This window comes from Citrobacter sp. wls711 (genome assembly GCF_005281055.1).
GTDB classification, from domain to species: domain Bacteria; phylum Pseudomonadota; class Gammaproteobacteria; order Enterobacterales; family Enterobacteriaceae; genus Citrobacter; species Citrobacter gillenii.
The window spans coordinates 1-43,960 of record NZ_SZXC01000070.1; the positions used below are offsets into that span (position 1 = coordinate 1).

A 43,960-nucleotide genomic window follows, 5' to 3' on the forward strand; every position below is an offset into this window, starting at 1 on the left:
AAAACGGGAGTGACCATAGATTCCGTTTTAAACGGGTTACGCGCAGGTTCTGACGGACGCGGAGCGACAACGGGTGCTTCAACGCGCTTCACCACCACAGGAGGTGGCGGTGGCGGCGGAGGTGCATCAGCATTGATGGTAAACACCACGGTATAGTTACCGCCGTTTTGCCGTTTTACAGCGGCGGCTTTTCCGTTCTCGGTTAAATCGACAACCAGTCGCAAAGACTGTGGATCGTTCGGTGTACCCGCACGGATGGCCTTAACCAGGTTATTACCGCTAAACAGCAGCGGCAGTCCCTGAATCACGCCGGTTTGTTTAATATCCAGCGCAACGGTGCGCTTCCCGTCCTGCGAAACAGCATATTCAGGCTCGCCAATAAAACTGAGCGTAATCCGCGCCTGCTGTTCGCCGTTAGAAACCTGAAGATCGGAAAGGCTGGCGGCCCCTGCCTGCGCGCACAGCAGGACCAGGGTTGCCATCAGCCAATTTCTGATGCGATAAATCATCCCGCCACCCTTTAAGGTTATTCGGCTAAACGCGCCAGCAATAAATTACCCGATGAGGAGACGGCACTTACGCGCGCCTCTCGACCTTGCGCCTGGTATTCGATGTGTATTTCGACGTCCGGGTCCGGGAGCACACCTTTACCTTGTTGTGGCCATTCCACCAGGCAAATTGCATCATTGGCAAAATAATCACGGATCCCCATAAATTCGAGCTCCTCGGGGTCCGCAAGTCGGTACAGATCGAAGTGATATACCATTAAATTTTCAAGCGAATAGGGTTCGACCAGCGTATAGGTGGGGCTTTTTACATTGCCTTTATGACCTAGCGCCTGCAGGAATCCCCGGCTGAAGGTGGTTTTACCCGCGCCCAAATCGCCGTACAAATAAATAACCGTTGCGCCGTCACAGGCCTTCGCGACCCGCAGTCCCAGGTCTAACGTCGCCTGTTCATCCGGTAGCGGAATTACTCTATTCATCATGATAAACGTCAATCACATCAGGGTTAACAATACGCTGTAGCGTGGTAAAGAGATCTGTCGCCAGCATGCCACGCGTACCAAATCGCGCCGCCAGCACATCCGCTGCCGCGCCGTGCGCCACACATCCCGCACACGCAGCATCATACGGGGTAAGCTTCTGTCCGAGCAATGCGCCAATGATTCCGGAAAGGACATCACCCATACCGCCGCTGGCCATTCCTGCGTTACCGGCATCGATAATGGCTAATGCATTGTGCTCCGAGGCCACTACCGTACCCGCGCCTTTCAGCACCACCACACCTCCGTACCGTTTTACCAGACGCTGTGCAGAAAGTAAGCGATCGTCTTCAATTTCTGTAATGGAACAGCCCAACAGTCGCGCAGCCTCGCCCGGATGCGGCGTGATCACGCGATTGTGACGTTTATCGGGATTGATTGCCAGCAGGTTAAGCGCATCGGCATCCCACAGCATCGGTTTGCGAAAATTCTCAACTTTTTGCAGTGCTTTTTTTCCCCACTCTTGCTGCCCAAGTCCGGGACCGATGACCACGACATCCGCCCACGCCAGACTTTCCTCCACCGCGCGAGGCGTCAACTCATCGACCATCAGTTCCGGACGGGCGGTCAGGATCGGTGCAATATTTTCACTGCGCGTGAGCACCTTAACCAATCCGGCACCAGCGCGAAGCGCCGCTTCACCGGCCATGCGTATGGCGCCTGCTGTGCCATAGTCACCCCCGATGATCGCCAGTCGACCATGGTCACCTTTGTGCGATGTTGCGCGGCGTGGTGTCAGCCAGCATCTAAGCTGTGAGGCATCAACGCGCTGAATGGGCGCGTCCTGCCCCGCCAGCCAGGCATCCAGCCCGAGCGCGTTAAAATGGATACGCCCTGTGACATCACGCGCTTTGCCCGTGATCAGACCGGGCTTCAATGCAATAAAGGTAACGGTATGGGCAGCATGAATCACCGCTCCGGGCGTTCCCCCCGTCTGCGCCAGCAGACCGGAAGGAATATCAATAGCCACTGTGGGAGCAGAATGCGCATTCGCCTGTTTGATTAATGTCGCCAGTGGGTCACGAGGTGCATGTTTTAAGCCGGTGCCGAGAAGCGCATCGATAATCACATCCACCTCTTGCGGCCAGATAATATCCGGGGCGTGGATAACGCCACCTGCGTTCAGCCAGGCATGACGAGCATGTTCTGCCTCCTGTGGGAGCGGTTTGTCGCTTTCTTGCGCTAATAGCGTGACGTGAATCCCCGCGGCTTTGGCAAGTCTCGCCACGACATAGCCGTCGCCGCCGTTATTACCGTGGCCACAGAGCACCAGCCAGTGCCGAGCGGCAGGATATGCATTGCGAGCAACCTGGAACGCCGCCTCTCCCGCACGTTGCATCAGCTCATACAACGTCAGCCCAAGGCTGTCTGCCGCCTCATGTTCCATCCGTTTGATGTCATCAGCGTGCCAGACGGAGTGTGGTATACTTGCGGGGTTTTTCTTCATTGTATGGTCCGTCATGTCAGAGCCCCTCGATCTCAATCAGTTAGCACAAAAAATTAAGCAGTGGGGGCTGGAACTTGGCTTTCAGCAGGTCGGTATTGCCGATACAGACCTTAGCGAAGCCGAACCCAAACTGCAGGCCTGGCTGGATAAACAATACCATGGCGAAATGGACTGGATGGCCCGTCACGGCATGATGCGCGCCCGCCCCCACGAATTATTACCCGGAACTTTACGCGTCATCAGCGTACGGATGAATTATCTTCCCGCCAACGCCGCGTTTGCCAGCACGCTAAAAAACCCGTCACTGGGCTACATCAGCCGTTATGCGTTGGGCCGTGACTACCATAAGCTGCTGCGTAACCGTTTAAAAAAGCTGGGCGAGTTGATCCAGCAGCATTGCGTTTCGCTGAATTTTAGACCTTTTGTCGATTCTGCGCCCATTCTGGAGCGTCCACTGGCGGAAAAAGCCGGACTTGGCTGGATTGGTAAGCACTCACTAATTCTCAGCCGTGAAGCCGGATCATTTTTCTTCCTTGGTGAACTGCTGATCGATTTACCGCTGCCCGTGGATCAGCCTGTTGAAGAAGCCTGCGGCAAATGCGTGGCCTGTATGACGATTTGCCCCACGGGCGCCATCGTTGAACCGTACACCGTTGATGCCCGCCGCTGTATTTCCTATCTCACGATCGAACTAGAAGGCGCTATCCCGGAAGAGTTTCGCCCACTGTTGGGCAACCGAATCTATGGCTGCGATGACTGCCAGCTCATTTGCCCCTGGAATCGCTATTCGCAGCTCACTGTAGAAGATGACTTTAGCCCAAGAAAACAACTGCATGCCCCGGAACTGATTGAGCTGTTTGGCTGGAGCGAAGCGTGGTTTTTAAAAGTGACGGAAGGTTCGGCTATTCGTCGCATCGGACACTTGCGTTGGTTGCGAAATATCGCCGTCGCGCTGGGAAATGCCCCGTGGGATGAAACCGTAATAAATGCGCTGGAAAATCGCAGAGGTGAGCACCCACTTCTCGACGAGCACATCGAATGGGCGATTGCGCAGCAGATTGAGAAAAGAAATGCCTGCGTGGTTGAAGTGCAGTTACCGAAGAAACAGCGGCTGGTCAGGGTGATTGAAAAAGGTCTGCCGCGTGACGCTTAAGTCATCCACAGCTTGTGCATAAAAATAAAAACACATTGATATTCAAGAAGGAAAAAATCGTCAAGTGATCACATTAACAATTTGAAATGATAATTAATTCATTAAATTCAAATGGTTATAAAGATACTATTCACCAAGCGAAGTTTTTTGCATTCCAGGAATATTACTCTGACCTGTGGATAAGTCTGTTTACAAGAATATGTCAAAGACAAAAGAAAACAGCCCCAACGCGATTATTCGTTGTGGATATGTTTATTGAGATAAGAATTTGGAGCGGGAAACGAGACTCGAACTCGCGACCCCGACCTTGGCAAGGTCGTGCTCTACCAACTGAGCTATTCCCGCTTGGGTGGTGCGTATCTTGCGATACTTTTCAAATTTTGGAGCGGGAAACGAGACTCGAACTCGCGACCCCGACCTTGGCAAGGTCGTGCTCTACCAACTGAGCTATTCCCGCAAAATCTTCGCCTTTCAAGCTGCTACTGCGTTGGCTTTCTTCACTCACCTTAGTCACTTACTTTAGTAAGTTCCCAAGGATTCGTTCAGTCACCGCCTTGCCGCAACTCGAAACTCTTCGATTAAATTTGTTGCTGTCGTAACGCGTAAATCTCTGTCGTTACGGGAGGCGCATTATACGAGAAATTCGTTTAGCTGCAACCCCCTTGAATACGATTTTTTTGAAAACGCGTTCAAGTGATTACTTTACAATCAAGCTGGACAATTTAGCGTCAAAAAGCCGGTGACGCAAGCCACCGGAGAACAAAATCAAAGCTTAATAAAATGCTCACGGTAGTAAGCCAGCTCAGCGACGGACTCACGAATGTCGTCCATCGCCTGGTGTGTCCCCTGCTTCGTGAAGCCATCGAGGATCTCCGGCTTCCAGCGACGGGCCAGCTCTTTCAACGTGCTAACGTCCAGATAGCGATAATGGAAATACGCTTCCAGTTCCGGCATGTATTTGAACAGGAAACGACGATCCTGGCCGATGCTGTTGCCACAAATCGGGGATTTCCCTGCAGGAACCCACTCTTTTAAAAATGCCAGTGTCGCCAGCTCCGCTTCACGATCGCCCATGGTGCTCGCCTTCACGCGCTCCACCAGACCACTTCCGGTATGCGTACGCACGTTCCAGTCATCCATTAGCGCCAGCTGCGCGTCGGACTGGTGGACGGCAATCGTCGGTCCTTCAGCCAGAATATTCAGATTGGCGTCAGTCACCAGCGTCGCGATCTCAATAATGCGATCGCGCTCGGGATCCAGACCTGTCATCTCCAGATCGATCCAAATCAGGTTGTTTTCATTGCCACTCATGCTATTTTCCACCCTTCAGACGTCACATTCAGTGTGACTATATTCATCTAAAATTGCGTGTATCATAAATGTTTTGCCCATCATGGGCGACCAGGAGTCAGTACGATTGAGTAAAAATAAACTCTCCAAAGGCCAACAGCGCCGCGTGAACGCCAATCACCAGCGTCGTCTTAAAACGTCCACGGAGAAGCCCGACTACGACGACAACCTGTTTGGCGAGACCGCTGAAGGTATTGTTATCAGCCGCTTTGGCATGCATGCCGACGTGGAGTCTGCCGACGGCGATGTCCACCGTTGCAACATCCGTCGCACAATTCGTTCGCTGGTAACCGGCGATCGTGTAGTCTGGCGTCCAGGTAAGGCCGCAGCCGAAGGCGTGAACGTTAAAGGGATCGTTGAAGCGGTACATGAACGTACCTCGGTGCTAACGCGTCCGGACTTTTATGACGGTGTAAAACCCATTGCGGCCAACATCGACCAAATCGTCATTGTCTCAGCCATCTTACCCGAGCTGTCACTCAATATTATCGACCGATATCTGGTTGCCTGCGAAACATTGCAGGTTGAGCCCATTGTCGTGCTCAACAAAATCGATCTGCTCGACGATGAAGGCATGGCTTTCGTGAACGAGCAGATGGATATCTACCGCAATATTGGCTATCGCGTGTTGATGGTCTCCAGCCATAAAAAAGACGGTTTGCAGCCACTTGAAGAAGCCTTGACCGATCGCATCAGCATTTTTGCGGGTCAATCTGGCGTGGGTAAATCCAGTCTGCTCAATAACCTGCTCGGCCTGCAGAAAGAGATCCTGACCAACGATGTCTCCGATAACTCCGGTCTTGGGCAACACACCACCACGGCCTCTCGCTTGTACCACTTCCCGCACGGCGGTGACGTCATTGACTCCCCCGGCGTACGTGAGTTCGGGTTGTGGCATCTTGAGCCGGAACAAATCACCCACGGGTTTGTCGAATTCCATGACTTCTTAGGTCATTGCAAATACCGCGACTGTAAACATGATACGGATCCAGGCTGCGCTATCCGTGAAGCAGTAGAGAAAGGGGCTATCGCCGAAACTCGGTTTGAGAATTATCACCGCATCCTTGAAAGCATGGCGCAGGTAAAAACGCGTAAAAACTTTTCTGATACGGACAACTGACAACTAAGCTAAGCATCGCTAGAATCGTCCCCCTTTTTTCAGGATCCGGCCCGCATGCCGGATCGGGAACAAATTATGGCCTGGAGGCTACCTTGTTAAATTCATTTAAGCTTTCGCTACAATACATTCTGCCGAAACTATGGCTCACTCGCCTGGCGGGTTGGGGTGCAAGCAAACGAGCAGGATGGCTAACTAAACTGGTTATCGATCTGTTCGTGAAATATTACAAGGTCGATATGACAGAGGCGCAGAAGCCGGATACCGCCAGCTATCGCACCTTTAACGACTTCTTCGTGCGCCCACTGCGTGACGATGCCCGCCCAATTAATACCGACCCGAATGTTCTGGTTATGCCAGCTGACGGCGTGATTAACCAGTTGGGGAACATCGAAGAAGACAAACTGTTGCAGGCCAAAGGGCACAGCTACAGCCTTGAAGCACTGCTGGCAGGTAACTACCAAATGGCGGACAAGTTCCGTAACGGAACGTTTGTCACGACGTACCTCTCACCGCGTGATTACCACCGCGTACATATGCCGTGTAACGGTATCCTGCGGGAAATGCTGTACGTGCCTGGCGATCTTTTCTCGGTCAACATTCTGACCGCGCAAAACGTGCCCAACCTTTTTGCCCGTAACGAACGCGTTATTTGCCTGTTTGACACTGAATTTGGCCCGATGGTGCAAATTCTGGTCGGTGCAACCATCGTCGGTAGCATCGAAACTGTCTGGGCTGGCACCATCACGCCACCGCGTGAAGGCGTAATTAAGCGCTGGACATGGCCTGAAGGTGAAAGCGAAGGTTCAGTGGCGCTGCTGAAAGGCCAGGAAATGGGCCGCTTTAAGCTTGGTTCAACCGTCATCAACCTGTTTGCGCCAGGCAAAGTTAATCTCGTCGAGCAGTTGCAGGATCTTTCGGTCACCAAAATCGGTCAACCGATGGCAATCTCTACCGAAACATTCGTGACGCCAGAGGCCGAACCCGCCCCGCTTGCGCAAGACGAGATCGAAGCAGAACACGCAGCCAGCCCGCTGGTTGACGACAAAAAAGACGAAAGTTAAACATAGGAATCGCTGCTGTGCGCCTGATTATCACTTTTCTGATGGCCTGGTGCCTCAGCCAGGGGGCGTACGCTGCGACGGCCCCCGATACCAAACAAATCACCCAAGAACTGGAGCAGGCCAAAGCGGCAAAACCCGCTCAGCCAGAAGCCGTCGAGGCGCTCCAGTCCGCGCTGAATGCCCTTGAAGAGCGTAAAGGCTCTCTCGAGCGCGCCGAACAGTATCAGCAGGTTATTGATAACTTCCCCAAGCTGTCCGCGACGCTACGCGCGCAGCTTAGCAACCTGCGCGATGAACCTCGCAGCATCCCCACGGACCTCTCGGCTGACGCCTTAAACCAGGAGATCCTGCAGGTCAGCAGTCAGTTGCTGGAAAAAAGCCGTCAGGCCCAGCAAGAGCAGGATCGCGCCCGCGAAATCGCCGATTCATTAAACCAGCTCCCTCAACAGCAAACCGATGCTCGCCGTCAATTAAATGAAATTGAACGACGCCTTGGCGCAGCCAGCGGTAATACGCCGCTCAATCAGTCGTTGCAGGCTGAATCCGCCAGACTCAAAGCGCTGGTCGATGAGCTGGAGCTGGCACAACTTTCCGCTAACAATCGTCAAGAACTGGCGCGTATGCGCTCCGAACTGGCCGAAAAACAGAGCCAGCAGCTCGACGCTTACCTGCAGGCATTACGAAATCAGCTCAATAGCCAGCGGCAGCGTGAAGCGGAGCGGGCGTTGGAAAGCACCGAACTGCTGGCAGAAAACAGTGCAGGACTGCCGGAAGGCATTGTCGATCAGTTCAAGGTCAACCGCGAACTGTCACAGGCGTTAAACCAGCAGGCACAACGTATGGACCTGGTGGCGTCTCAGCAGCGTCAGGCCACCGGTCAAACGTTGCAGGTACGTCAGGCATTGAACACGCTGCGCGAGCAGTCACAGTGGCTGGGGGCGTCGAATATGCTGGGTGAAGCGCTTCGCGCGCAGGTTTCCCGTCTACCTGAAATGCCTAAGCCGCAACAGCTCGATACCGAAATGGCGCAGCTGCGCGTACATCGCATGCGCTATGAAGACCTCCTCAACAAACAGCCGCAGCTACGCCAGATCCATCAAGCGGATGGACAGCCGCTTACCGCAGAGCAGACCCGTATTCTCAATGCCCAACTGCGTACCCAGCGTGAGCTGTTAAATTCCCTGCTACAGGGCGGCGATACGCTGATACTCGAGTTAACCAAGCTGAAAGTCTCCAATAGTCAGTTGGAAGATGCGCTGAAAGAGGTTAACGAAGCCACGCACCGCTATCTGTTCTGGACCTCTGACGTCAGCCCGATTTCACTCTCCTGGCCGGTCGATTTGGTTCAGGATCTGCGTCGTCTAATCTCATTAGATACGTTTAATCAGCTTGGTAAAGCCAGCGTCATGATGCTCACCAGTAAGGCCACACTGCTGCCGCTCTTCGCCGCGCTGGTGCTGGTAGGGTTTAGCCTCTATTCGCGTAAGCACTTCACCCGCTTTCTTGAGCGATCGTCTGCGCGGGTCGGTAAAGTCACCCAGGATCACTTCTGGCTGACGATACGAACGGTATTCTGGTCAATTCTCGTTGCCTCGCCGCTGCCGGTGCTGTGGGCGACGCTGGGTTACGGCCTGCAGGAAGCCTGGCCCTATCCGCTGGCCGTCGCCATCGGCGATGGTGTGACCGCCACGGTGCCTATGCTGTGGGCGGTGATGATTTGCGCTACCTTTGCGCGGCCGAATGGTCTGTTCATCGCGCACTTTGGCTGGCCGCGCAACCGCGTCGCTAAAGCTATGCACTATTACCTGATGAGCATCGGACTGATTGTTCCGCTGATCATGGCGGTGATCATGTTTGATAATCTCAATGACCGTGAATTCTCCGCTTCATTAGGACGCCTGTGCTTTATGTTGATTTGTGGCGCACTGGCCATCGTCACTCTGAGCCTCAAACGCGCCGGGATCCCGCTGTACCTCGACAAAGAGGGCAACGGCGACAACATGGTCAACAGCATGCTGTGGAATATGCTAATGGGTGCCCCGTTAGTTGCCATTCTTGCGGCCGCGGTAGGTTACCTGGCCACAGCACAGGCGCTGCTGGCCCGCCTGGAGACGTCTGTTGCTATCTGGTTCTTGTTGCTGGTGGTTTATCACGTCATCCGCCGCTGGATGCTTATCCAGCGCCGTCGTCTGGCTTTTGACCGCGCCAAACACCGACGCGCAGAAATGCTGGCGCAGCGTGCACGTGGTGAAGAAGAACCCGCGCACTCCACCAGCCTGGAAGGAGCGATAGATATCGATGAAAGCGAAGTCGATCTGGACGCGATAAGCGCACAGTCGCTGCGCCTGGTGCGGTCTATCCTGATGCTCATCGCCCTGCTTTCAGTCATCGTGCTGTGGTCAGAAATTCATTCCGCGTTCGGCTTCCTGGAAAATATCTCACTATGGGATGTGACGTCCACGGTGCAGGGCGTAGAAAGCTTAGAGCCGATTACGCTGGGCGCAGTGCTTATTGCCATTCTGGTGTTTATCATCACCACCCAGCTGGTGCGTAACCTGCCTGCACTGCTGGAACTGGCGCTGTTGCAGCACCTGGATTTAACACCAGGTACCGGTTACGCCATCACCACTATAACCAAGTATCTACTGATGCTAATTGGTGGCCTGGTGGGCTTCTCAATGATTGGTATTGAGTGGTCGAAACTGCAGTGGCTGGTTGCTGCTCTCGGTGTTGGTTTGGGCTTTGGTTTGCAAGAGATCTTCGCCAACTTTATATCCGGCCTGATCATCCTGTTTGAAAAACCAATTCGTATTGGCGACACGGTGACCATTCGCGACCTCACCGGCAGCGTGACCAAGATTAACACCCGCGCGACCACCATCAGCGACTGGGATCGTAAAGAGATCATCGTGCCCAACAAGGCGTTTATCACCGAGCAGTTTATCAACTGGTCGTTATCCGACTCAGTGACTCGTGTGGTATTGACCATTCCTGCACCGTCAGAAGCCAACAGCGAGGAGGTCACGCAAATCCTGCTCACTGCCGCCCAGCGCTGCTCACTGGTTATCGACACACCGGCGCCGGAAGTCTTCCTGGTTGACCTTCAGCAGGGGATTCAGATCTTTGAGCTGCGTATCTATGCCGCAGAGATGGGACACCGTATGCCATTACGCCACGAGATCCACCAGCTGATTCTGGCGGGCTTCCGTGAGCACGGTATTGATATGCCATTCCCACCGTTCCAGATGCGTCTGGAGAGCCTCAGCGGAAAACAAACGGGGAGAACGTTAAGTTCTGCGGGCAGAGGTAAGCGCCCGGCGGGAAGCTTGTAAACGTGAGTGGTGCCGGATGGCGGCTTCGCCTAATCCGGCCTACGAAGATGCTTCTTTAGTAGGCCGGATTAGGCGGGTCGTTTATTCAACCGCCCATTCAGGCTCATTGGCCATACGACGGCTGTAGTTCTGGTAAATCGCCATGGCTAACAACGAGAAGAAAATCGGCCCGCCGGTCATCCACAGTGCACTGTTCCAGTCGCCAGCTTCAATCACCGGCTGGATAATGGTGAACACGTTGGCGAACGTCACCACCAGCACCACGACACTCGTTGCCAGTAGCGTTGCGGCTCGGGTTTTAAATATCACAAACGGTCTTTCCAGACCGACGCGAGATTTAAAGAAAGGGAACGCCAGCGCGAGGAACAGATACGGCAGCGTCATCGAGACGTTCGCCATCAGCGTCAGCTTGTTATAGAACGCTGAGGCCGTATCGCCGCCAAACGACACCAGCAGAATAAACAGGCTCACAAGCCCACACTGCATCCACATCGCCGTCGTCGGCATCCCCATAGCGTTCAGTCTGGTCATCGGTGCAGGCCACAGTGCTTTTGGCGTCCCCTGAATAATCGCTTTCAGCGGCGAGTAGCTGAGCGTGAAGAATGCCCCGGTATAAGCAAGGAACATAGACAGGCCGGTAATACGCGCAAACCAGACGCCCGTAGTGATTGCCGTCTCAGGTGAAAGATGCAGCGCATGGCCCAGCGTCATCCCCAAACTTTTCATCAGGATATAAGTAATATTACCCAAGTTCACTGAACTATTACTTAATACATCCTGCCAGTTGGTACTCACGCCCCATAAAAAGATGGCCAGCGAATAACCCACTGAAATGACAATCGCCGCGAAGACAATGCCTTTCGCGAAGTTCTTTTCAGGTTTCTCTGTTTTATCAACCAGTCCACCCACGGCTTCTATTCCGCCATAGGCAAAAATAGCAAACACCACAAATGACAGCATGGCCAGACCGGACTGATATCCCGGATTCGGTGAAGAGACAAAATTAATATCCTGTGCAAAGTGGCCACCGGTTAATAACAAAATAGCGATACTCACTAACAACAGAACTAAATTAAGACACATGACGGCAATTCCGCCAACCGCCGTAATGCGAGCAATCTTATTAATACCCCGTGACGCTACGCCAGTCACCAACACCATCCAGCCAACAGCAAGCAGTCCGACGACCTGCGTGGGCTCAAACCCGGCGATACGCCAGGTCTGCGTCATATCCGCGCCGAATATAAAGGTGGAAAAAGGCACCCAGACTTTCGCCGCGGTGCTCACCATCCAGATAACGTAGGAAGAGAACCACATAAAGGTGCCGATAAACGCATAACGAGGTCCGACGCTATTATTCATCCACGAATAGATCCCACCCTCTTCTTTCCGATAGGCAGACCCCATTTCAGCCATCATTAAGGCAAATGGGATAAAGAATAATAATGCAGAAAATACATACCATGGAATGGCACTGTATCCCATTAAATAGAAAGCCGAGGGGCTATTAGCAAATCCAAAAACAGACGTAAATATCATCAGGATGAGACCAGTCAGGCTCATCTTTTTTATTGTTTGGGTCATTAAACTATCCCTTACTCTGGAGAGTGTTTATCAAACACCACTCACCGGTGAATACTGCCCCCTTGCAGAGATCAGCAATAAGAAAATCAACACAGGATTGATACCTGAATGCTAACAAAATTCCAGAGTTAAATTGTGGCTATTAGAGGGGAAATGAAAAAAGATGCTACAAAGTGGCGACTATGCGCCACTTTGTAATGCGGAGACGTGAATTACGCACGATCGACGGTAAAGGCGATAACATCAGCGAGGCTATCGGCCCCCAGTGCCAGCATAACCAGACGGTCGACGCCCAGCGCCACGCCTGAGCAATCCGGCATCCCAACTTTTAGCGCTTCAAGCAGATTGTTATCGATAGGCTGTTGCGGTAAGCCACGGGCGGCTCGTTTGCGGTTATCCTGTTCGAAGCGTTGCTGCTGCTCGCGTGCATCGGTCAACTCATGGAAACCATTCGCCAGCTCAATACCTTTGTAGTACACCTCAAAACGTTCGGCCACGCGGTGGTCTTCAGTACTGATTTGCGCCAACGACGCCTGGCTGGCCGGGAAATGATATACAAACGTCGGTTTATCTTTGCCAATGTGCGGTTCGACGCCCATCGCAAACAGCAGTTGCAGCAAGGTATCCCGGTCTTCTTCGGTGTCCGCGATATTGCTGAGATCCAGCTTAGCCGCCGCTTCGCGCAACTGTGTTTTATCCGCTGACAGCGGGTCGATTTCAAGATGACGCTGGAAGGCTTGCTGATAAGAGAGGCTTTCCGCCGGAGAGCAGTCCAGCACTTGCTGGAGCAAATCATCCACTTCATTCATCAGACGGTACATGTCGTAATGAGGACGGTACCACTCGAGCATGGTGAACTCGGGGTTATGGTGACGCCCCATCTCTTCGTTACGGAAACTGCGACACAGTTGGTAGACCGGACCACACCCTGCAACCAGCAGGCGCTTCATATGGTATTCCGGGCTGGTCATCAAATAGAGGTTCATGCCCTGAGAATGACCCGGGCCAACGAAACGCGTTTCGAACGGGAACAGATGAATATCCGTAACCGTCGCCTGACTCATACAAGGTGTCTCAACCTCAAGCACGCCACGGTCGGCAAAAAAGCGGCGGATTTCCGCTATAATTGCTGCACGTTTTAACAGATTGGGGATGGACGCGCTCGGCTGCCAGGTTGCCGTTTCGCTCATGGTTGTTTCTCCGATTTAAGACAAGGGCACGAAGTCTACTCGTAACGCGTTAGCGAGACAAATTTCGGGAGGGAATAACAAACACGGACAAGTTGATAAAAAAAGCAACATTGGGTGGTTTAGTAATTAAATTAATCAAAATCAATGATAATTCCCCCCTGTGATACGCTAAAAAAATCGAACACGTCAAATTTCCCGCTCCTCCCTGAGACTATACTATTGTACCTATAAAGGAGCAGTGGAAACGCGTTCATAACCCGTTTGACTCAGATGAAGCATCTGATTACGGGCGGGGATGAAATAACAACAATCTGGAGGAATGTCGTGCAAACCTTTCAAGCCGATCTTGCCATTATAGGCGCCGGTGGCGCGGGATTACGTGCTGCAATTGCTGCCGCACAAGCAAATCCCAACGCTAAAATCGCACTGATCTCAAAAGTGTACCCAATGCGCAGCCATACCGTTGCTGCCGAAGGCGGCTCTGCTGCTGTCGCGCAGGATCATGACAGCTTTGACTACCATTTTCACGATACGGTAGCTGGCGGAGACTGGCTGTGTGAGCAGGATGTCGTGGATTACTTTGTCCACCACTGCCCAACTGAAATGACGCAACTGGAACAATGGGGTTGCCCGTGGAGCCGTCGTGAAGACGGTAGCGTCAACGTACGTCGCTTCGGCGGTATGAAAATTGAGCGCACCTGGTTTGCCGCGGATAAAACCGGCTTCCACATGCTGCATACGCTGTTCCAAACGTCTTTGCAGTTCCCGCAAATTCAGCGTTTCGACGAGCACTTCGTCCTGGACATCCTGGTTGATGACGGTCAGGCTCGCGGCCTGGTTGCGATGAACATGATGGAAGGCACGCTGATGCAAATCCGTGCTAACGCAGTTGTCATGGCAACAGGCGGCGCAGGCCGTGTGTACCGTTACAACACCAACGGCGGCATCGTTACCGGCGACGGTATGGGCATGGCACTGAGCCACGGCGTTCCGCTGCGTGATATGGAATTCGTTCAGTATCACCCGACTGGTCTGCCAGGCTCCGGTATCCTGATGACCGAAGGCTGCCGCGGTGAAGGCGGTATTCTGGTCAACAAAGATGGCTATCGCTATCTGCAGGACTACGGCATGGGTCCGGAAACCCCACTGGGCGAGCCGAAGAACAAATACATGGAACTGGGTCCGCGCGACAAAGTTTCTCAGGCCTTCTGGCACGAATGGCGTAAAGGCAACACCATTTCCACCCCGCGTGGCGATGTGGTTTACCTCGACCTGCGTCACCTCGGTGAGAAAAAACTGCTCGAGCGCTTACCGTTCATCTGCGAACTGGCGAAAGCCTACGTGGGTGTCGATCCGGTTAAAGAACCGATCCCGGTACGTCCGACCGCGCACTACACCATGGGCGGTATCGAAACCGATCAGCACTGTGAAACCCGCATTAAAGGTCTGTTCGCCGTTGGTGAATGTTCCTCTGTTGGTCTGCATGGCGCTAACCGTCTGGGTTCTAACTCTCTGGCAGAATTGGTGGTCTTTGGCCGCATGGCCGGTGAGAAAGCGATGGAACGCGCTGCAACGGTAGGCGCGGCAAACGGTGCCGCTCTCGACGCACAGGTTGCGGGCGTTGAAAAACGTCTGAAAGATCTGGTGAACCAGGAAGGTAACGAAAACTGGTCCAAAATCCGCGACGAAATGGGTCTGTCGATGGAAGAAGGTTGCGGTATCTACCGTACGCCGGAACTCATGCAGAAAACCGTTGATAAACTGGCCGAACTGCAGGAACGTTTCAAGCGCGTACGTATCACCGATACCTCCAGCGTCTTCAACACCGACTTGCTGTACACCATCGAACTGGGTCATGGTCTGAACGTTGCTGAATGTATGGCGCACTCTGCGCTGGCACGTAAAGAATCCCGCGGCGCGCACCAGCGTCTGGATGAAGGCTGCACCGAGCGTGATGACGTTAACTTCCTCAAACACACTCTCGCCTTCCGCGATGCTGACGGCACAACTCGCCTGGAATACAGCGACGTGAAAATCACCACTCTGCCGCCAGCTAAACGTATGTACGGTGGCGAAGCGGAAGCAGCCGATAAGAAGGAGAAGGCGAATGGCTGAGATGAAAAACCTGAAAGTTGAGGTGGTGCGCTATAACCCGGAAACCGATACCGCGCCGCACAGTGCTTTCTATGAAGTTCCTTATGATGAAACCACATCTCTACTGGATGCGTTGGGTTACATCAAAGATAACCTGGCACCGGACCTGAGCTACCGCTGGTCCTGCCGTATGGCAATCTGCGGCTCCTGCGGCATGATGGTCAACAACGTGCCTAAACTGGCGTGCAAAACATTCCTGCGTGAATACACCAACGGTATGAAGGTTGAAGCGCTGGGCAACTTCCCGATCGAACGCGATCTGGTCGTCGATATGACGCACTTTATCGAAAGCCTGGAAGCGATCAAGCCGTACATCATTGGTAACCCGCGTACTCCGGATCAGGGTCCAAACACCCAGACTCCGGCGCAGATGGCGAAGTATCATCAGTTCTCCGGTTGCATCAACTGTGGTCTGTGCTATGCCGCGTGCCCGCAGTTCGGCCTGAACCCAGAGTTCATTGGACCGGCTGCAATCACCCTGGCGCATCGTTATAACGAAGATAGCCGCGACCACGGTAAGAAGGAGCGTATGGCTCAGTTGAACAGCCCGAACGGCGTCTGGTCCTGTACTTTCGTGGGCTACTGCTCCGAAGTCTGCCCGAAACACGTCGATCCGGCTGCGGCCATTCAGCAGGGTAAAGTTGAAAGTTCAAAAGACTTTCTTATCGCTACCCTGAAACCACGCTAAGGAGTGCACGATGACGACTAAACGCAAAGCCTATGTGCGGCCAATGACGTCCACCTGGTGGAAAAAACTGCCATTTTATCGTTTTTACATGCTGCGTGAAGGCACGGCAGTTCCGGCAGTCTGGTTCAGCATTGAACTGATTATCGGCCTGTTTGCACTCAAGCATGGTGCAGAGTCCTGGATGGGTTTTGTCGCCTTTTTACAAAACCCGGTGGTGGTAATTCTTAATATTATCGCCCTGGCTGCAGCGCTGCTGCATACCAAAACCTGGTTTGAGCTGGCGCCAAAAGCTGCCAACATCATCGTAAAAGACGAAAAAATGGGGCCAGAGCCGATCATCAAAGGTCTCTGGGCAGTTACTGTGGTTGCGACAGTAGTAATACTGTTTGTTGCCCTGTTCTGGTAAGGAGTCCGGAATGATTAATCCAAATCCAAAACGCTCTGACGAACCCGTATTCTGGGGCCTGTTTGGTGCAGGCGGTATGTGGAGCGCTATCATTGCGCCGGTGATGATCCTGTTGGTAGGCATTATGCTGCCGCTGGGCTTTGTTCCTGATGCTTTCAGCTATGAACGCGTACTGGCATTTGCTCAGAGCTTCATCGGACGTGCGTTCCTGTTCCTGATGATCGTTCTGCCGCTGTGGTGTGGTTTACACCGTATGCACCACGCGATGCATGACCTGAAAATCCACGTGCCGGCTGGCAAGTGGGTATTCTACGGTCTGGCTGCGATCCTGACCGTTGTAACGGCGATTGGTATTCTGACCATCTAATCGTTCCGCCCTCTTATCATCCGGTAAGAGGGCGTTTTTTCGCTCTCTCTTCCCTTAATTCCCCGCCAGGTTCTACACTTAGGAAAAACCTTAAAAGGAAAATCCTATGCGCTTGCTGCCTGTAGTTGCTGCCGTTACGGCTGCATTTCTGGTTGTCGCTTGCAGCTCCCCTACGCCGCCTGCAGGCGTGACCGTTGTCAATAACTTTGATGCTAAACGCTATCTCGGAACCTGGTACGAAATCGCGCGCTTCGATCATCGCTTCGAACGAGGACTGGATAAAGTCACCGCCACCTACAGCCTACGTGATGATGGTGGTATCAATGTCATCAACAAAGGCTACAACCCCGACAGAAGCATGTGGCAAAAAACGGAAGGCAAGGCTTATTTCACTGGCGATCCTACGCGAGCGGCGCTGAAGGTGTCGTTCTTCGGTCCATTCTACGGTGGGTATAACGTGATTGCTCTCGATCGGGAGTATCGCCACGCGCTGGTTTGTGGCCCGGATCGCGACTACCTGTGGATCCTCTCACGTACCCCCACTATTTCAGACGAGATGAAACAGCAAATGCTGGCAGTCGCGGCCCGGGAAGGGTTTGAAGTGAACAAGCTAATTTGGGTAAAACAGCCTGGCGCTTAGTGGGTACTGAGCTTCAGACCAATAATTCCGGCGACAATCAGACCCAGACTCAGCAAACGTGCCGGACTGGCGGATTCCCCCAGCAGCAGGATACCGGTAATGGCCGCCCCTACCGCACCAATACCGGTCCAGACAGCATAAGCTGTTCCAACGGGCAACGTTCGCATCGCCCAGGAAAGCATGGCGATACTGACGATCATGGCCACAATGGTAATAATGCTCGGTGTCAGACGGGTAAAACCATGGGTATATTTCAGGCCAATTGCCCATACGACTTCAAGCAGGCCAGCAATCAATAAAACGATCCAGGACATATCAGGCTCCAGAATAACAATGGGGCCGTCCCCGGTGAGAGAAGCGTTTGCAGGTCGTCCTACAACGCTGAAGTATGAAAAAGCATTTTTGCCCGAAAGAAAATGAATTTCAACATTTTTATCCATTGCCTGCTTAAAGCAAGAATTGAGCACAAATAGCAGCGTAGTTCCCGCATTTGGCTGCCATTGGTCTTATCTATGATAAATGGCTTTCTGAAGTCAGGAAGCCGTTTTTCCCACTTCTGAATGCGAAAAGTTTATGCATAAAATTTTAGTGATTGACCGGTGCCACTTTACCCGTACAGGGGTCGAGGCCTTGCTTAATCATTCTGGTAGGTTTAATTCGTCGTTTCTGGTATCAGGAATCAATAACCTCTTACTGGCAAAAGAACATATTTCGCAGTGGAAACCGCATCTGGTGATCGCGGATTTATATGGTTTTCTCAGCGATGTACATGCCAGTCCGCCGATTGCGCCTTTTTTTATGAGCTGTGGTCTGATCCCCCTGATTTTACTGCAATCAGGAGACAGAAAGCCTGTACCCGCTCACAACCCGCAATACGCCGTCCATTCGGTATTATCCAAACGCACTACGCTCTCTGAGTTGTCAGACAGTATTCAGGATGCTCTCTGCGTTCGTCCTGCGCTAAAGACCACTAAAAACGCGACACCGCTGCTTACGCCGCAGGAAGAGAAAGTACTGTCGATGTGGATGGATGGCGTGAGTAACACTGCGATAGCCTCGGCCCTCGGCATTCATGGCAAGACGGTTTACACCTATAAACGCAACATTCGCATCAAGCTGCATTTAGGAAACCGCTTTTCACCGTTTCTGTCGCTACCCGAGAAAATGAATTAACGGTACGACAGAGCGTCGTACCGTTCATGATTATTGCTGAGCTTTTGTCGCTGCACCAGAGATTGCGCTACCGCCTTCAGAAATATCCTGCCCAACACCTTTTGTTGTATTACACGCAGTCAACACTGAAGAAAGAACCAACACAGAAAAGAGCGCTGCAATTGTCTTTTTAACCATAACGTCTTCCTTTTCTAGCCAATATTGTTTGTGTATAGCTACTTAATGATAGACAAGATCCGGAAGGATGACGGAAAAACGCAGATTTTTAAGACAATATGACAGGCTCAACTGGCCGCGTGAGAGATTGAATTACCAAGATGTTTGATGTCTTCACCGAAGCCACGTGCGGTATTACAGCCCGTCAGGAGTGTGCTGGTGAACAGGATAAGCATTACAAGACCGAGAAGACGTTTCATCATTCCTGCCCTGGAAAAGTATGGCGCAGCAGCCTGCGCCATCGATCAAATAGGATGTATTACTTAACGCGGGAAACGTATTCGCCTGAACGCGTATCCACTTTGATCACTTCGCCGATCTGTACGAACAGCGGAACTTTAACAACTGCGCCGGTGGACAGCGTCGCTGGTTTGCCACCCGTACCCGCGGTGTCACCTTTCAGACCCGGGTCAGTTTCAACGATTTCCAGCTCAACAAAGTTCGGTGGGGTCACAGAGATAGGCTGACCATTCCACAGGGTCACGATGCACTCAGCCTGATCCAACAGCCATTTAGCGCTATCGCCTACCGCTTTCGCGTCAGCAGCCAGCTGTTCGAAAGTGGAGTTGTTCATGAAATGATAGAACTCACCGTCGTTGTACAGGTAAGTCAGGTTCATATCTACAACGTCTGCGCCTTCAGCGGAGTCGGTGGATTTGAAGGTTTTCTCTACACGAGTACCGGTCAGCAGGCGGCGCAGCTTAACGCGCGCGAAAGCCTGGCCTTTACCCGGTTTAACGAATTCACTGGCTTCAACCGCATAAGGTTCGCCGTCCATCATGATTTTAAGACCGGCACGAAAATCGTTGCTATAGTAAGTCGCCATAAGGCCCTCTGAAATTGTTAACTGGTAGCTTAGCCACAAAATGGCGCATATTGTAACCCTAAACACCCCATCCAGAGAAGATTGGTTAGTACAACTTGCCGATGTTCTCACCGATCCGGATGAACTATTACGTCTTTTGAATATAGACGCTGATGAAAATATGCTCGCAGGTCGTGAGGCAAAACGTCTTTTTGCCCTGCGCGTCCCGCGATCGTTTATCGCGCGGATGGAAAAAGGCAACCCCAACGATCCGCTGCTGCGCCAGGTACTCACCTCCCAAGATGAATTTGTCGCCGCGCCAGGATTCTCGACCGACCCGCTGGAAGAACAGCACAGCGTCGTGCCGGGATTACTACATAAGTATCGCAATCGGGCGTTGCTGCTGGTAAAAGGCGGATGCGCGGTCAACTGTCGCTACTGCTTCCGTCGCCATTTCCCTTATGCCGATAATCAGGGGAATAAGCGTAACTGGCAGATTGCGTTAGATTACATCGCGGCGCACCCGGAGCTGGATGAGATTATCTTCTCCGGCGGCGATCCGTTAATGGCCAAAGACCACGAACTGGACTGGTTGCTCACGCAACTGGAAGCCATCCCACATATTAAGCGCCTGCGCATTCACAGCCGTTTGCCGATTGTCATCCCGGCGCGAATTACCGACGGATTGGTCGAGCGTTTTGCTCACTCTTCTCTGCAAGTTCTGCTGGTGAATCACATTAACCACGCCAACGAAATTGATGAGACTTTTCGTCAGGCGATGGCAAAACTGCGTCGGATTGGCGTCACACTGCTCAACCAAAGCGTGTTATTGCGCGGCGTGAACGATAACGCCCAGACGCTGGCGAATCTTAGCAACGCGCTATTTGATGCCGGCGTGATGCCCTATTACCTGCACGTGCTGGATAAGGTGCAAGGGGCTGCGCACTTTATGGTCAGCGACGATGAAGCGCGTCAAATAATGCGAGAACTGTTGACGCTGGTATCAGGCTATATGGTCCCCAAACTGGCGCGTGAAATTGGCGGAGAGCCCAGTAAAACACCGCTGGATCTGCAATTACGTCAGCAATAATCCAAATGAGTGTCCGTTTTCGGACACTCACTGCCAAATAATATAATTTCAATTTATTCAGTCCTTCTCTGACTTTTAATTTATGTTATTTTAGCGATAGCTATCTTTTAATATATTTATAAATCATATAAATAAATCAATATTTAGTTTTCCGTTGAATATTAGGTGAGAGAGAGAACCGCCGTGGCTATAACGATTAAAGGTATTAATACGGGCATTATTCGTCAAAAAAATGAGTTCATTGCGCTGGCATTAAAGATAAAGGAACCCAGAAATAAAGAGTCGCTGTTTTTTCTGTCACCATTCGGGCTACGAGACCTGCTTATCGCGCTGGAAAGCAGACTGCATACCAAGCACCTGTTGGGCGAGGATGCGCGTCTGCAGTATGAAAAAGCACGTGACAAAGTCAGTCAAAAAATGCATGAAAACATGCCATTAATTCAGGAAGATGAACTTAAAAATGCGGATATTAATCGTCGGATAAATTCACTGGCATTAGTAAGCGACGAAGGTGAAAACTTAACTCTCTCTCTTACACTGCATAATGGTCGAGTTTGCGAGCTATTAATTAATGAACTACAAATTACGGTACTGGCACATGCAATTATTCACGCAATAAATAATGCAGGGATGCGCGAATTAGCACTGCGGATCACATCGTTATTAGATTTCCTACCTCTGTACGACATTGATTGCCTGGATAACGATAATCTTGAATACGATGCCTATACACAATCAGAATGGAAACATAATCTGTTTAATCATTATCTGGCTGTCATCTATCGCTATCAAGATAAAGCGGGGAAAGTTCGGTTCTGTGGTTCAGTGGTGAAAACTCGAGCCCCTTCGGATGATAAAGACGTAGAAGCGATCTCTCGTCGGCTTATCGACTTCAGCCCACGGCTAAAAAAACTGGCCGGTGTACCGTGCAAAGTGTTTGTCAGAACACTCACGGGGGATAAAACACAAAAGCTGACACAGGATCAGTGCCTGCGCGCGCTGCATCATTTACGCCTACAGTCGGCCAGTAAAGCGCAGAATGCCTGATGGCGCTGCGCTTATCAGGCCTACGCTCATGTGTACCGTAGGCCGGATAAGACGCTTCAGCGTCGCCATCCGGCATCAACAGCGTTTATCAATTAGGGCACTTATAAACCTGACCAATCATCTCGCTGGCGGTTGGGACAAAACTCGACAACATACCTTGTGATGGGCTGCTTACACCATAAATCACATTACCGCCCATTGCCGCAGCCTGGTTACGCAGATCGTTCGCCGCGCCGCGCATAGAGCCGCCCTCTTCGCCGTGCTGACCAGAAAGCCAGTTGCTCTGCTTACCGGTTGCGGTACCAATCAGCTGGCACTCGGCACCTGGCTTCTCTTCAACGAAGCGTACGCTTTGTCCGGCTGAACTCAGTTCGTTGCTGGAGCTACAACCCGCCATCAGTAGCGCGGCACCAACGATCCCTGCTAAATATTTCACGTGCATGTTATTCCCCATAATCAATGCGCTGGACGTTTTGTCCGTAGCTGAATCATATACTAAAAAGATGACCAAAAGAAAAACCCCCGGACATTTCTGCCCGGGGGTTTCTCATTTTTCGCGAGATGCGTATTTAATCAAATAACTCAAGTTGCAGCCAACGAACCTGCGGCTTGAAGTATGAAGATTAAATTACATCATGCCGCCCATTCCGCCCATGCCGCCCATACCACCAGCAGCACCTAAGTCAGCGGAATCGCCTTTCGGCAGGTCGGTTACCATGCACTCGGTGGTGATCATCAGACCCGCAACAGAAGCCGCGTACTGCAGAGCAGAACGGGTTACTTTAGTCGGATCCAGGATACCCATGTCGATCATGTTGCCGTATTCTTCAGTTGCAGCGTTGTAACCGTAGTTACCGTCACCCGCTTTCACGGTGTTAGCGACAACAGACGGTTCTTCGCCGCAGTTCAGAACGATCTGACGCAGCGGGGATTCCATTGCGCGCAGCGCAACTTTGATACCCACGTTCTGGTCTTCGTTCTGACCACGCAGTTCGCTCAGTTTGGATGCTACGCGGATCAGCGCAACACCACCACCAGCAACCACGCCTTCTTCTACCGCAGCACGGGTCGCGTGCAGGGCATCTTCAACGCGTGCTTTCTTCTCTTTCATTTCAACTTCGGTAGCAGCACCCACTTTGATGACTGCAACGCCGCCTGCCAGTTTCGCTACGCGCTCCTGCAGTTTTTCACGGTCGTAGTCAGAAGTTGCTTCTTCGATCTGCTGGCGAATCTGGGTTACACGACCCTGGATTGCCGCTTCTTCGCCCACACCATCGATGATGGTGGTGGTGTCTTTGTTGATCACAACGCGTTTTGCCTGGCCCAGATCTTCCAGGGTCGCTTTTTCCAGCTCCATACCGATCTCTTCAGAGATAACGGTACCGCCGGTCAGGGTCGCGATATCCTGCAGCATAGCTTTACGGCGGTCGCCGAAGCCAGGTGCTTTAACCGCAGCCACTTTCACGATGCCGCGCATGGTGTTAACGACCAGGGTAGCCAGCGCTTCGCCTTCAACATCTTCAGCAATGATCAGCAGCGGTTTGCCTGCTTTCGCAACGGCTTCCAGAACCGGCAGCATTTCGCGGATGTTGGAGATTTTCTTATCAGCCAGCAGGATGAACGGCGTTTCCAGTTCTACTGCGCCCGTTTCCGGCTTGTTGATGAAGTAAGGAGACAGGTAGCCACGGTCGAACTGCATACCTTCAACTACGTCCAGTTCGTCCTGCAGACCGGTACCGTCTTCAACGGTGATCACGCCTTCTTTACCGACTTTGTCCATCGCTTCAGCGATCAGTTTACCTACGGTTTCGTCGGAGTTAGCAGAGATGGTACCAACCTGAGCAATCGCTTTAGAGTCGGAGCACGGTACGGACAGGGCTTTCAGTTCTTCAACCGCAGCAGCGACAGCTTTGTCGATACCACGTTTCAGATCCATCGGGTTCATACCCGCAGCAACAGCCTTCAGGCCTTCAGTGATGATGGACTGAGCCAGTACGGTCGCAGTAGTCGTACCGTCACCTGCAGCGTCGTTCGCTTTAGAGGCAACTTCTTTCACCATCTGCGCGCCCATGTTTTCGAACTTGTCTTCCAGCTCGATTTCACGTGCTACGGAAACACCATCTTTAGTGATGGCTGGGGCACCGAATGATTTATCCAGTACCACGTTACGGCCTTTCGGACCGAGGGTAACTTTTACTGCGTCTGCCAGTACGTTCACGCCGCGCAGCATTTTCACACGAGCGTCGTTACCGAATTTTACGTCTTTAGCTGCCATTTTCTCTTTCCCTTAAATTCGTATGTTCAGTGTCGTTCGCGGATTAAGCTTCAACAATCGCCAGGATGTCACTTTCAGACATGATCAACACTTCTTCATTGTCGATCTTCTCAGATTTAACACCGTAGCCATCGTTGAAAATGACGATGTCGCCAACTTTCACGTCCAGCGGCTGTACGGTACCGTTGTCCAGGATGCGACCCTTACCGACAGCGATGATTTCGCCACGAGTTGATTTACCCGCTGCGGAACCGGTCAGTACGATGCCGCCAGCAGATTTGGATTCAACTTCTTTACGTTTGACGATCACACGATCATGTAACGGACGAATACTCATTGATAGCTCTCCTTTGAGAAAGTCTTTATCAGTTATGGGTGGCGCCGGCCCGTGAACGGTTTACCGGCTAGTGACCAGAGAGATGGGGATGGAGTTTTCTCCCTTCAAGGGGGCAAGCGAAAAAATTTTTTTATCAGGAGAAAATCCCGCCAAAACACCGACACACCTCACATTTAATACCGATTTCAGTCACGTCGTCATAAGCAAATCCGATTGTGATACCATCGAAAATCTGCGCTGTAGCCTATTTAACGGGCATAATCGGATAACAATTTATGAGTGGACTGAAGCAAGAGCTGGGGCTGGCTCAGGGCATTGGCCTGTTGTCGACATCATTGTTAGGGACAGGCGTTTTTGCTGTTCCCGCACTGGCTGCCCTGGTGGCGGGTAACAATAGCCTGTGGGCCTGGCCGGTCCTCATTCTTTTAGTCTTCCCCGTAGCGATTGTCTTTGCCGTGCTCGGTCGCCATTACCCCAGCGCCGGCGGTGTGGCACATTTTGTCGGCATGGCCTTTGGCCCTCGCCTGGAGCGCGTTACCGGCTGGCTGTTTTTATCGGTGATTCCGGTCGGGCTGCCAGCGGCATTGCACATTGCCGCCGGATTCGGTCAAGCCATGTTTGGCTGGCATGGCTGGCAGCTTTTGTTGGCAGAACTCGGTACGCTGGCGTTGGTTTGGTATGTAGGTTCCCGCGGTGCCAGCTCCAGTGCAAACCTGCAAACGGTCATCGCCGGGCTGATTGTTGCCCTTATCGTTGCCATCTGGTGGGCGGGTGAACTTAAACCCGGCGAAATCCCCTTTCCTGCCATTACCGATATTGAACTGCCTGGGCTATTCGCGGCGCTGTCGGTGATGTTCTGGTGTTTTGTCGGTCTTGAAGCATTCGCACACCTGGCCTCGGAGTTCAAAAAACCGGAGCGAGACTTTCCCCGTGCACTGATGATCGGCCTGCTACTGGCCGGTTCAGTCTACTGGGCATGTACGGTCGTGGTACTACATTTTGGCGCCTATGGTGAGCAAATGGCTGCGGCGGCATCGCTACCTAATATTGTCGTGCAACTGTTTGGCGTACAAGCTCTGTGGGTCGCCTGCATCATTGGTTATCTGGCCTGCTTTGCCAGTCTGAACATTTATATTCAGAGTTTCTCCCGCCTGGTGTGGTCGCAAGCGCAATATAAGCCGGAGAGTTACCTGGCTCGCTTGTCCCCTCGCCATCTTCCGCGCAATGCTTTGAACGCGGTGTTAGCTTGCTGCGTGGTCAGCACATTGTGCATCTATATACTGCAAATCAACCTCGATGCATTAATCATCTATGCCAACGGCATCTTTATTATGATTTATCTGCTGTGCATGCTGGCAGGGTGCCGACTGCTAAAAGGACATTATCGTGCGCTGGCGGTGATTGGCTGTCTGTTGTGTCTGTTGCTGCTGGCAATGGTTGGCTGGAAGAGTCTGTATGCACTGGTTATGCTGGCAGGACTGTGGTTGTTACTGCCAAAAAGGAAAGTGGCTTAAAATAGACTGTAGGCCGAATAAGCATTAGCGCCATCCGGCAAAAAAGCCCGGTGGCGCTATGCTTACCGGGCCTACGGAATCAATCCCGACGGTCGTCGTCTTTATGATCAAGGCGGTTGCGGTCATCATCTTTACGCTGGAACTCACCGTCAAAGGTCTCGCCCCCACCAGTTCCTGCACTAAAGCCGCCCCCCGGCATACGAGAAAAGCGCAGGTGCGGCAGCAGCTTCATGGTCAGATGCTTCTGCACCGGAGGTAATAAAAGAAGAAGACCAAGGAAATCGGTGAAGAAGCCCGGCAGCACCAGCAGCAAACCAGCAATAATCAGCGACACGCTCTTGATCATTTCTTCAGCAGGACTTTCACCCGCCGCCATTTTTTGTTGCATCAACAAAAAGTTCTTAAACCCTTGGTTACGAACCAGAGACATACCGATAACCGAGGTAAAAATGACCAAAATCAGTGTCATCAGAACACCCATAACATGGGCAACCTGAATGAAAATAGATATCTCTATGTAAACATAGAGAAAAATGGCAAGTAATGGTATCCAGCGCAAAGGACTCTCCTGTAAATAACAGCCGTTTTCGCCACGTCTGTCCGAATGGTTATGTGACTCGCATCGGAAAGATGTGGGGGGAATTAGCAAAATTTCAAGCGGGTTCTACACTTATTTTTGGTATTAATCCTAAAGGGGTGATCTATTTCACAGAATAATAATTAAGGGGTAATTTCCGCGTTTTAAGTGATCCAGATTACGGTAGAAATCCTGAACCAGCATATGATCTCGGGTATCAGACCGATGCAGGGGATAATCGTCGGTCGAGAAACAATCGAAATCACATATATCCTGTGTGTTTAGTAAAAAATCATTGGCAGCTTGAAAAAGAAGGTTCACATGTTAAACAACATTCGTATCGAAGAAGACTTGTTGGGTACCAGGGAAGTTCCAGCGGACGCCTACTACGGTGTTCATACTCTGAGAGCGATTGAAAACTTCTACATTAGCAACAACAAAATCAGCGATATCCCTGAATTTGTTCGCGGTATGGTAATGGTGAAAAAGGCAGCGGCCTTGGCCAACAAAGAGCTGCAAACCATTCCTAAGAGTGTGGCAAATGCCATCATCGCAGCATGTGATGAAGTTCTGAATAACGGAAAATGCATGGATCAGTTCCCGGTAGATGTTTACCAGGGTGGTGCGGGTACCTCCGTCAACATGAACACCAACGAAGTGCTGGCCAATATCGGTCTGGAACTGATGGGTCACCAGAAAGGTGAATATCAGTACCTGAATCCGAACGACCACGTGAACAAATGTCAGTCTACCAACGACGCTTATCCGACCGGCTTCCGTATCGCTGTTTACGCATCCATCATCAAACTGATTGATGCCCTTAACCAACTGCGTGAAGGCTTCGAACAAAAAGCTGTTGAATTCCAGGACATCCTGAAAATGGGTCGTACCCAGCTGCAGGATGCTGTACCGATGACTCTCGGTCAGGAATTCCGTGCTTTCAGCGTTCTGTTGAAAGAAGAAGTGAAGAACATTGGCCGTACTGCTGAGCTGCTGCTGGAAGTTAACCTCGGCGCAACCGCAATCGGTACAGGTCTGAACACCCCGAAAGAGTACTCTCCGCTGGCTGTACAGAAACTGGCTGAAGTGACTGGTTTTGCCTGTGTTCCGGCTGAAGACCTGATTGAAGCGACCTCCGACTGCGGCGCATACGTTATGGTGCACAGCGCACTGAAACGTTTGGCTGTTAAGATGTCCAAAATCTGTAACGACCTGCGTTTGCTCTCCTCTGGCCCACGTGCCGGCCTGAACGAGATCAACCTGCCGGAACTGCAGGCGGGCTCTTCCATCATGCCAGCAAAAGTAAACCCGGTTATCCCGGAAGTCGTCAACCAGGTGTGCTTTAAAGTCATCGGTAACGACATCACCGTCACCATGGCGTCTGAAGCAGGTCAGCTGCAGTTGAACGTTATGGAACCGGTTATTGGCCAGGCGATGTTTGAATCTATCCACATCCTGAGCAACGCTTGCTATAACCTGCTGGAAAAATGCGTTAGCGGCATTACGGCTAACAAAGAAGTGTGTGAAGCATTCGTGTATAACTCTATCGGTATCGTGACCTATCTGAACCCGTTCATCGGTCACCACAACGGCGATATCGTCGGTAAAATCTGTGCCGAAACCGGTAAGAGCGTGCGTGAAGTTGTCCTTGAACGTGGCCTGCTGACCGAAGCTGAGCTGGACGATATCTTCTCTGCTCAGAACCTGATGCACCCTGCTTATAAAGCAAAACGTTATACTGATGAAAGCGAACAGTAATCGTGTAGGGTAGTACCAGAGAAGGCACGTCAGATGACGTGCCTTTTTTCTTGCACGAAGTTACTTAAAAACAACAATTTAATATCAACTTGTTAAACAACAAGGAAGGCTAATATGATAGTTTTAGAACTTATCATCGTTTTGCTGGCAATCTTTTTAGGTGCCAGACTTGGGGGTATCGGTATTGGATTTGCAGGTGGGCTGGGCGTTCTGGTTCTCGCCGCTATTGGCGTAAAACCGGGTAACATTCCGTTCGATGTTATTTCCATTATCATGGCGGTCATCGCTGCCATTTCTGCTATGCAGATTGCAGGTGGTCTGGACTATCTGGTTCACCAAACTGAAAAACTGCTGCGTAAGAACCCAAAATACATCACGATCCTTGCACCGATCGTGACCTATTTCCTGACTATCTTTGCAGGTACAGGCAACATCTCTCTGGCAACGCTGCCGGTTATCGCTGAAGTGGCGAAGGAACAAGGCATCAAACCTTGCCGTCCTCTGTCTACTGCTGTGGTTTCTGCACAGATTGCGATTACTGCGTCGCCAATCTCCGCAGCTGTGGTGTACATGTCTTCCGTCATGGAAGGTCATGGCATCAGCTACATCCACCTGCTGTCCGTGGTCATTCCGTCTACGCTGCTGGCGGTACTGGTGATGTCCTTCCTGGTCACTATGCTGTTCAACTCCAAGCTGTCTGACGATCCGGTTTACCGTAAACGTCTGGAAGAAGGCCTGGTCGAACTGCGCGGTGAAAGACAAGTTGAAATCAAAGCGGGCGCAAAAACCTCCGTATGGTTGTTCCTGCTGGGCGTAGTTTGCGTGGTGGCTTACGCTATTATCAACAGCCCAAGCCTCGGTCTGGTCGCTAAACCGCTGATGAACACCACCAACGCCATCCTGATCATCATGCTGAGCATCGCGACGCTGACCACGATCATCTGCCGCGTTGAAACGGACTCTATCCTGAACTCCAGCACCTTCAAAGCCGGTATGAGTGCCTGTATTTGTATCCTGGGCGTTGCATGGCTGGGTGATACTTTCGTCTCTCATAACATTGACTGGATCAAAGAGACTGCAGGTAGCGTCATTCAGGGTCATCCGTGGCTGCTGGCTGTCATCTTCTTCTTTGCTTCTGCACTGCTGTATTCTCAGGCAGCAACGGCAAAAGCTCTGATGCCGATGGCTCTGGCACTGAACGTTTCTCCGTTGACCGCTGTCGCATCCTTCGCGGCTGTTTCTGGCCTGTTCATTCTGCCAACTTACCCAACGCTGGTTGCGGCGGTTCAGATGGATGACACCGGGACAACCCGCATCGGTAAATTCGTCTTTAACCATCCGTTCTTCATCCCGGGTACGCTGGGTGTGGTACTGGCTGTCTGCTTCGGCTTCCTGCTGGGCAGCTTCATGCTGTAAGTTTTACCTGCAGGGTGCCTGTGCGCCCTGCAGTTCCTCTCTCCCGTCTCGCTTTGACTAACATCCTTCTTCCGTCCGTTGTATAGTGACTCCTCTCTTGCTGGTTACTCTGTGCTTTCGAGGTGTTTATGCTTGATGTAAAGAATCAGGATATCTCCATCCCCGATACCGTTGTCGTGCTCTGTACCGCCCCGGATGAAGCAACCGCTCAGGATCTGGCCGCTAAAGTGCTGGCGGAAAAACTGGCCGCCTGCGTCACACTGCTGCCCGGCGCTACCTCCCTCTATTATTGGGAAGGCAAGCTGGAGCAGGAATATGAAGTCCAGATGATCTTAAAAACCGCAGTTTCACATCAGCAAGCACTTCTCGATTGCCTGAAGTCACATCACCCGTACCAAACACCTGAACTTCTGGTTTTACCCGTTACTCACGGAGATTTTGATTACCGCTCATGGCTCAACGCATCCTTACGCTGATCCTGCTGCTCTGCAGCACATCAACTTTTGCTGGCTTATTTGACGCACCAGGTCGCTCGCAGTTTGTCCCGGCCGACCAGGCATTTGTGTTCGATTTTCAGCAAAACCAACACGATCTAAACCTCTCCTGGCAGGTCAAAGACGGCTATTATCTTTATCGTAAACAGATAAGCATAACCCCATCTCAGGCCGAGACTGCCGAGGTAAAATTGCCGCCCGGGGTCTGGCATGAAGATGAGTTTTACGGCAAAAGTGAAATTTATCGTCAGCAATTGACTATCCCTGTCACCGTCAAGCAGGCTGCTGCGGGTGCGACGCTAACGGTTACCTACCAGGGCTGTGCCGACGCCGGGTTCTGTTATCCGCCAGAGACAAAAACCGTGCCGTTACGTGAAGTGGCGGCCAGTGCAGAAACACCACCAACGACCTCTTCAGCAACGGTATCGCCAGAAGAACAACCACAACCCACGACCCAACTGCCGTTCTCCGCATTGTGGGCACTGCTGATCGGGATTGGCATTGCCTTTACACCTTGCATCCTGCCGATGTACCCGCTGATTTCCGGTATCGTGCTGGGTGGAAAACAGCGTTTATCAACCGGACGCGCACTGCTGCTAACCTTTATCTATGTCCAGGGAATGGCGCTCACCTACACTGCGCTGGGTCTGGTTGTTGCCGCTGCGGGGTTACAGTTCCAGGCGGCACTACAGCATCCTTATGTCCTGGTTGGCCTTGCTATCGCCTTTACGCTGCTGGCTTTATCGATGTTTGGCCTGTTCACGCTACAGCTGCCTTCATCACTGCAAACACGCCTCACGTTAATGAGTAACCGTCAGCAAGGCGGCTCTCCCGGCAGCGTATTTACAATGGGGGCGATTGCCGGTCTGATCTGTTCGCCTTGCACCACCGCCCCACTGAGCGCAATTCTGCTGTATATCGCTCAGAGCGGAAACATGTGGCTAGGCGGCGGCACGCTGTATCTGTACGCGCTGGGAATGGGACTGCCCCTGATGCTCATTACCGTCTTTGGTAACCGTCTACTGCCGAAAAGCGGCCCGTGGATGGAGCATGTCAAAACCGCCTTTGGTTTTGTCATCCTGGCGCTTCCCGTATTTTTACTGGAACGTATTATCGGTGACGAGTGGGGGATCCGCTTGTGGTCGTTACTCGGCGTCGCGTTCTTTAGCTGGGCCTTCATTACCAGTCTGCAAGCCAAACGCCCATGGATGCGCCTTGTGCAAATAGCCCTGCTCGCCGCCGCTCTGGTGAGCGTACGTCCCTTGCAGGACTGGGCATACGGTACGCCGCATGCACAAACGCAGGCACATCTGAACTTCAAACCCATCGCGACGGTCGATGCCTTAAATCAGGCGCTGGCAGAGGCAAAAGGTAAGCCGGTGATGCTGGATCTGTATGCCGACTGGTGCGTAGCCTGCAAAGAATTTGAGAAATACACCTTCAGCGATCCGCTGGTTCAGCAGGCATTAAGCAATACGGTATTACTGCAGGCGGACGTCACGGCAAATAATGCCCAGGATGTCGCACTGCTGAAGCATCTGCAGGTTTTAGGGCTGCCCACCATTTTGTTTTTTGATGCTCAGGGTAAAGAGCAGCCAAACGCGCGGGTAACAGGTTTTATGGATGCCGCAACATTTAGCGCACATTTGCACGATCGCCAACCGTGAGCGACACTTGCAAAAGGAAAACGGAGGAGAATACCGTGCAACGTGAAGATGTCCTGGGAGAAGCCCTGAAATTACTTGAGGTGCAAGGGATAGCCAATACCACGCTGGAAATGGTGGCCGACCATATTGATTATCCGCTTGATGAGCTGCAGCGCTTCTGGCCCGATAAAGAGGCCATCTTGTACGATGCCCTGCGTTACCTTAGCCAGCGGGTAGATATCTGGCGGCGTCAGCTTCTGCTTGATGACACCCTGAGCGCTGAGCAGAAGTTACTGGCTCGCTATAACGCCCTGGCCGAATGTGTGAGCAACAATCGTTACCCCGGCTGCCTGTTCATCGCCGCCTGTACCTTCTATCCTGACCCCGGCCACCCTATCCATCAACTTGCGGATCAACAAAAAAAGGCAGCCCATGATTTTACCCATGAACTGCTGACGACGCTGGAAGTTGACGACCCGGCGATGGTCGCCAAACAGATGGAACTGGTGCTTGAAGGTTGCCTGAGCCGCATGCTGGTCAATCGTAGCCAGGCCGACGTGGAAACGGCACACCGCCTGGCGGAAGACATCCTGCGCTTCGCTCAATGCCGACAGGGTGGTGCGCTGACCTAAGCAAACATACCCGCCCATGCGGAGATAAGCAGACACAGCGCCATCAACCGTTGAAAACGCACCATCGCCGTGGTGGTGCGAAACACCCTGTTTACCGCCTTACCCAGCCACGCCCAGCACAACAAGCACGCCACAGATATCAGTAAGAACCACAGCGCCATTAGCGCGACATCCCGCAGCATATGCTCACCCGTCGGGGCAAACAGACTCACCACCGCCAGCGCCATCATCCACGTTTTGGGATTGATAATCTGCAACAGTGCCGCTGCTTTGGCAGTAAAGCGATGGCACGTTTGCCCAGCAATATTCGTTGCCGGAGCACAAAACAGCTGCCAGCTCATCCATGTCAGCCACAGTACACCCGCCCAACTCATCACCTGGCGCACCAGCGGGTACTGGCGCAGCAGTTCACCTGCACCGGCTCCAGATATCAGCACAATGGCGCTGGCGGCCACACAGCCGCTGACAAGCGCAGGCAGTGTGGCTCTCACGCCATAATGCTGGCTGCTGGTCAGCACAAGAATATTGGTGGGGCCTGGCGTTATCGAAGCAACAAAAGCAAACAGCAAGTACGGCATAATATTCACAGGTGACTCCTTATTATTGGAGTCCTGACTGTGCCGTTATTTATTGGAAACGTCTGGAAGGTTTGTGCACAACTTACGGTAATGTGCAGGCGTAATCCTGTACGCCCGCTGGAACCAGCGCCCAAGATGACTTTGATCGGCAAAGCCCAGCGTTGTCGCCACAGCGACGGGCTGTTCCCCTCGCGCCAGTAGCTGACGTGCTTTTGCCAGCCGCAACTGGATAAGCCAGGCATGCGGTGCCATATGGAATTCTCGTTTGAAACTGCGGGTCAGGGTAAAGCGGTCTGTTCCTGTCTCCCGTGCCAGATCGGAAAGGCCGATATTGTCGCCCATATGCGCATGCATATAGTCCCGCGCTCGATGCGCCATTGCACAACCCTGTATTTGTGATGGCGGACGCTTACGCCACCGACAATGTGCCGTGAGCTGAGTCAGCAAATTATCCATATTGCTTTGCTGCACGATACGCATTTCATCGGTATGCAGTGAACCAAATGTCTCACCAATCGCCCGAACCAGATGCGGCTCACGGGTCAGCGTTTGGTTAAAGTGCAGTGAATAGCTACCCGGAGTAGCCTCGTACAGCCCATGTAAGGTGTGAGTCAGCCACTGTTCATCAAGGTAAAAGGTCAGATAGGTAAAACCGCCCGCAACCGGGGCATCACCATCATGGATTTCACCCGGTTCTAGCAGAAACGCATCACCCGGCTGGCTGTGATGACGTTCCCGGCGACAGTGAAACTGCTGGGTACCGGAAAGGGTGATCCCCACCAGATAGCTGTCATGCCAGTGCGGGTCAAAGGCATGGCCTTCAAAGTGTGCCTTAATAGTCTCAATACCGGTATCGGCATGCTGTCGTAGTTCAAGCCAGTCGTTTGCCATACTGCCCTCCTCTCGCTGCCAGCATTGCCTGGTTAAATCACACCTGTCTGGAAGATTTGTGCAAACGTCAGGCATAAACGTACAGACTGCCGTAATATTAAGCGGTTGAACAGCTTTTCACGATATTTGATTGACTGCCAGGCGTGAATGCGGTTTAATGCGCCCCGTTGCCCGGATAGCTCAGTCGGTAGAGCAGGGGATTGAAAATCCCCGTGTCCTTGGTTCGATTCCGAGTCCGGGCACCACCTTTCCTTTTTTATGCTTCCCTATGAATTCCTATGTGTATGTAATTCAATAAGTTAGCGTAAAAATCTTTCCAGATACGTTTTGATTTATCCCTACGTATCCGGGAAATTTGGGGTCAGATTACGGGTCGTTCAGTTCGATGAACGATGGAGACCCGTATTATGGCCCTGAATGACAGTAAAATCCGCGCAGCTAAGCCCCTCGCTAAATCTTACAAACTCACCGACGCGCAAGGTCTGTACCTGACTGTATCCCGTAGCGGCGCTAAGTTATGGTATTTTCGCTATTGCTTCGGCGGCAAAGAAAACCGTCTGGCTTTTGGCGCTTATCCGCTGGTCACGCTGGCGGAAGCCCGCGAGAAGCGCGATGCCGCGCGTAAGCTGCTGGCGTCCGGTATCTGCCCTTCGCAGATCCGCAAGATAGATAACGCCGCCGTTGACGAATCCCGCACGTTTAAATTTATCGCCACTGAATGGCACACCAGTTGCCTTAAACTCTGGTCGGAAGGCCACGCCGATAAAATCCTCACCTGCCTGAAGCGCTATGTCTTTCCCAATATCGGCACAATGGACATTACGAAGGTTGAAACCCGCCATCTGGCGCAGCTTGTTAAATCCATCGACGACAAGGGCGTGCATGACGTTGCCGGGCGGGTGCGCCAGCATCTGACCAAAATTATGCGTCACGCCGTACAGCAGGGAACGATTAAATATAATCCGGCTTACGATCTGGATGGCGTCGTGACCCCGGTTGTGACCCAACATCACCCCGCCCTGCCCCTGAAACGCCTGCCGGACCTGCTGGACAAGATTAATGGTTACAAGGGGCGGGAACTGACCCGTCTGGCGCTGGCGCTGAATCTGCACGTTTTCCTGCGCTCCAGTGAGTTACGCCTTGCCCGCTGGGATGAGTTCAACCTGAAAGCCCGTATCTGGACAGTACCGGCGCTACGCGAAGCGGTTAAAGGCGTGCGGTTCTCAGAGCGTGGCGCAAAGATGAAGGATGAGCATCTGGTGCCGTTATCTGTGCAGGCTGTCGCCCTGCTGGAGCAGCTTAAGGAAATTACCGGGGAGTCTGTTTTCGTCTTTGCCGGTGCGCACTCGCTGAATAAACCGATGAGTGAAAACACCATCAACAAGGCGCTGCGGGTGATTGGCTACGATACAAAAACCGAAGTCTGCGGTCACGGATTCAGAACGATGGCCTGTAGCGCGCTGAATGAGTCCGCGCTGTGGTCGAAGGACGCCATTGAGCGCCAGATGAGCCACAAGGAGCGCAACGGCGTGCGGGCGGCCTATGTGCATAAGGCGGAGCATCTGGAAGCGCGAATGGAGATGATGCAGTGGTGGTCGGATTATCTGGATGTGAGCCGCGAGGGGTATGTTGCGCCCTATATTTATGCACGGCAGCGTAAAGCCGCCTGATCCTGACAGGGCATAATTTGTCAGTAATGAAAAAGCAGATCCTGATTGATTCGGATCTGCTTTCTTGTATCAAAAGGTTTTACCTTTATTTTTTCTGCTATTAATCGGAAAGCGTACAAAATTATTTGGGGGCAAATAATTTTGTACGAAAACCTATCAATACAGACCAGATTAATAGAGAACTTCTGAGATTACTCACCAGATTTTTCATCTGCACCAGATATCCGTTGAATAAGCACTGAACTGCGCCAGTTTTGCCCTTTAAGCCTTTTCGCCCTTTCCGGTCTGGCGCTGTTACCCTTAATAACCCTTTACCTTTATGGTTTTTTTCCTTTTCTGGCGCAGCCATTCTTATTTTCGTTACGCAGTAACGGTGTCGCATCAGATATGTTATCGTTACTGCCTAACGCTATCAGCCGGAGATAAGCAGAATGGCCATGAGCAGTGCAGAACGTCAGGCGCGATACCGCCGCAGAACGCGGGAGCGTCAGGAAAACTATACGGCGCGACTGAATACTGAGATCCTGTACGGAGCAAAGATGGCCCTCAAACGGCTGTCGCTGCATCATGGGCTTTCTCAGCGTGAAATGCTGGAGCAGCTTATCACTCAGGCTGACGGGATCCTGTGCCAGTCCATGAATGATAAAGAGTGTGACAGCTATCTGGATTTGACGCTGGAGCCGTTACGCAGTAACAAACGGAAAGGCGTTACGCTGTAACGATAATTCCTGCCTCAGCTATAACAGGTTATGGCTATTGATTACATAATCATCAATAGAAAATCGTACAATAAATTTTGCCCTCAAAATTTTTTATACGAAAACCGTTGGATACCGCCTTTATGAAAGGAAATGGCTACTAATAGCCTCGTTTTTCACAAAAATAACCAAAAAAATTTCGACGTCGAAATTTTTTGTACGAAAACCGATTAATAATGATTTTTACGAAGATAATACCTTTTAAATAGTATTCACCTATTGAAAGTGCGGTGATTAAAAGGACATAACCTCATCATATTTGACCTCAAATATGATGAGGCAGACAACAATTGATCATGAGAGTAACAAAAGGGAATGGCTATCAGTCAGTATCCCCCCACCTGCCGTAAACCTGCGCCACATACCGCCCGCGCCCGTCACCGTGCCCCAGATCCATTGCCGTCATCGCCAGCGCCTCTTTCTCACTGAACCCCTGCGCCAGATAATGACAGATCGCATCCTGCGCCCAGGCATAGCGTAACGAGTGCGGGGAAAATACGCCCGTTAAACCAATGCGTGACGCCTGGCTGTGCCAGTATTTCATCGCGCTTCTGAGATCCGGTTTATCGATCAGTCTGCCGTGACGGCTTTCTGCAACAGATAATGCATTCTCAAGTGCCTTTCTGACTGCACCAGTGACCAGAATAACGGTTTCACGCGGGCGTCCGCCTTTGGTGCCGAACACCACTGTCAGCCGGGACTCTCCGCGCTCCAGCGCCTGCCGCCATGTCTTTAGCGACTGTGCGCTCTGTACCGCTTCCTGCGAGCGCAGCCCCATCAGACGGGAGAGTTCCAGCGCCGCCGCCAGACCCGGATCTTTTACGCGGGCCATCTCCAGTACATCACGATAATGCTCCGGCGTAATAGCCAGCTTCGTACCGTTACGGGATGCGCCAGACAATCCCAGCGAACGGTTGTTCAGCCGCTCACTCTGCGCCAGCCTGTCGCGCCCGGCCTGTTTCAGCAGGCTGCGGATCGCCGCCATCTCGTTTTGCAGGGAACGTTTTGAGATACCCTGCGCCAGTCGCTCCCGAATATAGCCTTCAATATGCCGAGCTTTCAGGTGCTCCACCCGGCGGATCTGCACATTCTGCGCCATAACCAGACGCTCACAAAAACGCTGCGCCAGCGCGATACGATCGTGAACGGTCTTGTGGCTACCGCCCGCCTGTTTCGCCAGCTTCATCATTTCCTGCGCCAGAATCCCCATATTTTCCCCTTTTCATGATTGCCTCAACTCCATAACCCAAAACTGATACAGCTTTCCCCGGCGCGCAGGCCGACAGCCCCTGAGTTTTGTCGGGGCTGCAAACGATACCTGAGCGCCGGGGCGGCAGCGGTTGAGGTGTTGTGGGGTATCGGTTGTGCTCTCTGAGCAGCCGCCTGCCTTAGCAGGTCATCCCCCGGATCGTCCTGATCCGCCTCCGGTATCGGTTCATGTTCTCCTTACTGGTTAATTGGCCTGAAAAGGCAGTGTCAGAATCCAGCAATGAGCCGGAGCAGTTGATTTCTCTGGTGCAGAGCTAAAGGGCTGCGTGCGTCACTTTCCCGCTCTGCGCGGTTAAAGTGACGCACTGGCACTGGTGCAGCGTCTGAAAATTTATCGTCTGGTGCAGTTTTACGGCCACGCGGCAGCAAAGCCTGTCGGCAATGCAGGCCGCAACCCGTAAAGGTAAAAGGCGCTGAGGGTATCAGCAGATACAGGTTAGCCGGGAGAATTCCGGCGCGGTGCAGATTCAGACCAGCAGGCTGGCGCAGTAAAAGGACGTATCGTGTTAAAACTCAGGCCTCCGTCGCGATGTTCTGCGACCCGATGTTTGCAGAGGTCAGCACCGGTAAAGGGATCAACCGTCCTGATAACAGGCGCTTCTTTCAGGTTGCGAAGCGTTGGGCGCTGTCAACGACAGCATGGGGCAGGAGGGAGACTACGCATGTACCGATGGTGCAGAAAGGAAAAACTGTTTTTGCGTCAAAAAGGATTTTTGCGAGCCTGCACTGTCGCGCTTCGCTTGCCTTCTCCCGATCTTCTGACAGCAAAGCCATCAGAAGATCGGGAGAGATGATTTAGCAATTTTCGAGTTTACGGTAGCGGGAAGGCCAGATTTGCTCTGGTGCAATATCCAACGCTTCGGCTATCAGCCTTTCGCCTTTGGGCCAGTGCCTTATCAGCGCGTTTGCCAACGTGGAGGATGCCAGCCCTGAGTTGCGGGAAACGGCAGAAAGCGACGTTCCGCGCTTTTTCAGTGCTGCGATAATGTCGGCAGAATGCCAGTCTGGTTGTATCATGCCGCCTCCCCGTCGATAAACTTCACGCCGTCGGCGGTACGCAGCCAGCGCGGGGCCGTGATTTCATCAGAAAAATAGTGGATCAGGTCATACAGCAGGCAACCAAGGTAATTCCGGGTTTCCGGTAATAGTCCCTGCCCCGTCAGCACTTGCGTCAGGGCAAGGCAGTAGTGGCAAAGTTCGGTACATTCGGGATCGAAGCGCGGTGAGCAGGTGGGGAGCGTATCAACGGTCAGGCTGTCCATCATATGATCCGGGATCGGATCGAGCAGCGAGGGCTGGAGCAGTCGCAGACAGGCGTTAAGCCTGCCGCAAAGCGCCATTTTTAGCGTGGGATCGCCGTGTTCGATCAGGATTTCGGCGAACTGTTTACAGTGCTCTGCCAGTACGGTGAAATCCGTGGCGGCGTTGAAGGGAACGGAAAGTAACGGGTGCATCTGGGTGAGGGTAGTAGCCATAGGGCATCCTCCGATGAGCAGTATTTATCACCACCACCGGAGAGGTCAATCTCGCGGGTGGTGGAACCGGACGGGGTTGACCTTACCGGCCTCATCGACACCGGCGCGCTTTGCAGCGCCCCCGTCCGGCCCACCATTGAGATGTAGCAGAACGCACGACACAAAAAAAGCGCAGACGCGCCTTTGTGTCGTCGATGAAGTTAATCAGGAGGTCAAGCCCGGCACCTGAATTTGCAAGTACGGGTAAAAGATACCGCGATTAGCGGTTGACAGCAAGCGGGGTTATGGAAGGCAGGTCGCAGAAAATAAAGAACCCGCTGGAAAGGCGTAGCTCACTGATATATTAGCCAGTTCGTTAAACTTGGTACCGGGCCTCTCCCACCGCACGCAGAACATATTCATGTTTACAGTAGAAATTACATAGATTGATTCAATAAAGCTGGTCAGAATGATTTTTCTGGTATAAAACATAAAGTTAAGACTCAGATATAACCCAGTTCATAACCGGGGGATGATAATGAAGGACAATATTGTTCAAAATATCGCTCATAAGCTTTTTTTGGCAAGATCCGATGTACTGGAGCATGAGCTCACCGAACAGGAACTTTCTTTTTTAATCAAAGAGGAATCAAAAGGCTATTGTCTAAAGGACAATAAATTAATCTTTTCATCTTATGAAGACAGAGATCATTACGTTGTTCGTCATTATTTTTCAGAAACAGACAGTGATTGCGCCAACGCGGAGAAAACCATAATACAAACTGCTTTTAGCATATGGGAAAAGTCTTTGCGCGGCGATCGTTCAACCGCTGGATTATTTCTCAACTTATATGAAGATAAGATCAACGTATGGCAGGCGCTGCTCGCATCTGAACGTAACCAATATGAGGTTACATCTCTGGCCGATCAATTCATAAAGCATTCCAAAAATATAGATATAAATACTCTTTTTAATTTCTTCTCCGTCATTTACAATAAACACAACCAATATGTTGGTATATTTACATTATTAGGGGAACGACTAACCAGTAACCCTAAAAAATGTCATGAGATAATTAATAAATTTCATTCAGATATAAAACAAGGAACTCTTCACCTTTATAATATTGCCTTATTTTCACTAAAAAAAGAAGACTATGCATCGGCTATTGATATTTTGCTCGATGATATAGAAAAAAATGACGTCATCCTGTCTCCTCAAGCATTGTGGATACTTGGCAGATTTGTAGAAACAAACAATATAGAATATCGTAACGATGAAATAAAATTAATTATCAAAGACAAGATTGCATCTCCGGTTACAGATATTTCCAATGCTGCTATACAAGCAACCGTAAACACAATAGATAAAATACCTGAATTTTGTCACATTATCCATAAGTTACTTAAGGATAATAATATAAAGGCAACAGCACTGCTTTGCCAGAGAATAGCAACAACTAAAAATTTACAATCTCATACTGATTTTCCTGACTGGATAAATACTATCTGTATTAACTCAGGAGATGATATTGAACTCAGAGGACTAATTTTCCATATTTTATCATCACTCACTGAAGATGAAACAAAACATCAGCTATTGATTAGTTGTCTATTTGTAATGATCAAGAATGGTTCTATAGTAAGAAAATCTCAGGAAATAGATAATTTTTTATATAATGCCACAAAATTCAGTGAGTTAACGAATAAAATTTTCACATTGACACTCATTGATGACATTCCAAAAATTGCTGAGTTTTCACAATTACTATCCACATATTTAATGATTAATGGTAGCAATCATTTATTAAGCTATAGCCTTCCCATTATTAATAACTTCACAGAAAGAGATTTTATTTTTCTGGTACGAAGAACTCTTGGTTTTATCTCTAATGAAAAATATTTAATGTCATCAATATTATCATTACTGGATGTTGATAACGCAAATAAAAGAACCGGTAATCTTGTGTTATCCGTCATATCAAATGAAATATCCATGGACTATCCAAACTATGTTATTGATATAATAAGAGAATGCAAAAATAAAATCAGGAATAAGAAAAATCATATATTGAAAATATATGATGGTATACTTGCCCATACAGAAGGCTATCTGAATTCTCTAAAAAAACTTCCACGAATAAAAGAATTCGAACCGCCTTCAGCATGTGTACTGTCCTTTCAAAAAGAACGGGATAAAGTTATGGCCAAAAATCAAGAGACTATCAATGAAGATTCGTTTGTATTTAAGATAGCTACCCGCATTCCACTAAAAGCAGGTATAGCTTCTTTTTATTACAATGGTGACTTTGGTACTGGCTATAGTGAACCGTCGTACCTTCATCCATTTTCGAGTAGCTATTCTCTCCCGCGAAGACATGTTATGGACAATGTTGGCTATGAAATACGTACGGTAATGTTCAAGACAGCAAAAATGGATACAATATGAAGGTATTAATTTCTCAATATATTCGAACATTGAAAGAGAGAAATGAACTCGACAGACTATTGCCTAATTTATTATTATCAATGGATATCGTCCCTCTATTTACTACACAAACTGGCACAAGACAATATGGTGTCGATATTGCTGCAATAGGTAAAGATCCTGACGATGGAGAAAAAAAATTATTTATATTTGTAATTAAACAAAAAGATCTAGGTAGATCTGAATGGGATTCTGGCCCCCAATCCATAAGACAGAGTTTAAATGAAGTTTTTGATGTTTACCTTCAAAATCATTTACAACCAAAACACAAAAAGTTGCCAAAGAAAATCATATTATCCACCAGCGGTGATATGAAAGAAGAAATAAATCAAAACTGGGCCGGATATCTTGATAATCATAAATCCCATGAGTTTGATTTCTGGGGAGCTGATAAGCTTTCCACTTTTATTGAAAAATACATGTTAAATGAACATATATTTAATGACATTGACAGAACCGATTTAAGAAAATCGCTATCATTGATTAGTGAAAATGATTATTCACGGATTGATTTTCATCGATTACTACTACGAATACTGATGCTTGACAATGAAGGGAGAAAAGTTAAAGAAAGCAGAACTGGAGAAGTCAATACGTACCTGCTATCTCGCGGCTAATATATTAGCTTACTGGGCGATACAGGATGGCAACACCAAGCAAGCTTTATTTGTATCCGAACGATGCCTGCTATGGGTATGGCACCGTATCAATCTTGAAAAAGATCCAAAAAAATACTTCCCTGCGTTTGAAGTTATATGGCAAGGTTATATTAACATTTCTGCTGAGTATTTTTCCAAACTTCAGCCGTATTTTCATGAAAAATATCTTCTTTCTTTATATTCAACTGAAAGTTCACTGGTCAATATAACTGTATTTGAACATATTGGTATACTTGCAACTCTCGGATTAAATAACTTTCTCCTCGCACTTAGAAAAGATAATAATGAAGGAGCACTTCACATTCATAATGCAGATATCATTGCCGATAGCTTGTGTGCATTAATCATAAACAATCCCGCATCTGGTTCGCCACGCCTTGATGAGAATACCATTGAAATTACTCTTGGATTAATATTTCTTTCTCTGATGGGGAGAAATGACGCTATCGAAGAATGGCTTAGAGAACTAATTTCGAGACTGGACTACGTACTCAGGATCGGACGAGAACATCCGATATCAACAGACTCTATTGACGATCTTATTAGTATGGAATGCAATAGCGACGACACATATTTAAAAGAAAGAACAACAGACATGTCCTGGATTATCCCCACTTTAATGGGATGGTGTGTGATACTGGAAAAAGAAGAAGGATATTGCGCATTATTAACGGGTATAAAAGGATCATATACAAAAATATGCTCTCAGCTATGGCATCCAACGAGTGATCTTTATAAACACCTTTACTTTCATCCGGCACAATCCTTCACTGGTGAGACCGAGGCACCAATAGAATTTCCGGATAATATGAATGATTACAAGAATAGAATGGATGAGCTACGAGAAAACGAGCGATATAATATTTTCAAAGAATCAAGTGCGGTACAGGCAGGTTTAACTATACTTGATTTTATTGCCTGTCGACATTTTAGAACACCTGTACCCGCCGTTCTTTGGTATGGAATGCAAAAAAAACAGAGTGATAATTGACGTTTTTTTAGTTTTATATCACACATTCACCAATGGGCGGTATCTTAAAGCCCATTGGTACCTTTTGAAGTATTTTTTGATTCATCATGCTGCCTACTCCAACTGGAAGTGCCCCTTACTCAATACTAAAGAGTTTTAAGGTAGAAATATATTTGCTAAACGCTCTACGCCAAATCCCCCAGCGTTACCATCAGCATCATCGGATCCATCGGCGATGGTTCAAACCCCAACCGCAGGTAAAACTCTCGCGCTTCATCCGACAGAGCATTGACCTGCATCCCGTATCAGCGCCCGTCCGACGCCCCGGCACCATCACCGGGATCGGATTCGAGCATATTGCGCCGAAAGCGGCCCGGTGCAGTATTCATCATCACCGCGCTGGACACCAGCGAATAGTAAGCCACTACCCGCGAATCGCTGGCACAGCAAACAAATGTACGGGATGCTCCAGTTATCTGATTTTTCATCACCCGCTGTTTCAGCCAGTTATCCATTGAATCCACACCACAACAGAACCCGGATGTTTCACGACAGAACCACCATCAACATTAGCAACATAGGCCATTAACTAAGTGGACGTTAAAACCATAAAAACAGGGCTTTGACGTCTACTTAAAATCGCATTATAGTTATGTGGACACTAAAACCCTATAAAAATAGTATTCACGTCCACTTATGAACCGCT

42 protein-coding genes, 3 tRNA genes and 2 pseudogenes are annotated in these 43,960 nt (G+C 50.6%); 24 read left to right on the forward strand and 23 right to left on the reverse strand.

Annotation, left to right across the window (positions count from 1 at the left end; translation table 11 throughout):
* The 3 genes and pseudogenes from FDW98_RS19975 to nnr all read right to left on the reverse strand — a co-directional run.
* A pseudogene (locus FDW98_RS19975) lies at nt 1-509 on the reverse strand (N-acetylmuramoyl-L-alanine amidase AmiB); the annotation flags it as partial.
* A 17-nt stretch (nt 510-526) separates the two neighbouring features.
* Complete coding sequence (gene tsaE / locus FDW98_RS19980; protein WP_096758592.1) at nt 527-988, reverse strand: tRNA (adenosine(37)-N6)-threonylcarbamoyltransferase complex ATPase subunit type 1 TsaE; 462 nt, start codon at nt 986-988, stop codon at nt 527-529.
* The gene (nnr, locus tag FDW98_RS19985; protein ID WP_096758593.1) at nt 978-2,507 is read right to left on the reverse strand and encodes a bifunctional ADP-dependent NAD(P)H-hydrate dehydratase/NAD(P)H-hydrate epimerase; all 1,530 of its coding nucleotides are present in this window, start codon (nt 2,505-2,507) and stop codon (nt 978-980) included. Before nnr ends, tsaE begins: the two co-directional genes overlap by 11 nt.
* Here nnr and queG point away from each other — a divergent pair.
* Complete coding sequence (gene queG, locus FDW98_RS19990) at nt 2,506-3,645, forward strand: tRNA epoxyqueuosine(34) reductase QueG (protein ID WP_096758594.1); 1,140 nt, start codon at nt 2,506-2,508, stop codon at nt 3,643-3,645. The two genes, nnr and queG, sit on opposite strands and share 2 nt — an antisense overlap.
* Before the next feature lie 269 nt (nt 3,646-3,914).
* Here the strand turns inward: queG and FDW98_RS19995 are convergent.
* From FDW98_RS19995 to orn, 3 genes are all read right to left on the reverse strand, one after another.
* Nucleotides 3,915-3,990, reverse strand: a tRNA-Gly gene (locus FDW98_RS19995).
* Nucleotides 3,991-4,026: 36 nt separating this feature from the next.
* Nucleotides 4,027-4,102: transfer RNA gene (locus FDW98_RS20000), tRNA-Gly, on the reverse strand.
* 308 nt (nt 4,103-4,410) lie between these two features.
* Nucleotides 4,411-4,956: an oligoribonuclease gene (gene orn / locus FDW98_RS20005; protein WP_096758595.1), complete on the reverse strand. Its 546-nt coding sequence runs from the start codon at nt 4,954-4,956 to the stop codon at nt 4,411-4,413.
* A gap of 106 nt (nt 4,957-5,062) precedes the next feature.
* Here orn and rsgA point away from each other — a divergent pair, with 106 nt between their 5' ends.
* The 3 genes from rsgA (at nt 5,063) to mscM (ending at nt 10,508) form a co-directional block, all read left to right on the forward strand.
* Nucleotides 5,063-6,115, forward strand: a complete 1,053-nt coding sequence (rsgA, locus tag FDW98_RS20010) for a small ribosomal subunit biogenesis GTPase RsgA (RefSeq protein WP_170975226.1) — start codon at nt 5,063-5,065, stop codon at nt 6,113-6,115.
* Between the two features lie 92 nt (nt 6,116-6,207).
* On the forward strand, nt 6,208-7,176 hold the full coding sequence (asd, locus tag FDW98_RS20015) for an archaetidylserine decarboxylase (protein WP_096758597.1): 969 nt from the start codon (nt 6,208-6,210) through the stop codon (nt 7,174-7,176).
* Nucleotides 7,177-7,193: 17 nt separating this feature from the next.
* On the forward strand, nt 7,194-10,508 hold the full coding sequence (mscM, locus tag FDW98_RS20020; protein WP_096758598.1) for a miniconductance mechanosensitive channel MscM: 3,315 nt from the start codon (nt 7,194-7,196) through the stop codon (nt 10,506-10,508).
* An 81-nt stretch (nt 10,509-10,589) separates the two neighbouring features.
* Here mscM and yjeM read toward each other — a convergent pair whose 3' ends face one another.
* Both yjeM and epmA read right to left on the reverse strand, forming a co-directional pair.
* On the reverse strand, nt 10,590-12,092 hold the full coding sequence (gene yjeM, locus FDW98_RS20025) for a glutamate/gamma-aminobutyrate family transporter YjeM (protein ID WP_137398938.1): 1,503 nt from the start codon (nt 12,090-12,092) through the stop codon (nt 10,590-10,592).
* 212 nt (nt 12,093-12,304) lie between these two features.
* Entirely contained in the window at nt 12,305-13,282 is a 978-nt protein-coding gene (gene epmA, locus FDW98_RS20030) for an elongation factor P--(R)-beta-lysine ligase (RefSeq protein WP_096758600.1), read from the reverse strand.
* 324 nt (nt 13,283-13,606) lie between these two features.
* Here epmA and frdA point away from each other — a divergent pair, with 324 nt between their 5' ends.
* The 5 genes from frdA (at nt 13,607) to FDW98_RS20055 (ending at nt 17,537) form a co-directional block, all read left to right on the forward strand.
* Entirely contained in the window at nt 13,607-15,397 is a 1,791-nt protein-coding gene (gene frdA / locus FDW98_RS20035) for a fumarate reductase (quinol) flavoprotein subunit (protein ID WP_096759482.1), read from the forward strand.
* Nucleotides 15,390-16,124: a fumarate reductase iron-sulfur protein gene (gene frdB, locus FDW98_RS20040; RefSeq protein WP_096758601.1), complete on the forward strand. Its 735-nt coding sequence runs from the start codon at nt 15,390-15,392 to the stop codon at nt 16,122-16,124. Before frdA ends, frdB begins: the two co-directional genes overlap by 8 nt.
* Nucleotides 16,125-16,134: 10 nt before the next feature.
* Nucleotides 16,135-16,530: a fumarate reductase subunit FrdC gene (gene frdC, locus FDW98_RS20045; protein ID WP_003025537.1), complete on the forward strand. Its 396-nt coding sequence runs from the start codon at nt 16,135-16,137 to the stop codon at nt 16,528-16,530.
* A 10-nt stretch (nt 16,531-16,540) separates the two neighbouring features.
* Complete coding sequence (gene frdD, locus FDW98_RS20050) at nt 16,541-16,897, forward strand: fumarate reductase subunit FrdD (RefSeq protein ID WP_003025535.1); 357 nt, start codon at nt 16,541-16,543, stop codon at nt 16,895-16,897.
* Nucleotides 16,898-17,003: 106 nt separating this feature from the next.
* A complete protein-coding gene (locus tag FDW98_RS20055) occupies nt 17,004-17,537 on the forward strand; it encodes a lipocalin family protein (protein WP_096758602.1) in 534 nt (177 codons plus the stop codon).
* Here the strand turns inward: FDW98_RS20055 and sugE are convergent.
* Nucleotides 17,534-17,851, reverse strand: coding sequence for a quaternary ammonium compound efflux SMR transporter SugE (gene sugE, locus FDW98_RS20060; RefSeq protein WP_016151397.1), 318 nt, complete (start codon nt 17,849-17,851; stop codon nt 17,534-17,536). The genes FDW98_RS20055 and sugE overlap by 4 nt on opposite strands.
* Nucleotides 17,852-18,110: 259 nt before the next feature.
* Between sugE and FDW98_RS20065 the strand changes: the two genes are divergently transcribed.
* The gene (locus FDW98_RS20065) at nt 18,111-18,710 is read left to right on the forward strand and encodes a helix-turn-helix domain-containing protein (protein WP_096758603.1); all 600 of its coding nucleotides are present in this window, start codon (nt 18,111-18,113) and stop codon (nt 18,708-18,710) included.
* Between the two features lie 30 nt (nt 18,711-18,740).
* On the opposite strand, the gene ecnB is transcribed toward FDW98_RS20065, so the two are convergent.
* The 3 genes from ecnB to efp form a co-directional block, all read right to left on the reverse strand.
* Nucleotides 18,741-18,887, reverse strand: coding sequence for a lipoprotein toxin entericidin B (gene ecnB, locus FDW98_RS20070; RefSeq protein WP_096758604.1), 147 nt, complete (start codon nt 18,885-18,887; stop codon nt 18,741-18,743).
* Nucleotides 18,888-18,994: 107 nt separating this feature from the next.
* The gene (gene ecnA, locus FDW98_RS20075) at nt 18,995-19,129 is read right to left on the reverse strand and encodes a lipoprotein antitoxin entericidin A (protein WP_043018154.1); all 135 of its coding nucleotides are present in this window, start codon (nt 19,127-19,129) and stop codon (nt 18,995-18,997) included.
* Nucleotides 19,130-19,185: 56 nt separating this feature from the next.
* A complete protein-coding gene (gene efp / locus FDW98_RS20080) occupies nt 19,186-19,752 on the reverse strand; it encodes an elongation factor P (protein ID WP_096758605.1) in 567 nt (188 codons plus the stop codon).
* A gap of 40 nt (nt 19,753-19,792) precedes the next feature.
* On the opposite strand from efp, the gene epmB reads away from it, so the two are divergent.
* Together epmB and yjeJ are read left to right on the forward strand one after the other, a co-directional pair.
* Entirely contained in the window at nt 19,793-20,821 is a 1,029-nt protein-coding gene (epmB, locus tag FDW98_RS20085) for an EF-P beta-lysylation protein EpmB (RefSeq protein WP_096758606.1), read from the forward strand.
* Between the two features lie 183 nt (nt 20,822-21,004).
* Complete coding sequence (gene yjeJ, locus FDW98_RS20090) at nt 21,005-21,868, forward strand: YjeJ family protein (RefSeq protein ID WP_096758607.1); 864 nt, start codon at nt 21,005-21,007, stop codon at nt 21,866-21,868.
* 88 nt (nt 21,869-21,956) lie between these two features.
* On the opposite strand, the gene FDW98_RS20095 is transcribed toward yjeJ, so the two are convergent.
* The 3 genes from FDW98_RS20095 to FDW98_RS20105 all read right to left on the reverse strand — a co-directional run bounded on the left by FDW98_RS20095 (nt 21,957) and on the right by FDW98_RS20105 (nt 24,480).
* Nucleotides 21,957-22,310, reverse strand: a complete 354-nt coding sequence (locus tag FDW98_RS20095) for a DUF4156 domain-containing protein (RefSeq protein WP_042999161.1) — start codon at nt 22,308-22,310, stop codon at nt 21,957-21,959.
* 186 nt (nt 22,311-22,496) lie between these two features.
* Nucleotides 22,497-24,143: a chaperonin GroEL gene (gene groL / locus FDW98_RS20100; RefSeq protein WP_096758608.1), complete on the reverse strand. Its 1,647-nt coding sequence runs from the start codon at nt 24,141-24,143 to the stop codon at nt 22,497-22,499.
* 43 nt (nt 24,144-24,186) lie between these two features.
* Complete coding sequence (locus FDW98_RS20105; RefSeq protein WP_000027827.1) at nt 24,187-24,480, reverse strand: co-chaperone GroES; 294 nt, start codon at nt 24,478-24,480, stop codon at nt 24,187-24,189.
* Between the two features lie 275 nt (nt 24,481-24,755).
* On the opposite strand from FDW98_RS20105, the gene yjeH reads away from it, so the two are divergent.
* Complete coding sequence (gene yjeH / locus FDW98_RS20110; protein WP_096758609.1) at nt 24,756-25,994, forward strand: L-methionine/branched-chain amino acid transporter; 1,239 nt, start codon at nt 24,756-24,758, stop codon at nt 25,992-25,994.
* A 79-nt stretch (nt 25,995-26,073) separates the two neighbouring features.
* Here yjeH and FDW98_RS20115 read toward each other — a convergent pair whose 3' ends face one another.
* Nucleotides 26,074-26,553 carry an FxsA family protein gene (locus FDW98_RS20115; protein WP_096758610.1) on the reverse strand — a complete coding sequence of 160 codons (480 nt, stop codon included), beginning with the start codon at nt 26,551-26,553 and terminating at the stop codon, nt 26,074-26,076.
* A gap of 339 nt (nt 26,554-26,892) precedes the next feature.
* On the opposite strand from FDW98_RS20115, the gene aspA reads away from it, so the two are divergent.
* From aspA to FDW98_RS20140, 5 genes are all read left to right on the forward strand, one after another.
* Nucleotides 26,893-28,329 carry an aspartate ammonia-lyase gene (gene aspA / locus FDW98_RS20120; RefSeq protein ID WP_096758611.1) on the forward strand — a complete coding sequence of 479 codons (1,437 nt, stop codon included), beginning with the start codon at nt 26,893-26,895 and terminating at the stop codon, nt 28,327-28,329.
* A gap of 114 nt (nt 28,330-28,443) precedes the next feature.
* Complete coding sequence (gene dcuA, locus FDW98_RS20125) at nt 28,444-29,745, forward strand: anaerobic C4-dicarboxylate transporter DcuA (protein ID WP_096758612.1); 1,302 nt, start codon at nt 28,444-28,446, stop codon at nt 29,743-29,745.
* 128 nt (nt 29,746-29,873) lie between these two features.
* On the forward strand, nt 29,874-30,221 hold the full coding sequence (gene cutA / locus FDW98_RS20130; RefSeq protein ID WP_096758613.1) for a divalent cation tolerance protein CutA: 348 nt from the start codon (nt 29,874-29,876) through the stop codon (nt 30,219-30,221).
* A complete protein-coding gene (locus FDW98_RS20135) occupies nt 30,197-31,906 on the forward strand; it encodes a protein-disulfide reductase DsbD (RefSeq protein ID WP_096758614.1) in 1,710 nt (569 codons plus the stop codon). Before cutA ends, FDW98_RS20135 begins: the two co-directional genes overlap by 25 nt.
* A 35-nt stretch (nt 31,907-31,941) precedes the next feature.
* Entirely contained in the window at nt 31,942-32,517 is a 576-nt protein-coding gene (locus FDW98_RS20140; RefSeq protein ID WP_096758615.1) for a transcriptional regulator, read from the forward strand.
* On the opposite strand, the gene FDW98_RS20145 is transcribed toward FDW98_RS20140, so the two are convergent.
* Both FDW98_RS20145 and FDW98_RS20150 read right to left on the reverse strand, forming a co-directional pair.
* Entirely contained in the window at nt 32,514-33,104 is a 591-nt protein-coding gene (locus tag FDW98_RS20145) for a LysE family translocator (protein WP_096758616.1), read from the reverse strand. The genes FDW98_RS20140 and FDW98_RS20145 overlap by 4 nt on opposite strands.
* Before the next feature lie 36 nt (nt 33,105-33,140).
* Entirely contained in the window at nt 33,141-33,986 is an 846-nt protein-coding gene (locus FDW98_RS20150) for an AraC family transcriptional regulator (RefSeq protein ID WP_096758617.1), read from the reverse strand.
* 169 nt (nt 33,987-34,155) lie between these two features.
* Between FDW98_RS20150 and FDW98_RS20155 the strand changes: the two genes are divergently transcribed.
* A tRNA-Phe gene (locus FDW98_RS20155) sits at nt 34,156-34,231 on the forward strand.
* Between the two features lie 162 nt (nt 34,232-34,393).
* A complete protein-coding gene (locus tag FDW98_RS20160; RefSeq protein WP_096758618.1) occupies nt 34,394-35,656 on the forward strand; it encodes an integrase arm-type DNA-binding domain-containing protein in 1,263 nt (420 codons plus the stop codon).
* Nucleotides 35,657-35,777: 121 nt separating this feature from the next.
* Here the strand turns inward: FDW98_RS20160 and FDW98_RS20165 are convergent, their stop codons facing one another.
* On the reverse strand, nt 35,778-36,005 hold the full coding sequence (locus FDW98_RS20165; protein WP_170975225.1) for a hypothetical protein: 228 nt from the start codon (nt 36,003-36,005) through the stop codon (nt 35,778-35,780).
* Nucleotides 36,006-36,093: 88 nt separating this feature from the next.
* On the opposite strand from FDW98_RS20165, the gene FDW98_RS20170 reads away from it, so the two are divergent.
* Complete coding sequence (locus tag FDW98_RS20170; protein WP_138140551.1) at nt 36,094-36,375, forward strand: hypothetical protein; 282 nt, start codon at nt 36,094-36,096, stop codon at nt 36,373-36,375.
* A gap of 361 nt (nt 36,376-36,736) precedes the next feature.
* Here the strand turns inward: FDW98_RS20170 and FDW98_RS20175 are convergent, their stop codons facing one another.
* The 3 genes from FDW98_RS20175 to FDW98_RS20190 form a co-directional block, all read right to left on the reverse strand.
* Nucleotides 36,737-37,624 carry an integrase domain-containing protein gene (locus tag FDW98_RS20175; protein ID WP_096758620.1) on the reverse strand — a complete coding sequence of 296 codons (888 nt, stop codon included), beginning with the start codon at nt 37,622-37,624 and terminating at the stop codon, nt 36,737-36,739.
* 854 nt (nt 37,625-38,478) lie between these two features.
* Nucleotides 38,479-38,700, reverse strand: coding sequence for a helix-turn-helix transcriptional regulator (locus FDW98_RS20185; RefSeq protein WP_096758622.1), 222 nt, complete (start codon nt 38,698-38,700; stop codon nt 38,479-38,481).
* On the reverse strand, nt 38,697-39,158 hold the full coding sequence (locus tag FDW98_RS20190) for a hypothetical protein (RefSeq protein WP_096758623.1): 462 nt from the start codon (nt 39,156-39,158) through the stop codon (nt 38,697-38,699). Before FDW98_RS20190 ends, FDW98_RS20185 begins: the two co-directional genes overlap by 4 nt.
* Nucleotides 39,159-39,675: 517 nt before the next feature.
* Here FDW98_RS20190 and FDW98_RS20195 point away from each other — a divergent pair.
* Genes FDW98_RS20195 through FDW98_RS20205 form a run of 3 tightly spaced genes read left to right on the forward strand, consistent with a single transcriptional unit; the run spans nt 39,676 to nt 43,275 of the window.
* Nucleotides 39,676-41,586, forward strand: coding sequence for a hypothetical protein (locus tag FDW98_RS20195; RefSeq protein ID WP_096758624.1), 1,911 nt, complete (start codon nt 39,676-39,678; stop codon nt 41,584-41,586).
* Nucleotides 41,583-42,242, forward strand: a complete 660-nt coding sequence (locus FDW98_RS20200; protein ID WP_096758625.1) for a hypothetical protein — start codon at nt 41,583-41,585, stop codon at nt 42,240-42,242. Before FDW98_RS20195 ends, FDW98_RS20200 begins: the two co-directional genes overlap by 4 nt.
* Nucleotides 42,175-43,275 (forward strand): hypothetical protein, encoded by a 1,101-nt coding sequence (locus tag FDW98_RS20205; protein ID WP_096758626.1) that lies wholly within the window; start codon nt 42,175-42,177, stop codon nt 43,273-43,275. The genes FDW98_RS20200 and FDW98_RS20205 overlap by 68 nt, the downstream gene beginning before the upstream one ends.
* A 164-nt stretch (nt 43,276-43,439) precedes the next feature.
* Here FDW98_RS20205 and FDW98_RS20210 read toward each other — a convergent pair.
* A pseudogene (locus FDW98_RS20210) lies at nt 43,440-43,778 on the reverse strand (hypothetical protein).
* Between the last annotated feature and the right edge of the window lie 182 nt (nt 43,779-43,960).

What these genes read in the sequence shown, in the direction of transcription:
- tsaE (WP_096758592.1), bottom strand. Translation starts at nt 988, where the DNA reads ATGATGAATAGAGTAATTCCGCTACCGGATGAACAGGCGACGTTAGAC.
- queG (WP_096758594.1), top strand. Translation starts at nt 2,506, where the DNA reads ATGTCAGAGCCCCTCGATCTCAATCAGTTAGCACAAAAAATTAAGCAG.
- nnr (WP_096758593.1), bottom strand. Translation starts at nt 2,507, where the DNA reads ATGACGGACCATACAATGAAGAAAAACCCCGCAAGTATACCACACTCC.
- orn (WP_096758595.1), bottom strand. Translation starts at nt 4,956, where the DNA reads ATGAGTGGCAATGAAAACAACCTGATTTGGATCGATCTGGAGATGACA.
- yjeM (WP_137398938.1), bottom strand. Translation starts at nt 12,092, where the DNA reads ATGACCCAAACAATAAAAAAGATGAGCCTGACTGGTCTCATCCTGATG.
- epmA (WP_096758600.1), bottom strand. Translation starts at nt 13,282, where the DNA reads ATGAGCGAAACGGCAACCTGGCAGCCGAGCGCGTCCATCCCCAATCTG.
- frdB (WP_096758601.1), top strand. Translation starts at nt 15,390, where the DNA reads ATGGCTGAGATGAAAAACCTGAAAGTTGAGGTGGTGCGCTATAACCCG.
- frdC (WP_003025537.1), top strand. Translation starts at nt 16,135, where the DNA reads ATGACGACTAAACGCAAAGCCTATGTGCGGCCAATGACGTCCACCTGG.
- frdD (WP_003025535.1), top strand. Translation starts at nt 16,541, where the DNA reads ATGATTAATCCAAATCCAAAACGCTCTGACGAACCCGTATTCTGGGGC.
- FDW98_RS20055 (WP_096758602.1), top strand. Translation starts at nt 17,004, where the DNA reads ATGCGCTTGCTGCCTGTAGTTGCTGCCGTTACGGCTGCATTTCTGGTT.
- sugE (WP_016151397.1), bottom strand. Translation starts at nt 17,851, where the DNA reads ATGTCCTGGATCGTTTTATTGATTGCTGGCCTGCTTGAAGTCGTATGG.
- FDW98_RS20065 (WP_096758603.1), top strand. Translation starts at nt 18,111, where the DNA reads ATGCATAAAATTTTAGTGATTGACCGGTGCCACTTTACCCGTACAGGG.
- ecnB (WP_096758604.1), bottom strand. Translation starts at nt 18,887, where the DNA reads ATGGTTAAAAAGACAATTGCAGCGCTCTTTTCTGTGTTGGTTCTTTCT.
- ecnA (WP_043018154.1), bottom strand. Translation starts at nt 19,129, where the DNA reads ATGATGAAACGTCTTCTCGGTCTTGTAATGCTTATCCTGTTCACCAGC.
- efp (WP_096758605.1), bottom strand. Translation starts at nt 19,752, where the DNA reads ATGGCGACTTACTATAGCAACGATTTTCGTGCCGGTCTTAAAATCATG.
- epmB (WP_096758606.1), top strand. Translation starts at nt 19,793, where the DNA reads ATGGCGCATATTGTAACCCTAAACACCCCATCCAGAGAAGATTGGTTA.
- FDW98_RS20095 (WP_042999161.1), bottom strand. Translation starts at nt 22,310, where the DNA reads ATGCACGTGAAATATTTAGCAGGGATCGTTGGTGCCGCGCTACTGATG.
- groL (WP_096758608.1), bottom strand. Translation starts at nt 24,143, where the DNA reads ATGGCAGCTAAAGACGTAAAATTCGGTAACGACGCTCGTGTGAAAATG.
- FDW98_RS20105 (WP_000027827.1), bottom strand. Translation starts at nt 24,480, where the DNA reads ATGAGTATTCGTCCGTTACATGATCGTGTGATCGTCAAACGTAAAGAA.
- yjeH (WP_096758609.1), top strand. Translation starts at nt 24,756, where the DNA reads ATGAGTGGACTGAAGCAAGAGCTGGGGCTGGCTCAGGGCATTGGCCTG.
- aspA (WP_096758611.1), top strand. Translation starts at nt 26,893, where the DNA reads ATGTTAAACAACATTCGTATCGAAGAAGACTTGTTGGGTACCAGGGAA.
- dcuA (WP_096758612.1), top strand. Translation starts at nt 28,444, where the DNA reads ATGATAGTTTTAGAACTTATCATCGTTTTGCTGGCAATCTTTTTAGGT.
- cutA (WP_096758613.1), top strand. Translation starts at nt 29,874, where the DNA reads ATGCTTGATGTAAAGAATCAGGATATCTCCATCCCCGATACCGTTGTC.
- FDW98_RS20135 (WP_096758614.1), top strand. Translation starts at nt 30,197, where the DNA reads ATGGCTCAACGCATCCTTACGCTGATCCTGCTGCTCTGCAGCACATCA.
- FDW98_RS20150 (WP_096758617.1), bottom strand. Translation starts at nt 33,986, where the DNA reads ATGGCAAACGACTGGCTTGAACTACGACAGCATGCCGATACCGGTATT.
- FDW98_RS20160 (WP_096758618.1), top strand. Translation starts at nt 34,394, where the DNA reads ATGGCCCTGAATGACAGTAAAATCCGCGCAGCTAAGCCCCTCGCTAAA.
- FDW98_RS20165 (WP_170975225.1), bottom strand. Translation starts at nt 36,005, where the DNA reads ATGGCTGCGCCAGAAAAGGAAAAAAACCATAAAGGTAAAGGGTTATTA.
- FDW98_RS20170 (WP_138140551.1), top strand. Translation starts at nt 36,094, where the DNA reads ATGAGCAGTGCAGAACGTCAGGCGCGATACCGCCGCAGAACGCGGGAG.
- FDW98_RS20175 (WP_096758620.1), bottom strand. Translation starts at nt 37,624, where the DNA reads ATGGGGATTCTGGCGCAGGAAATGATGAAGCTGGCGAAACAGGCGGGC.
- FDW98_RS20185 (WP_096758622.1), bottom strand. Translation starts at nt 38,700, where the DNA reads ATGATACAACCAGACTGGCATTCTGCCGACATTATCGCAGCACTGAAA.
- FDW98_RS20190 (WP_096758623.1), bottom strand. Translation starts at nt 39,158, where the DNA reads ATGGCTACTACCCTCACCCAGATGCACCCGTTACTTTCCGTTCCCTTC.
- FDW98_RS20195 (WP_096758624.1), top strand. Translation starts at nt 39,676, where the DNA reads ATGAAGGACAATATTGTTCAAAATATCGCTCATAAGCTTTTTTTGGCA.
- FDW98_RS20200 (WP_096758625.1), top strand. Translation starts at nt 41,583, where the DNA reads ATGAAGGTATTAATTTCTCAATATATTCGAACATTGAAAGAGAGAAAT.
- FDW98_RS20205 (WP_096758626.1), top strand. Translation starts at nt 42,175, where the DNA reads ATGAAGGGAGAAAAGTTAAAGAAAGCAGAACTGGAGAAGTCAATACGT.